Source organism: Bifidobacterium sp. SKU, assembly GCF_026016405.1.
GTDB lineage: Bacteria > Actinomycetota > Actinomycetes > Actinomycetales > Bifidobacteriaceae > Bifidobacterium > Bifidobacterium bifidum.
This window is the reverse complement of record NZ_CP092890.1, coordinates 1,381,830-1,439,500: the sequence shown is the minus strand read 5'-3', so window position 1 is coordinate 1,439,500 and position 57,671 is coordinate 1,381,830. Positions and strand designations below refer to the sequence as shown.

Below are 57,671 nucleotides of genomic sequence, written 5' to 3'. Positions count from 1 at the left end.
AGGCCGGCATCATGTCCCGCCCGTTCATGGCCGCCGTCCTTGCGTCATCGGCGTCTTGTGGGCCTGGAGGCGTCCTATGGCGGTTTCGCCGGGATTGCGGGCGGCCCATGCCCGGGCGTATTGGATCAGCAGGCCGACGGTCTTGGGATGGCCGAGGCGCTTGTTGCGCCAGTAGACGGCATGCAGCTGCCAGATCAGGTCCTCGTGCCCGTCGAGCTGCGGGTTGGCGAGGAGGAATTCGTCGAAACCCGCCTCGGAACAGTCGATGCGCGTGATCATGCCGTCGCCTCCCCTCCGGCCGTCGCGTCCTGGCCGTCCAATTCGGCCAGCGTCTTCACGGCCCAGTCGGGCAGCCATGGCGCAGCATCCGGCTCCGTGGACTCGGCCGGCGGAACCGTCTGCGCGTGTGCGTCGCCGTCTGTGCGGCCGGCTGCGAGGATCATGTCGTCGTTGAGTTCGTCCCAGTGTCTGGCGAGGGCCCGGCCGGTGCGGATGCGTTTGGGCCACCAATCGCCGTTCATGGCAAAGCCGATCGCGTCGACCATCACGAGGGTGGGCCATTGCGCTCCCTGGTCGACGAGCCTGCGGTACAGGCCGATGATGGCCTTGCGGTCGGCTTTGGTCGGTGAGGGCGTGGCCAGGCCGAGCATCGAGCGCTGCTCGCCGAGCGAGGCGAGGACCCGTCCGGCCGCTTCGGCGATCTCGGTGTCGTCCTCGTCGAGTTGTTCGTTTTTATTCTTTTCGGCGGCGGCCGCCCCGCTTGCGGGGAGATGCCCCGTAGGGGCAGAGGGGAAGGAGGGTTTACTAGGAGGGTTTACCTGGAGGGTTTTATCCTTATATATACAGCTCTGCGAGATTTGCAGTGCTGGGGGTGCGGCATTTGCAGTGCTGGGGGTGCAGCTCTCGCAGTGCTGGCCCTGCGGGATTTGCAGTGCCGGTTCCGGCCCTTTTTCCAGCCCTGCGAGATTTGCAGTGCTGGGAATCGGCTTCGTTCCAGCGTTTTCCGGAGTCACGTCCTTGGATTCGCCGTTTTCCATGATGGTGGAGGCGGCGGGGTCCACGGTATTGCCCATGGTCTTCGGGTCGTGTTCCGCCGTGTGCGTCTCCTTGATCCATTCGAGGGTCGACGGGTCGGATTCGACCGCGAGGTCCCACACGATCTGGCAGTACTGGGGCAGACGGTTCCTGCCGCCCTTGCCGAGGCGCGCGTACCGTTGGTCGCCACGGCGGATGAAGCCGCGTTCCTGGAGAGTCTTCAACGCGGTGCGCACGGTCCGTTCCGAGAGTTCGGTGACGTTGACGATGGTCGCGATCTTCGGATAGGCTGCGGTGCCATCGTCGTCCGCGCGGTCCGCGAGGTAGACGAGCACGGCCTTCGCGCTGGCGTTGCCCACGTGGCATTTGAAGGCCCATGACAGTGCGATGTTGCTCACGGACGCTCCTCCTCACGCTGCTGGGCGGCACGGCGTTCGTCGGCCAATCTGGCGAACATCTCGTCGCCGAGACGTGCCGTCCGGCACAGGGCCAGCGTCATCAGCCATGAGAACGCGACGAACACGATCAATACGATTGCGAGCCAGTTCACGCGAGTCTCCCTTCCATGGACGGGTGCGCCATCATCGACGCCAGGCGGCGGGAATCGACGGAGCCCGGACCGTTGTGGCGGGCGAATGCCACCACGACCGGGAACGTCCAAACCGACGCGTGAAAATCCCGGTTACACTCGGGAGACACAGAGCAAGACATGCGGAAGGCTTTAGTAAGGTCGTTCATGTGTGATCACTACTCCAAGACAATGCATTGGGCGGCCACGGACCGGGATCCGGCAAGATACGGGATCCGCGGCCGCTCGGAATATTGGTTGCACCGCCCGTCCCCGACGCTCCAACATCGGGAACGGGCGTTTTTTCTTTTAGTTGCAGAGAAAGAGAGAAAAACGAATGGGATCAGACCATCGCACCACCTCCCTCGCCGTCGACGGGCCACGCGCCGCCGCAACGGATGGCGAGGCAAAGGCAATCAAGAGCCTGCTCATCAGGGACATCAAAGACTTCGATCAAAGCGTTCCAGCAGTCGTCAGACACGATGATGGAACGATCAGGCCTACGTACATAGGCGTATGGGGACAGGACCGTCTGATAGGCGCGGCCCTCATCCAGCCAGCCCTTTGCGTAGCCGAGACGCTCATATACCGCACCGGGACGAGCGGGGTCCATGCCGCACAGATACGAGAGGCTTTCGCCGAGCATGCAGCCATCATCGAAGGGATCGCGGTCGTCAGGAAGCATCGGCGCGAAGGCATCGGATCGCAGATCAAGGCGTTCTGCGACTCCTGGGCGGCAGACCACGGCGCTGAGCTGATACTCAGCATCCCCACCAACGAGGGCGCGCGCCTGCTCAACGAGAAAGCCGGATACACGGTCGTACCGCCCGACGGATATCTCACCATCAAGGTATTTGACGCTCAGGGACAGCCTCTTCACATTCCCTGCGCCGACCAGCGGACCCAGGACAGAGGCACTAGCATGTGGGCGTACAAGCTCGTAGGGCAACGCACACAGCACTTCGAGATTGGCGTTCTCACCGCCTCCTGAAGTTCCGAAGACCATACCGTCGATGAACGTTCCCGACGGGTCGCGGGAGAAAACAAGTCTTCCGGCTTCGTCGCTCATGCCACCGGCACCGGAATCCATGGCCAGTACCCCTACACCATCAATCGCCATCAGACCAACACCTCCTTTATCGATTCAGAGAAAGAGAAAACCAAATGAAATCAACCCCTCGCACCACCTCCCTCAACGAACCTGATATTCGTCCGGCGCGAAACCACGCCGAGGCAGAGGAAATCGGAAGTCTCCTGCTCGAAGAAATCGCGCATCCAGGATTCATTCCTGGACCAGAGTTCGTCTGGCAGGGTCAAGGCTTTCTCAGGCCGACGCTCATAGGCGCATGGTCCCAGAACCGCTTGGTAGGTGGCGCCTCGCTCAGTCCATACATGGAACACACCAAGGCCTTTTTGGGGATTGGTCGAGCAGACGCAGCGAAGGCGGTCACACGGCTGATAGCTGAAACTGACGGCATTGCCGTCAGACCCGACCATCGGCGTGAAGGCGTCGGACGAAAGATCAAGTTGTTCTGCGACTCCTTCGCGGCACGGCACCACGCTGCGATCATGGTCTCCGTCACCACCAACGAAGCAGCGGCAGGCCTCAACCACGAAGCGGGCCACATCGTCTTTGAACGGTGCGACGGCCTCGTCATCAAATACGTAGACACGGTCGGCGAGCCACTCATATGGCTTCATGACCTGGATGGGACGATCCCCGAAGCGGCATGGTCCGTCTCCGTACTCGGCAAAACGTATGGGCCGACCATAGTCGTCGGTGAGCAACGGGCCATACGGCGTGGAAACACCGACAAGGACATCCAGTGGGTTTTCGCCGTTGACGCGGCGGGCCACACTGTCGCATGACACTTCGTTGCTCATGACGCCCTCCCCTCGGTCAACAACAGGCCCGCCACCACACGTTCGCGGGCGGAGAGCTGCGCGTCGACCTCCCGGAAGGCATGCGTATAGGCATGCGTGGGGCGGAGCCAGGTGTCGGCCAGTCCGCGGGTCTCGCCGCGACGCAGGGCACGCACGGCGCAGTCCGGGCAGAGCTCCAAAATCTCCGTGTCGCCCGGGACGCAGTAGTTGCGCCAGCCGTTACGGGCGAAATAAGCGTCGCGGGCGGCCGAATCGTAGTCGTCCCAGAACGTGCCCCAGACCACTGTGTGGCATCCATCGCACACCGTGACGCAATCCCACCGGCTGTCCGGCCACTCGGACTGCTCATAGATTCCACCAGCCATCACGCAACCTCCTCATGATCAGCATCAAGCCCCAGCAAATAGTCGGTAGACACACGGAAGTGCTCGGACAACACAACGATGTCTGAAGTTGTCCAGCCAATGCGTCCCAAGAGTTTTCCATTCGCCGAAGTTTTCGATAAACCAAGCAATGAACCGAGTTGGGCACAAGTAAGTCCCTCACCCTTTACCAGAGCACTTATCCTTTGGGTCACTCCATTCATAGTTCTTTCTTTCTGACTTGGTTCATTTTTACTGTACTTCACTATAGCGTACAGTTTGACTGAACGCAAATCGTATGAGACACTTAATTAAGAAATTCTGAACTATTTTGGGAAGTGATCATATGTCCACATCGGAAGTCTCACCAGAAACACCTTTGAATAAAGGACAGCGCGCTGAAGCGGCGATCCCGACCAACGTGAGAGTTTATCTAGGACTAAGCGGAAAAACACAAAAGGCACTTGGAGAAGCTTTGGGCATTACCAAGAGTGCTATGTCCATGAAAATGTGTGGCAAAGTTGGATGGTCAGTAAGCGATCTTGTAACGACCGCCGATTTTCTAGGTGTCACGCCGAGCGCCCTAATGGATGACGCAATTCTCAGCAAAGCCGAGGCTGGATATGCAAAATCGGCCGAGTATGGAGTTTTCGCCGAGAAGCCAGGTGCTTTGGTAGGTGCCGGCTCCCCCAGGTTCCTTGTCAGTCCCTTCAACCCCGATGCCCCGGTCGAGGGCGGGATCTCGGGTGTCGCTAAAGGTGCCCTGGCCGGTTTCGTGCCGTCCGGGGTGCCATCCGGGGTCCCGTCCGGCTCGAGTTCCCCGTCCATGCCCTCAAAGCATGACGGGATTGGGGTTCCCGCCCGGTCTCAAGCCCATGAGACACTTGGGACCATGACTACCATCATCATGCGCACCTCCGAAGGTGACATCACCATCAACCTGTTCGACGATCAGACGCCCGTGACCGTGAAGAACTTCCTCGGTCTGGCGACCGGCGAGAAGGAATGGACGGACCCGTTCACCGGCCAGCCGTCCCATGAGCCGTTCTACAACGGCCTGACCTTCCACCGCATCATCAAGGACTTCATGATCCAGGGCGGCTGCCCGCTGGGCAATGGCACCGGTGGCCCCGGCTACGACTTCGACGACGAGATCGTCCCCGAACTCATGTTCGACCGGCCGTATCTGCTGGCCATGGCGAATGCCGGCCTGCGTCGCGGCCGCGACGGCAAGGCGCATGGCACCAACGGCTCCCAGTTCTTCATCACCACCGTGCCGACCCCGTGGCTCGACGGACACCACACGATCTTCGGCGAGGTCGCCGACGACGAGTCCAAGGCCGTGGTCGACAAGCTTGAGGCCGTGCCGACCGACCGTTCCGACGCGCCGCTCGAACCTGCCGGCATCATGTCCATCGAAGTGGTGAAGTAAGCGCGGCGGCAATTCGAAGCCGACACTCCGATACACATGGAAGAGCCCTGAACCCTCGTCGGGTCAGGGCTCTTCGTATGCGTGCCGGGTCTGTTACCACCCTCCGGCGCTGCGCGCCACCTCCCGCCAGCGGGAGGGGAGGGAGCTACAGGACGTTGAAGTGCTTGAGCGCGTTCATGATGCCGTCGTGGTCGACGTCATCGGTGATGTAGTCGGCCGCGGCCTTCGCCGGTTCGGTCGCATTGCCCATCGCCACGCCGATGCCGGCGAAGGCGAGCATGTCGGCGTCGTTGCCGCCGTCTCCGAACGCGATGGTCTGCTCGCGCGTCCAGCCGTAATGCCGCATGAACCGCTTCATTCCCTCGGGTTTGCCGCCGTCGGCGGGAATCAGGTCGGTGAAGTCCGGATGCCAGCGCACGCCTCTGACATTGCGACACATGGCGGACAGCTTCGCTTCATCTTCAAAGCTGATGTACGGGCTGATCTGGAACGTCTCATACTTCAGCGCCCTCTCGTGCGGATCGTCGATGTTCACGGTCGGTGCGGTCTTGCCGAGTTGGCGCCACGTGGCCCGCATCGCGTCGGTGATCTGGTTGAAGTAGACGTAATCCTTTTCGCAGTAGTTCGCCACCACGTCGGGGTGCTCGTCAAGCCAGCGGGTGATGGTGACGATGTCCTCGGGCAGCAGCGACTCCTTCTCCAGGAGCCCGTGGTCGTCGAAGCAGTACTGCCCGTTCAGCGCGATGATGCCGTCGAAGTGCACCGGCATCATGTCGAGCACGACGGTCATGTGCGACGGCGCCCGACCGGAGCAGATGAACACCTTCACCCCGCGATCCTGCAGCTCGTGCAGCGCGTCGATGGAGGACTGCGGGATCACATGCGTCACGAAACTCGTCAGCGTGCCGTCGATGTCGAAGAACGCCGCCTTGATGTCGGCGCGCACGGTGGCCGTCGCGCCTCCGGCGCCCGCTGTCATGATGTCGTCCGATGCCATGTACGCAACCTCCGCGATACGAAATTCGGTCATCCCCAGTGTATGAACAGCACTGGATGGCATCCCGTAACGCGTTATCAGACCCGCCCCGAGACTGCCGCCGTCGCTGCCGTATGGTGGGCGTTGTCAACCAATCAGAGTGGGAACGAACATGACAGCAGCAACACAACAGGCGGGCTCTCCCGACAATGAGCCGGTGCGCGTCAACCATACCGTGCGCAACATCGTCATCGCACTCATCGTGGTCGCCGTGATGAGCGCCGGCCGGGTCGTGGAGCGCGGAGATGTGTGCAACGTGTTCGCGGCACCCCAGCAGGCGGTGACCAAGCGGTTCATCGACACGGTATCCGGTTCGGCCATCGGCTCGATCACCTACGAGTTCTCGGGCGACGATGCGCTGGTGCGCGACTTTCTCGGGGGAGCTGTCACGTTCCAGCGATGTCATCGACTTCGGCACGGCGGCGGACCCCATAGGCTACGAGGACGCCATCGCCGCAGCCGTCCGCGGCAGACAAGGAGGAGACGCGATGAGTCCCTGGTCCCATGCGTACGACATCGCCGGCCACCAGACCGACTGGACGGTTATCAGAAAGTCGACCAGACGGTGACCTGGACGGCCGTGATCATCATGATCGTGCTGGTCCAGATCGTGCAGGGCATCGCGAACGCCATCGCCAAGCGTATATTGAAGCTACAGAGGTAACATGGCATGACATCTCGCGGGGAAGGAACGTAAATCATGGTCGAACATGTCGGGGTCACGGACGAGCTGATCGGCATACGGCATTATCTGCATCAGCATCCCGAACGCAGCTTCAAGGAGGTCGAGACCAGCGCGTATCTGGCCCGTCTGCTGCGCGGGCATGGCATAGACGTGCTCGACACGACGTTGGAGACCGGCGTCGTCGCGCTCATCGAGGGAGAGGTGCCGGGACCGCGCATCGCGCTGCGTGCCGACATCGACGGCCTGCCGATCACCGAGGACACCGGCCTGCCGTTCAGCTCGCTGAACCCCGGCGTGATGCACGGCTGCGGCCATGACCTGCACATGACCGGGCTTTTGGGCGCGGCGTTCTGGCTGGCCGATCACCGCGACCGCATCGCAGGCAGCGTGAAGATCGTTTTCCAGCCGGCCGAGGAGGTGGGCCTGGGCGCCCGCACGGTCGTGGAATCCGACGCGACGGATGACGTGAAGGCCATCATCGGCACGCATAACAACCCGAACTACGCCCCCGGACAGATCGCCATCGGCCCTCAGCCGATGATGGCCGGCTGCGTGAAGTTCAAGGTCACGCTGCACGCCCAGGGCACCCATGCCGGGTACCCGCAGAAGGGCACCGGCCCCATCGAGGCGCTCGCCTCGATGATCCTCGCCCTGCAGACCATCGTGAGCCGCAACATCTCGCCGTTCCACGCCGTGGTGCTGTCCATCACCGAAGTGCATGGCGGGCACGTGTGGAACGTCGTGCCCGCCGAAGCGGGATTCCAGGGCACCGTGCGCTTCTTCGACCAGGACGACGAACGGCTGGTCCACCGGCGTTTCGTGGCGGAGGTCGAGCACACGGCCGAAGCGTACGGGATCGCGGCCGACGTGGACTGGGACTGCATCCAGGTGCCGCTGGTCGGCGACGAGGAGCTGTCCGAGGCGGTCGCGGCCGACGTGCCCTCCTACGCGGCGCTCAAGCCGATACATCCCAGCATGGCGGGGGAGGATTTCGTGGAGTTCTCGGGATGCGGGGCCCGTCTGGTGTTCGCGTTCATCGGCTCGAACGGGGAACCAGGGTGCGCCGACTGGCACAGTCCGCACTTCGTCGGCGTGGACGGCGCGATCGGGCCCGCCGTTGACTTCTACGTCAACGCCTCGCTGCGGGTGCTCGCCGAGCTTCGCTGACGGGCGGTGGGACGGATCATCCCGCGTGACGGCATGTGCCGCCCCTGTCGTCCGTCATCTCGGCTGGGTACTATAGGACACTATGACCCATCTTCGTTTTGCCCTTGCCCAGATCGACACCTGCGTCGGCGACCTCGACGGCAACGCCGACAAAATCATGCACTACGCGCATCTCGCCGCGCATGAAGGCGCCCACGTCGTCATCTTCCCGGAAATGACGCTGACCGGATACCCCATCGAGGATCTGGCGTTGCGCCGCACGTTCCGCAAGGCGGCGTGGGACAAGGCGAACTGGCTGGCGACCGAGCTGGAGGCCGACGGATTGGGCGACCTGTATGTCGCCGTCGGCACGGTCGGCACCGACCACGCGTCCGACAAACCTCGCAACCGCATGGTCGTGCTGCACGACGGCATGGTCTGGGCCGGCTACGACAAGCATTTCCTGCCGAACTACGGCGTGTTCGACGAGTTCCGCATCTTCGCGGCCGGCGACCGCACCGTCGTGCTCGACATCGACGGCGTGCGCATCGGCGTGGCGATCTGCGAGGACATCTGGCAGGACGGCGGGCCGGTCGCCCGGCTCGCCGACGAGCATATCGACGTGCTGATGACGATGAACGGCTCGCCGTACGAGGAGGGCAAGACCCATACGCGTTACGACCTCGCGGTCAGGCGTGCGGCCGAGGTCGGCGCCCCGATGATCTACGTGAACCAGGTCGGCGGTCAAGATGACCTGGTGTTCGACGGCGGCAGCTTCGTTGTCGACCGCGACGGCACGCTGCTGGAACGTTCCCCGATGTTCATGGAGCATCTGGGACTCTTCGACCTCGACACGGACGCCGAGCATCAGACGACGGGCGACATCGCGGACCTTCCCGACCCGGACGAGGAGGTGTACACCGCCTGCGTGCTGGGCCTGAAGGACTACATGGCGAAGAACCGGTTCTCCGGCGTGTGCCTGGGCCTGTCCGGCGGCATCGACTCCGCGCTGGTGGCGGCGATGGCCGCCGACGCCTGCGGCGGACACAATGTGCATGGCATCTCGATGCCGAGCATGTATTCCTCCATCGGTTCCAAGGACGACGCCGCCGACCTGGCGGCCAACATCGGCGCACATTACGACGTGCAGCCGATCGAGCCCATGTTCAATGTGTACCAGGGCCAGCTCAAGCTCGAAGGCGTGGCCGCGGAGAACCTGCAGGCCCGCATCCGCGGCGTCATCGTCATGGCGTACTCCAACAGCCTCGGTCTGCTCGCCGTCGCCACGGGCAACAAGTCCGAGCTGGCGTGCGGCTATTCGACCATCTACGGCGACGCCGTCGGCGGATACGCGCCGATCAAGGACCTGCTCAAGACCCGTGTCTGGGAACTGTCCCGCTGGCGCAACCGGGCCGCTGCCGCAGGCGTCGGCATCGGCGGGCTGCGCATCGTCGGCAATGAGAACGGCGATGCCGGAACGCCGCTGCCCGGCGGCGTGATGATTCCGGTCAGCAGCATCGAGAAGGCGCCGAGCGCCGAGCTGCGCCCGGGGCAGAAGGATTCCGATTCGCTGCCCGAATACGAACTGCTCGACAAGGTGCTCGCCGCATACATCGAGCATGCGCACGGTCGCGCCGACCTGCTGGCCGACGGCTTCGACGAGAAGACCGTCGACACGGTGATGCGACTGGTGGACCGCGCGGAGTGGAAGCGCCGCCAGTATCCGCTCGGGCCGAAGGTCACCGCGCTCGCGTTCGGCCGCGACCGGCGTCTGCCCGTCACCAACGCGTTCCGTGAGTAGGGGGAGCGCTCGCCCGGCCGCCGCATAGGCGCGGTGCCGGGCGCCGCGGCGCGCTACCATGGGTGCGGGGAGGACGCCATGACCGACAAGCAGTGGTATTTCAACACGAAGACCGAGCAGCCCGAGTTGGGCATGCTCTCACCGAGCTCCCACCGCATGGGGCCGTACAAGACCCGCGAGGATGCCCTTGAGGCGTGGAAGATCGTCAAGGAGCGCAATGCGCTGTGGGCGGAAGCCAATCGCAAGTGGCGCAAATGGGGCGAGAACACGCCCTCGGACGGCCGCGACGACGGCTTCGACGACCGCGACGACTGACGACACGGCGTGAATGTGAGATAAGTCACGCCGTCTCTCAGCCAGCTCACATCGACCGGCTAGTAGAATCATTTCTTGACAACAACGTGAAGATGCGTTGCACGACACAAGGAGTGAATATGACAGCAGTTGATGCGACCGCTCTTACTGCCGAAGAGCTTCAGGCCAAGGCCTGGGACGGCTTCGTCGAAGGCGACTGGCAGAAGGACATCGACGTTCGCGACTTCATCCAGAAGAACTACACCCCGTACACCGGTGACGAGTCCTTCCTGGCCGACGCGACCGACAAGACCAAGCACCTGTGGAAGTACCTCGACGACAACTACCTGGCGGTCGAGCGCAAGCAGCGTGTCTACGATGTCGACACCCACATCCCGGCCAGCATCGACGCCTTCCCGGCCGGTTACATCGATTCCCCCGAGGTCGACAACGTCGTTGTCGGCCTGCAGACCGACGTCCCCTGCAAGCGTGCGATGATGCCGAACGGCGGCTGGCGCATGGTCGAGCAGGCCATCAAGGAGGCCGGCAAGGAGCCGGACCCGGAGATCAAGAAGATCTTCACCAAGTACCGCAAGACCCACAACGACGGCGTCTTTGGCGTCTACACCAAGGACATCAAGATCGCCCGCCACAACAAGATCCTCACCGGTCTGCCGGACGCCTACGGCCGCGGCCGCATCATCGGCGACTACCGCCGCGTGGCCCTGTACGGTGTCGCCGCGCTGATCAAGTTCAAGCAGCGCGACAAGGATTCCGTGCCGTACCGCAACGACTTCACCGAGCCGGAGATCGAGCACTGGATCCGCTTCCGCGAGGAGCACGACGAGCAGATCAAGGCCCTCAAGCAGCTCATCAACCTCGGCAACGAGTACGGCCTGGACCTGACCCGCCCGGCGCAGACCGCGCAGGAGGCCGTGCAGTGGACCTACATGGGCTACCTCGCCTCCGTCAAGAGCCAGGACGGCGCCGCCATGTCCTTCGGCCGCAACTCTGCGTTCTTCGACTGCTACTTCGAGCGTGACCTGCAGTCCGGCAAGATCACCGAGACCGACGCCCAGGAGATCATCGACAACATCGTCATGAAGCTGCGCATCGTGCGCTTCCTGCGCACCAAGGACTACGACGCGATCTTCTCCGGCGACCCGTACTGGGCGACCTGGTCCGACGCCGGCTTCGGCGACGACGGCCGTCCGATGGTAACCAAGACCTCCTTCCGTCTGCTCAACACGCTGACGCTGGAGCACCTCGGACCCGGCCCCGAGCCGAACATCACAATCTTTTGGGATCCGAAGCTGCCGGAAGGCTACAAGCGCTTCTGCGCCAAGATCTCGATCGACACCTCGGCCATCCAGTACGAGTCCGACAAGGAGATCCGCAACCACTGGGGCGACGACGCGGCCATCGCCTGCTGCGTGTCCCCGATGCGCGTCGGCAAGCAGATGCAGTTCTTCGCGGCCCGCGTGAACTCCGCCAAGGCCCTGCTGTACGCGATCAACGGCGGTCGTGACGAGATGACCGGCATGCAGGTCATCGACAAGGGCGTCATCGAGCCCATCGCTCCCGAGGCCGACGGCACGCTCGACTACGAGAAGGTCAAGAACAACTACGAGAAGGCCCTGAACTGGCTGTCTGAAGTGTATGTCAAGGCTCTGAACATCATCCACTACATGCACGATAAGTACGCCTACGAGTCCATCGAGATGGCGCTGCACGACAAGGAGGTGTACCGCACCCTCGGTTGCGGCATGTCCGGCCTGTCCATCGCCGCCGACTCCCTGTCCGCCGTCAAGTATGCCAAGGTCTACCCGATCTACAACAAGGACGCGAAGAACCTTGAAGGCCACGAGTACGAGTACGTCGAGGGCGCCGATGACGACCTGATCGTCGGTTACCGCACCGAAGGCGACTTCCCGATCTACGGCAACGACGACGACCGCGCCGACGACATCGCCAAGTGGGTCGTCTCCACCGTCATGGGTCAGGTCAAGCGCCTGCCCGTGTACCGCGGCGCCGTCCCGACGCAGTCCATCCTGACCATCACCTCCAACGTGGAGTACGGCAAGAACACCGGTTCCTTCCCGTCCCGCCACAAGAAGGGCACGCCGTACGCGCCGGGCGCCAACCCGGAGAACGGCATGGACTCGCACGGCATGCTGCCGTCGATGTTCTCGGTCGGCAAGATCGACTACAACGACGCGCTGGACGGCATCTCGCTGACCAACACGATCACCCCCGACGGCCTGGGCCGCGACGAGGATGAGCGCATCGGCAACCTGGTCGGCATCCTGGACGCCGGCAACGGCCACGGCCTGTACCACGCGAACATCAACGTCCTGCGCAAGGAGCAGCTTGAGGACGCCGTCGAGCACCCGGAGAAGTACCCGCACCTGACCGTGCGCGTCTCCGGCTACGCGGTGAACTTTGTCAAGCTCACCAAGGAGCAGCAGCTCGACGTGATCTCCCGTACCTTCCACCAGGGTTCGGTCACCGACTGACAGACGGTGACGACCGGACGATGAAGGGGGCGAGGCCGACCGGCTTCGTCCCCTTCTCATATGGTCGGGCAGGACGGCGCGCTTTGGAATCCGCGTGACGATCCTCACACGACATGAAGTCCATAGCGGGCGGACGCCGCGCAAAACGTTTGTAGTATGGAATACAGGAAGTACTTTCAAGGAGGACGATGATGTCTGATATCGCGCAATTCCGCACCACACGGCCGCATATGCTCAAAGCGTCGAAGGAATACGCCTCGCAGACCCTGATGGGAGGGCTTTCCGGCTTCGAATCGCCCATCGGCCTCGATAGGCGCGACCGCATCCACGCGCTCAAAAGCGGCGACATCGGCTTCGTCCACTCGTGGGACATCAACACGTCGGTCGATGGCCCGGGCACGCGCATGACCGTCTTCATGTCCGGATGCCCCCTGCGCTGCCAGTACTGCCAGAACCCCGACACGTGGAAGATGCGCGACGGGCAGCCCGTATACCTCGACGCCATGATCAAGAAGGTTGACCGGTACAAGGACCTGTTCAAGGCCACGCATGGCGGCATCACGTTCTCCGGCGGCGAGTCGATGATGCAGCCGGCGTTCGTCTCGCGCGTGTTCCACGCGGCCAAGGAGATGGGCGTGCACACCTGCCTCGACACGTCCGGCTTCCTCAACACCAACTACACCGACGAGATGATCGACGACATCGACCTGTGCCTGCTCGACGTCAAGTCGGGCGACGAGGAGACCTACCACAAGGTCACCGGGGGGCTGCTGCAGCCCACCATCGACTTCGGACGGCGGCTGGCGAAGGCCGGCAAGAAGATCTGGGTGCGGTTCGTGCTCGTGCCGGGGTTGACCGACTCGGAGGAGAACATCGAGAACGTGGCCAGGATCTGCGAGAGCTTCGACGGGGCCGTCGAACACATCGACGTGCTGGGATTCCACCAGCTCGGGCGCCCGAAGTGGCATGAGCTGCGCATCCCGTATCCTCTTGAGCATCAGAAGGGCCCGTCCGCCGCGTTGAAGAAGCGCGTGACGGAGCAATTCCAGTCGCACGGATTCGTCGTGTACTGATAGGGAACCGTTCTCTGCGGTGTCGGACTCGAAAACCTACACAATCTTGTGTGTGGAAATACCGTAAAATCTTCGACGACACCGTAGCCTGTATATATGGCTGAAATCTTCGCGTTTCCGAGGGGCTCCGCAACGATGCGGCACCCGGACGCCGACATGCCTGAACGCCCGGTCGGCGTGCCGGACGCGGTCTGGTCGGCGGTGGAATCGGTGCGTTCCATGCCGCGGGTGACGGGCATGCGCTACCGTGAGCTTCCCGTGCCCTCGACGCTGGCCGACTACGGCATCGGCGTGGAAATGGAATGCGTCGCGGATGACGACTCCCGTTCGTTCGGCGACGCCCACATGGCCTCGGGCTGGATCATGCTGCTGTACGTCGAGCGCGAACGCGAGGACTGGCACTCCCATTGGCGTTGCGTCGCCTACGCGCAGCTGCCGTTGCCGTCCGACGAGAACGATGGCCTCGCCCCGAGCATGTACTGGGACGGGATGTGCTCGTTCGTGGATGACGCCTCCTTAGGTGACGTGTCGGGTACGGTCACCGTCACGCAGAACACGTCGTTCGGACTCGCTCAGGAAGGAACCGCCGGCTGCGAGATGCGTGTCTCATGGACACCCCTTGCTAGCATGGATGGCGGTTTGGACGCGGGCGGCCAGGTGCAGTGCTGGGCGCGATTCGTGCAGTCCGCCAGCGAATGCGAGGAGGAGCCGTCAGTTGACCGATGAGCCGAGGCTGCAGACGCAGCCGCGAGGTGGTGTTCCGGATGTGACCGACACACTTGAAGGATTTCGGGAGGTATGCGACCGTCTGGCCGGGGCGGCCGGGCCGTTGGCCGCCGACGCGGAACGCGCCTCCGGATTCCGGTACGGCCACGAGGACTGGCTGGTGCAGTTCAAGCGCGAAGGCGCCGGCATAGTGCTGCTCGACCCCGTCGCCCTGACCCGCGCCGGTGCCGACTGGGGCATGTTCAACGACGCGGTCGGCGATGCCGTGTGGATATTACACGACTCGTTGCAGGACCTGCCCGGATTCGCCGACATCGGCCTGACGCCGCAGGCCCTGTTCGACACCGAGATCGCCGCGAGAATGCTGGGGCTGCACCGGTTCGGTCTCGCCGCGGTCACCGAGCATTATCTGGGCGTCACGCTCGCCAAGGAGCATTCCGCCGCTGACTGGTCATATCGGCCGCTGCCGAGGGACTGGCGCAATTACGCCGCATTGGACGTCGAACTGCTGATTGAGCTGCGCCGGAAGATGCAGCGCGAGCTGAAGGTGCAGGGCAAGGACGGATGGGCCGACGAGGAGTTCCGGTATGCGCTGCAGACCGGCATGGGACCCAGACGGGAGCATCCGGTGCCCTGGCTGCGCATATCGCACATCAACACCGTCAGCCAGGACCATCAGGGCCTCGCCGTGGCCAAGGCGCTGTGGGAGAAGCGAGACGAGCTCGCCCGCGCCTATGACATCGCGCCCGGACTGCTGCTCTCCGACGATTCGATAGTCGAGGCCGCGTCGCGAAAGCCCCGCAACGCCCGCGAATTCAGGATGATCAGGTCGCTCAACGAGCGCGTGCGCATGCGCACCGGCGGCGAGCAGGACAAGATGTTCGAACGGTACGCGCCGATTCAGCGCAAGGTCAAGCCCTCGGTATGGCGAGAGACGATTCGGCGCGCGCTGGAGCTGCCGCCGTCGCAATGGCCGGTGATGCCGGCGCCCGTGGCCGACGAGGAGCATGCGAACGCACCTCGCTCGATGAAGCTCTGGGCCACCAGGCACCCTCAGCGTATGCGGCTGCTGCAAGACGTGCGCAAAGTCGTCTCCCGGATCGCCGACGACACCCGCACCCCCGCCGAAATCATCGTCAAGCCGCAGATCCTGCGCAACCTGTGCTGGACCGACGAACCGCGCAAGCGCGATGTCGCGGAATTCCTCAAATCGCAGGGCGCCCGTGACTGGCAGGTGAATCTCATCGCAGCGTCCGTAAGTCGCGTTATCATGTAGAGGTTGCCTACCGGCAGATGAAGTAGAATAAACGACTTTCAGGAGCGCAAGCGTGAAAATCAGCGTTAGGAATCTCGAACCCACCAAGGTCAAGCTCACCATCACCGTCGACCCGGAGGAGTTCAACCCGTATCTGGATGCCGCCCGCAAGGAGATCGCCAAGCAGGTGAACATCCCCGGCTTCCGCAAGGGCCACGTCCCCGGCAAGATCATCGACCAGCGCATCGGCTTCGCGGCCGTCGCTGGCGAGGCCGTCAACAACGGCGTGCCGGAGCTCTATTCCAAGGCGCTTGAGGAGAAGAAGATCCATCCGATGTCCCAGCCGGAGATCGACGTGCAGGAAGTGCCCGAATCCGCCAAGGACGAGACCAAGCTGAAGTTCACCGCGACCGTCGAGCGTCGTCCCGACATCGAGCTGCCGGAACTCGACGGCCTGGAGATCGACGTGCCCAAGGCCCAGGTCACCGATGAGGACGTGAACAACCGCCTCGAATCCCTGCGCCAGCGCTTCGGCACCTTGGTCGGCGTCGACCGTCCGGCTGCCAAGGGCGACTTCGCGAACATCGACCTCGACGCCCAGATCGACGGCGAGTCCGTCGATTCCCAGGAAGGCGTGAGCTACGAGCTCGGCTCCGGCACCATGCTGGACGGTCTGGACGAGGCCCTCGAAGGCCTGTCCGCCGGCGAGGAGACCTCCTTCAACAGCAAGCTGCAGGGCGGCGAGCACGAAGGCGAAGAGGCGCTCGTCAAGGTCAAGGTCAACTCCGTGAAGACCGAGGAGTTGCCGGAGCTCGACGACGACTTCGCCCAGGACGCCTCTGAGTTCGATACGCTGGATGAGCTCAAGGCCGACGTGCGCAAGGCCGCCGAGCGCGACGCCGAAGGCCGTCAGGCCACCGAGGCCCGCGACGCCTTCATCGCCAAGCTTGAGGAAGGCGCCGAGATCCCGGTGCCGAAGGGCGTCAAGGCCGACATGCTTGAGCAGCAGCTCAAGAACGTGACCGCCGATCCGTCCAAGGCCACCGATGAGCAGAAGGCCGACGCCGAGAAGCAGGTCGTCAAGGAGCTCACCGACCAGATGGTGCTCGACGCCCTGGCCGAGAAGCTGGACGTCAAGGTCTCCCAGGCCGATGTCACCAACTTCCTCGCCTCCATCGCCCAGCAGTACGGCATGGATCCGTCCGCGTTCATCCAGGCCATCGTCAAGAACGGCCAGCTCGGCTCCGCCGTGCAGGAAGTTGGCCGCTCCAAGGGCCTGCTCGCCGGCATGCGCGCCGTCACCTTCAAGTCCGAAGGCGAGACCCTCGACCTGAGCTCCTTCCTCGGCGAGGCCGCTGAGGACGAAGAGTCCGAGAGCGTCGAAGCCGCCTCCGCCGCGGCCGCCGTCGCCGACGAGCTCGCCAAGAAGGACGACGAGAACACCGCCGACGCCGAGTGAGCGTAAATCGCGCGGCATCGTTGCTATCGCGGCGTGCCCGTGATGCAGAATGACTGACTTGACCCGGAACCGCAAAGGTTCCGGGTCAAGTCGTATATACGGTGGGATATGCGCGGTGAGGAGCGGGTGTAGGATGCCGCGGGTAGGCTGACATGGGCGGGTCTCCCGTTCCTGGACGTTCCACTCGCCATCGAAGAGGTGCATCATGGAGAAGACCGATTGGAAGCGCATCGGCTGGCTGACCGCGGCCACGCTGGTGCTCGGCGCGATCATCGGCGCATGCGCCGGCCTGCTGACGCTGCTGCTGTACGGCGTCGAATACATGATGCTCGGATTCATCGAAAGCGAGTTCATTCCCGGCGCGTTCACCGTGCCGGCGGTCCGCCGCATCGCCTCCGTCACGTTGGGACTGGGCGTCGCCGGCGTCATATGGTACCTGCTGCGCACGAAGACCGAGAAGGTGCCGTCCGTCAAGAAGGCGGTGAACGGGGGCCGCATGCCGTTCTGGCAGACCATCGTGCATGTGGTGCTGCAGATATTCATCGTCGGCTCCGGCGCCTCCATCGGGCGCGAGGTCGCGCCGCGCGAGCTGGGCGCCATGCTGGCGCAGCGGTTCTGCGACATCTTCCATATCGGTGACGGCGAAGGCGACGCGCATGGCGTGCTCGATCGCCGCATGGTCGTCGCCGTCGCCGCCGGTGCCGGTCTGGGAGGCGTGTACAACGCGCCGCTGGCCGGCATGTTCTTCGCGGTGGAGATACTGCTCGTCGACGTGACGTTGGAGAAGGTCGCATTCGGATTGGGGATGTCTGCGACTGCGGCGTTCGTCGCGACCGCCATCAAAGGCGAGCACATGTTCTACGACATCGGCGCGATGCAGATGAACAGCACGCCGAGCCTGATGCTGTTCGCGCTGCTGTGCGGAACGGCGTGCGGCATCGTCGGCGCACTGTTCCGCAAGGGCTCGCAGTGGGCCGAATCGCACAAGCCCACCGGACGGTCGCTGATGTGGCAGATGCCGATCGCCGGATTGGTGACCGGTCTGGTCTCTATCGTCGTGCCGCAGGTCATGGGCAACGGGCGTGCCGCGGCGCAGCTCGGCTTCAGCACATTCATCCCCGAAACGGCCGCCACCTCCGGTGCGGCACAATCGGCCGCGTCCGCAGCGGCCTCGCCATGGACGTTCCTCGCCGGCTCGGACGGCGCTCCGGGCTCGGTCGTCAACGCCGGGACTCCGCTTGAACTGAACCGGCTATGGATGTTGCTGGGCGTGCTGGCGCTCACCTTCGTGGCCAAGGCGTTCGTCACTCTGATGACCATCCGCTCCGGCGCATCGGGCGGCGTGCTTCAGCCCGGCATCGCCTTGGGATCCACGCTGGGTACGATGCTCGGACTGCTCTGGCTGTTCGTCTTCCCCGTAGATTCGGTCACCGCGTGCGCCCTGATCGGGGCCGCCGCGCTGCTCTCCGCATCCCAGCAGGCTCCGCTCATGGCCATGTGCCTGGTCATGGAACTCACCGAGGCTCCGATCGAGTTCTTCGTGCCGGTCGGCCTGGCCGTGGCGGCATCCGCCTTCGTGTCGTCCTGGCTGCTGCGGCGGCTGAGCTGATTACTATCGCAGATAATATGATTGTGTCTCTAACTTAAAAATGTCCTGAAATAGAAATATAGTTTGCTATTTCAGGACATTGGCTGCACAGGGTCTCATTCATACATTGCTGGGAGAGCCGCGATCTCATTTCATGATGTGACCTTGACGGGGTATGTCGCAATGATGAAGTGACTGTTGAGCGTTGCCTCATCCCAGGGCAAGTTTCATTCGATTAGAAGGAGTATCCGTTCTCTATCTCTTGGGGGTATGCGAAGATAACCTCGCTCCTATTGTCGATAGTGATTGAATCGATATCGTGTTGGGTGAAAGATACCGTGGACGTGGTGCTTTCGGCACCTGAAATATCTGTGAGCTCGTCAACGCCGATGATGAAATGTCCTTGAAGATCTTCGGGTCCTCCGAAAGACATCGTGTTGTTTTTTGTTCTTTGGAAGGTCAAGAACGTGTAGGGGAAACTACCCTTTGCATCGAAGGCAAGCAGCGAGTAGTCATGAGGAACTTGCTGAATGCTGGTAACTTCCCAAGTCATTTGATCGGCTCGGAAGGTGGAATCACTATCATTCTTCGTTTCGTTCCAATCCTCCAAGTTTTCGATCATGATTTTTCTCAATCGTTCTATGAGATTGGACTTATTGGAAATCTTCATTTTCCCATATTCGATTGTCACTGTATTTCCGGGCTCATGAGTTCCATTGGCATGGACGGTCATTTCAAGGGTGCCCCATGATGGTTCCAGACTCAGATCGTATGTTCCTGGCAGAATCCGGGCGGTTTCTTCGACGTTCAATGCTTTAGATGAAAAACCAATAGGTGGCATGAAGTCGTCGATACTCGTGATAGGACGGTCATCGGAATCATTGTCGGGATCATTACGGAGTCGGTATCCTCCATCCGGAGATGACTTTACGGCAGCTTTACCTTTAACAGTGCGGCCATCGGCCTTATACGAATAGCTAACCATCGCGCCGTGCGCCTTGGAATTTTCGGCCTCTCCGACATTGATTTCACTGATTCGATTAGATGCTTTTTTGATGAGCTGGTCAGGAATGAAATCATCCTCCGGCCGGGCCGAAGGCGTGACGTACTTGAGGGCCGTAGCTTGATCGCCATTGCCTAGTGCACGGAGAAAACCTTCCACGGTCTTCTGTGGAGTACTGGTATCGAAGACGTTTGCCGACTCCGCGTTCTGTTGTCCTGGCACTACTCCGCAGGATGACAGAACTACCGAGCAGATGATTGCCGCTAACGCGGAAATTGTTGTTCTGAACTGTTTGCTCATTCGACTCTCCTTTGCGCGATGCTAGAGGGATACGATACCCCCCCTAGACGCCTGGCACGAGATGTGACAGACGGGCTTTGACGTTTAGCTTCGCAACGATGAGCTGGACATGAAAGGACGGCGAATTGATTTTCAATAGAGCAAGTATTCCGCCCTCCCGCTATGCGGGTAGCCGAAAAAGGGCGGTGCAGGGCGCTGCCGTCGGTTCGGACAGGTAGAGTGAATTGCTGTAACGTATTGTGAGACACAACGTACTGTGAGTCAAGGAGATAAGGTGGCAGATTTGCTGACATCATCCCCGGTGATGGCGGACGGCGACATGCCGTCGATGCCGGATCCGATTTTCAATCGTCTGTTGAAGGACCGCATCATCTGGATGGGTGAAGAGGTCAAGGATGACATGGCCAACCGCATTTGCGCACAGATGCTCATGCTGGCCGCGGAGGACCCGAAGAAGGACATCTGGCTGTATATCAACTCGCCCGGCGGCTCGATTACCGCAGGCATGGCCATCTACGACACCATGCAGCTCATCCAGCCCGACGTGGCGACCGTAGGCCTGGGCATGTGCGCGTCGATGGGCCAGTTCCTGCTGAGCTCCGGCACCAAGGGCAAGCGGTTCCTGACCTCGCATGCCCGCGTGCTGATGCACCAGCCGTCCGGCGGCATCGGCGGCACCACCACCGACGTGCGCATCAACGCCGAGCTCATCATGGATATGAAGAAGACCATGAGCGAGCTGACCGCCGAACAGACCGGCCACACGGTGGAGGAGATCTACCGCGACAACGAGTACGACCACTGGTTCACCGCCACCGAGGCGCTGGAGTACGGGTTCGTGGACAAGATCATCACCACGCACGATTCGATGACGAAGGGAGAATGATCGAAATGGCATCCGAAGAAGCTCAGTTCGCAGCCCGCGCCGACCGTCTCGCCGGCCCGCGCGGCGTCGTCGGGTTCATGCCCGCAGCAGCCCGCGAGAGCGCGCTGCGCGGCGGCGCGGCCGTCTCGCCGCAGAACCGTTACGTGCTCCCGCAGTTCTCCGAGAAGACGCCGTACGGCATGAAGACGCAGGACCCGTACACCAAGCTGTTCGAGGACCGCATCATCTTCATGGGCGTGCAGGTCGACGACACGTCCGCCGACGACATCATGGCCCAGTTGCTTGTGCTCGAATCGCAGGATCCGAGCCGTGACGTGATGATGTACATCAACTCGCCCGGCGGCTCGATGACGGCCATGACCGCCATCTACGACACGATGCAGTACATCAAGCCCGACGTGCAGACCGTCTGCCTCGGTCAGGCTGCCTCCGCCGCGGCGATCCTGCTGGCCGCCGGCGCCAAGGGCAAGCGCCTGATGCTGCCGAACGCACGCGTGCTCATCCACCAGCCGGCCATCGACCAGGGCTTCGGCAAGGCCACGGAGATCGAGATCCAGGCCAAGGAGATGCTGCGCATGCGCGAATGGCTGGAGAACACGCTCGCCAAGCACACCGGACAGGATGTCGAGAAGATCCGCAAGGACATCGAGGTCGATACGTTCCTGACCGCCCAGGAAGCCAAGGATTACGGCATCGTGGACGAAGTGCTCGAACACCGTTCGTGAGGTTCATGAATCTTCACAAGTGGATACCCCCGTCGCCGTCAGGCCGGGGGTATCCTCGTAACAGTGCGCATAACGGGACGCATAGTCGAAGGAGAGCTGCATGGGGCGCGTGGTGAGTTACAACGAGGACGTGCCTCGGTGCACGTTCTGCGGCAAGACCGAGCATCAGGTACGCAAGCTGGTTGCAGGCCCAAGCGCGGCCATCTGCGACGAATGCATCGAGCTGTGCGTCGACATCGTCTCGGAGGAACGCCAGCACAGCGCCGATGTCAACGCCCTGACACTGCCCAAGCCCGCCGAGATCAGCGCCTATCTCGACCGGTACGTCATCGGGCAGAGCGCGGCGAAACGCACGCTGTCGGTCGCCGTCTACAACCATTACAAGCGCGTCAACATGGAACTGCGCGAATCGGCCGGGCAGCTCGACGGCAAGAAGCAGGCGCTCGGGCGTCGCCGCCGCACGGATCCGCTCGCCGACGTCGAGGTCGCCAAATCCAATATACTGCTGCTCGGCCCTACCGGCGTCGGCAAGACGTATCTCGCGCAGTCCCTCGCCAAGGTTATGAACGTGCCGTTCGTCATCACCGACGCCACGACGCTCACCGAGGCCGGGTATGTGGGAGATGACGTGGAGACCGTGCTGCAGCGGCTCATCTCGGCCGCCGACGGGGACGTCGAGAGGGCTCAGCACGGCATCATCTACATCGACGAGATCGACAAGATCGCCAGAAAATCCGGCGAGAACACGTCTATCACCCGTGACGTCTCCGGCGAGGGCGTGCAGCAGGCGCTGCTGAAGATACTCGAAGGCACGATCGCCTCGGTGCCGGTCGAGGGCACACGCAAGCACCGCGACCAGGACACGGTGACCATCGACACGCGCGGCATCCTGTTCATCTGCGGCGGTGCGTTCGTGGGGCTGAGCGATATCGTCGCCGGTAGGCTCGGACGCCACGAGAGCGGCTTCGGGGCCTCCTGGCATGACCATGAGGTCAAGCCCGAGGAACTGCTCGAACAGGTCAGCGCCGACGACCTCGCCGAATTCGGTCTGCTGCCCGAGTTCATCGGGCGTCTGCCCGTGGTCAGCGTGCTCGACGAGCTGACCGAGGCCGATCTGGCGCGCATCCTCACCGAGCCCAAGAACGCCCTGGTCAAGCAGTATCGCAAGATGTTCGCCGTCGACGGGGTGGATCTGGTCTTCACGGAGCAGGCGGTGAACGCCATCGCGACGACCGCCATAACGCGCGGGACGGGTGCGCGAGGGCTGCGGTCGATCATCGAGAAGACCCTTGAGGAGACGATGTTCGAGCTCCCAGGCATGGATGACGTGCAGCAGGTGATCGTCGACGCGGCCTCGGTCAGGGGTGAGGGTCTGCCCAAACTGGTCCGTGGGGAACGGCGCCTCGTGGCATGACGGGGACGCGCGCGGCACGTTCGCGACACGCGCGACACGCCAAGTTGCTAAAGTCATTACATTGATGTAATTTATTTGAGTTGCCGAAAACAAGACAACATGCGCCAGTAGCCCAGCGGATTAGAGCAGCTGACTACGGATCAGCAGGTCGCAGGTTCGAATCCTGTCTGGCGCACGAGCCGTGAAGTAATTCACGGTTGTGCATAATTCAATATGCGCGGTATGCGCCGGTAGCCCAGCGGATTAGAGCAGCTGACTACGGATCAGCAGGTCGCAGGTTCGAATCCTGTTCGGCGCACAAAAAGCCCTTGAAAGCGAATGCTTCCGAGGGCTTTTCCAATGGATGGGCGCACAGCAGACAGGCGCAACGAGGAGCATCCGCCCACGACCGTGTTCCGGCGCCATCGAATACATACGAGGAGCAGACGTGTACGATTTCCAGTCCGTGGTCGAACGACGCGGCACCACATCCATCAAATGGCACATGATCGAGGATGACATGGGTGTGGGAAGCGAGGACGTGATCGCCATGTCCGTTGCCGACATGGAATTCAAGCCGGCTCCGGAAATCGTAGAAGCGCTGGTCGAAGCCGCCCAACATGACATCTTCGGATACGATTACGCGACCGACGGGTATTTCCGCGCGCTGACGGCATGGATGAGTCGTCGGCACAACTGGGACATCGACCCGGCCTGGGTGAGCCTGTCGGACGGGGTCATGCCCGCGGTCAACACCGCACTGCGTGCGGTCACCCATCCCGGCGACAAGGTGATCCTGCAAGGACCCGTCTACTATCCTTTCACCGCCGCCGCGGAGCACAACGGCCTGACCATACTCGACAACCGCCTCATCCTGGGTGACGACGGACATTACGTCATGGATTTCGACGATCTGGAGGCCAAGGCGTCCGACCCGCGGTGCACGGCGCTGATGCTGTGCAACCCGCACAACCCGGTCGGCCGCGTGTGGAGCGCCGACGAGCTGCGTCGTCTGGGCGACATCTGCATCGCCCACGGCGTGACCATTCTGGCCGATGAGATCCATGCGGACTTCGCCTACCCCGGACACGACGTGACGATGTTCGGCACGCTGGGGGAGCGCTACGCCGGCCACTGCTATGAGTTCACCGCCCCGACCAAGACCTTCAACATCGCCGGCCTGCTGTGCTCCAACGTCATCACCGTCAACCCCGAACTCAAGCGGGCGTTCGACGTGGCGGCGGAGAACATCGCCGGCCTGACCGTCAGCCATTTCGGACTCGTCGCGTGCCAGGCGGCATATGAGCGGGCCGAACCGTGGCTGGATGCGCTCATGGGCGTGCTCGCCGACAACCTTTCGCTGCTGCGCGAGTTCGCGGAACGCACGCCTGGACTTCGGCTCATCGAACCGGAAGGCACGTATCTGGCATGGCTGGACTGCCGCGGTCTTGGCTTCGGTTCGGCGGACGAGCTGCGCGATTTCATGCGCGACCGCGCTCGAGTGTATTTCGACGAGGGCGTGCTGTTCGGCGAGAACGGAGCCGGATTCGAGCGCGTCAACCTCGCCTGCCCGAAGGCGCTGCTTAAGCAGGTGCTGGACAACATCGCCGCAGCCCTGTCACATCGCGCCTGATTTTCGGCAACCGGGATTGCCTCTCGGCCCGCTGGCGGGGCGAGCCGTGAGGCAAACAGCGGGGGTGCCCGACATTATCGCCCCCGCTGGCGGAGGGCTGGCATGCGCGGCATGACTGGGGGTGGTTCTCAGCTCAATGGAACAGCCCGCACTCAGTCCCTACCCATCCGTCCGGCTGATTCGCTCCCATCCCGTGTGCCACACCAGGCGAAAAACACCCCGAAATCGCATGGTGTGGCACAGCAGAGAGCCACACCATGCGATGTGAGCCTTCACATCACGTGGTGTGGCAAAGCACGGGTCGCGGAAACCGCCATTTTCCAATGACCGGTGAATGGGCCCGGAATCACCCTTGGCCACACCAGCCCCAAAACCGTCAAAAATCGCATGGTGTGGTACAGGCGATAGCCGGATGACGATCGGCGGGGAATCATCCCCACGCCTTTCCCGCGAAAGTCCCATCCGGCGACGAATAGATGGGACTTTCGCCGGATATGGATTGTCCGTCGCCTTCCTCCCCCCCCACTCCTCGCCTACAAGCAGCTCTGCTGTTTCTTCACGGCTCGCCTTTGGCCCCTGTGATTGTGGTCTCGCTTCGCTAGGCTCAGCCCGGGGCGTAGAGTGGGATGGGGGTCTGTAAAATGAGGAGTCGGTCTGATGGCACCGAATCCTGACATGTCAGGCATACGTCCGCGTCAGGCTGTTCACTTGGTATGGAATTGAGGGTTCATGAATAGCACGGGTAGGGTTTGGGCCAGGATCCGGCGAATCGCCGCGTCCGATCGTATTTCCGGCCTGATTATGCTCGCGTTCGCGTTTGCTGGTCTGGTCCTGGCTAATCTGCCATGGACGTCGCACATGTTCGAGGCGGTGGCGGAGACGCAGCTGGGCATTCCCGGCACCAACATCATCCTGCCGATCGGGCATTGGGCGCAGGATGGCCTGCTGACGATATTCTTCCTCACGGTCGGATTGGATCTCAAACAGGAGCTGACCACCGGTTCGCTCGCCAATCCGAAAGCCGCCGCCGTGCCCATGCTGTGCGCCGTGGGCGGTATGCTGATGCCGCCGGTGCTGTTCATCACGGTCATCTCCCTGTTCTCCCGGTTCGCGCCGCCTGCGCCGGGAATCGTCACCATCCCGACCGGCGCGGATGTCCCGTTCGCCGAAGCGGCGCAGGGGTGGGCGATTCCCACAGCGACGGACATCGCCTTCTCGCTGGCGGTGCTTGCGTTGTTCGCCAAGGCGCTGCCCGGTTCGATCCGAGCGTTCCTGATGACGCTCGCCACGGTCGATGACCTGCTGGCGATCATCCTGATCGCGGTGTTCTTCTCGTCGCTCAACGCATGGTACTGGTTCATCGGCATCGCCATATGCGCGGCCATCTGGGCGTTCCTGGTGAGATTGCGCCGCGTCCCATGGCTGCTGGTCGCCGTGATAGGCGTACTGGCATGGGTGATGATGTTCGAGGCCGGCGTGCACCCCACGCTGGCGGGCGTGCTGGTCGGCCTGCTGACGCCATCGCGTGAAATGCACGGTGAGAAGTCACCGCGCGCGCAACGCTATGCGAGCAAGCTGCAGCCGTTCTCTTCGCTGCTCGCACTGCCGATATTCGCGCTGTTCGCCACCGGCGTGCACTTCGCCGAGCTATCCCCGGCGCTGATGCTGTCGCCCGTGGTCATCGGCATCATCGTGGCGCTGGTGATCGGCAAGCCGCTCGGCATCATGATCACGGCATGGCTGTCCACGCACGTGGCTGGGCTGACGATGGCGAAGGGACTGCGCGTGCGCGACATGTTCCCCGCAGCCTGCGCGTGCGGCATCGGCTTCACGGTATCGTTCCTGATCGCCTCTCTGGCCTACACGAACACGGAGCTGTCTGCGGAAGGACGGTTCGGCGTGCTGATGGCATCCCTGATCGCGGCGCTCATCAGCGGCATCCTCCTGAGCCGTCAGTCCAAGCGGTTCGAGAAGGAGGAGCTGGAGTCGGTGTCGTAACGGAGCTTCTGCTGGTATGTTGGAGACATCCAAGACAAGGAGTGCGTGATCATGTCGAAAACGGATGCGTCGAAGAAAAGCGGCAAGAAAAAGAAGCTGCGTAAACTGGCCGCGCAGAAGCTCGCCCACGCGGCGGCGAACAACGCGCTGAACGACATCATCGCCGCGGCAGGTGCCGAACGAGGGAAATCATCGGACGCCGGGCGGCAGACGGGTGACGCGGCGGTACGCGCCGCCGTCTCCGGTGTTCAGCAGGATGCATCGCCGTTGGGCGACACCTATCACCGGGGCCCGGTGATTCTGCGCGGCCCGATGATTCCGAACGACAACACTACGGCCAACCTGCTCAAACCCAATCAGGAGACCGATTGGCTCCACATGGATCCGTGGCGTGTGCTGCGCATCCAATCCGAGTTCGTCGACGGGTTCGGGGCGCTCGCCGAGCTCGGGCCGGCGGTCAGCGTGTTCGGCTCCGCCCGCACGCCGCGCACCGACCCGGACTATAAGGCGGCGCGGCGCATGGGGCGTGGAATCGCAAAGCATGGCGTGGCCGTCATCACCGGGGGAGGGCCGGGCATCATGGAGGCCGCGAACCGTGGTGCGGCGCTTGCCGGCGGCAAATCGGTCGGACTGGGCATCGAACTGCCGCACGAGCAGGGGCTCAACCAATGGGTGAACCTGGGCATGAGCTTCCGCTATTTCTTCGTGCGCAAGACCATGTTCGTCAAATACTCGTCCGGCGTGATCGTATGCCCCGGAGGATTCGGCACATTCGATGAGATGTTCGAGCTGCTGACCCTGGTGCAGACGCACAAGGTCATGTCGATGCCGATCGTCCTGTACGGCACCGAATACTGGCGCGGCCTGTTCGAATGGCTGACATCGACCGTGCAGGATCACGGTATGATCTCGCCGCTCGACCCGAGTCTGGTACTGATCACGGACGACCCCGACGAGGCCGTGGAAGTGGCGGTCAGCCGGATCGCCTCCTAGCGCTTGACGGCGATGAGCAGTCCGGTGCCGGTCGGAGTCAGAGAGGATTCGAAACGGTCGTCGTCCTGAACCATGTCCAGCAATTGCCGCATGACCACCGCCTTGTCGCTGCGGTCAGCGGGATTGGGTACACCGCCGTTCGCCTCGTCGCCCTCGAACGCGAGCATGTCGGTGAACACGATGACGCCGTGCTCCCGGAGCAGCCGCGGCGCCTGGGCAAACGTGTCCAAATAGTTCGCCGCATCGCCGGAGACGACGATCAGGTCGTAATCCGTGCCGTTGAGACGCGGCAGAAACACGTTCACCGGCGCGTTCACCGCGCGCAGCGTCGTTTGTGTCGTGTCGGACAGGGCGAAGAACATCTTGCGGATGAGCGCGATTCCCTGCGTCGAGGAATCCACCGCCGTCAACTGGCCGGTACCGTGCAGCGCATCGACAAGCTGGACGATCTCCACGAGTGAGCCGGAGCCGATGGTGATCACCGAGATGCTGCGCATCATGCATGCCAGCGTATGCAGCAGCTGCGCCTGAGCTGCGGAACCCTGCGCAAGACCGCACTGGGCGGCCTGTTCGCGCGCGTCCAGCAGCGCTTGCGTCTGCCGGGAATAGGCATGATTCTCGACGTACTCCCATGCCCTGGCGAGATTCGCATATGAGGTCTTATCCATAAACAATCCCCTGAACCGTTGTCGAATGATGTCTGTTTCGGTCTGTCAGCGCTCTCGGACGCGGGCGACGATCTGCCACATCTCCTCGCCGACGTCGATGCCGCGGGGACAGTGGCGCGAGCAGGCGCGCACGGATTGGCAAGCGGCCACGCCGTCGGCGGTGTCGATGGCGTCCAGTCGCTCGTCGGTTGCGGTGTCCCTCGAATCGTTCACGAAGCGGGAGGTCGAGATCAGGGCCGCCGGCCCAATGAAGGCGTCGCCGCCGGCGTAGACCGGGCAGGCTCCCTCGCACACGCCACAGGCGATGCAGTTGCTGAGCAGCTCGTATTTCGCCAGCTGCTCTGGCCGCTGAAGGTACTCGAACACGTCCACCTTGCCTTCGCTGGTGGTCGCGAGCACGCCATCGGCCTGCAGATACGGCTTGAGCTTCCTGATCTGGTCGAGCATCGGGTCGATGTCCGCGATCAGATCGCGCTGGACGGGGAATCCCGGCAGCGGTGCCAGTTCGATGATGCCGAGTTCGTGGGATTGCGCGCCTGCGTTGTCTTCGCAAGAGTTTCCTTCGGGAGCGGTCGTGTCCGCGCTCCGCTTATCACCCGCGTCGCCGGTGCGGCGGAATCCCTCGCCATCGGCGAGGGGAATCGGCGTCGCCGGTTTCGCCCAGTCGCCGACGGTCGCGGTGCACAGGAGCGTCGGCGTGCCGTTGATCGCCACCGCGTCGGAACCGCACATGCCATGCCCGCACGAATAACGGAACGCCAGGGTCGGATCCACGGTGCGCTTGATCTTCAGCAGACAGTCCAGCACCGTATCCTCCCGGCGAACCGGCAGAGTGTACTCCTGAACCCACTGCTTGCCGCGGGGACGCCGACGCGCCGAAGCGGAGGCGCCGCCGAATGGCGAGCTTTTCTTGGCGAAGGGGCTGCCGGAGCGGGCCGGGCGATCACGCTCGGGACGCGGCGTGAACCTGTTCACCCGCAAGGTCACCGTGGCCAGCGCGTCACTTGAGCCGCTCATATATATGCCTCCTGAAGTCAAAGAATCGTCAACCAGTTTGCCATAAGGCATGGCCTTGGCGGGCGCGCCCATGCCTCGGTTCCGCGCACGGAATCGTCGTCGTGCCGACGATGTGGATAAGTGGATATTCGTCCACATTCCATCCACAACACGCCGAAGGGCAAGCCTTCGACCACATTGGCCGAAAACCATGTGGTCGAAGGCGGTTTTATGGTGCACTGATGGTCATGGACACCTGTTTGACAAGCCGAGCGGAACACGCAGGCGCTACGACCGATCATGATCCTCCCGTGGCGGGGCTGAGCGATATGCTGTGCCGGCTGTGCGACGGCTCGCTCAAACCCAAGCAGCTGGGGGTGCTGGGGGAGCAATATGCGGCGGATTGGCTGGAACGGCACGGATACACGATTCTGGGGCGCAACTGGCATTCGCGGTACGGGGAGCTCGACATCGTCATGATGACGCCCGACCGCGTCATCGCGTTCGTCGAGGTCAAGACCAGACGGACCGACCATTTCGGCACGCCGCAGGAGGCCGTCACCCTGCACAAGCAGACGAATCTCAGACGCGCCGGCGTGCAGTGGCTGCTCGAGCCGGACCACCGCATCAGGCATACGGGGGTGCGGTTCGACGTGCTCACTATCGTCGCGCGTGCGGGCATGGTGTCGGTGCACCACATACCGGGGGCGTTCTGATGGCTATCGGCGGTTCCCTTTCGGTCGGCCTGATTGGTCTCAAGGCCTTCATCATCCAGATTCAGGCGTTCATCTCGCCCGGTCTGCCGTATTTCAGCGTCATCGGCCTGCCGGATGCCTCGCTCAGCGAATCGCGGGAACGGGTCAAATCCGCCTGCCAGGCGAGCGGGTTCAAATGGCCGGACACCCGCGTCACCGTCAACATGTCTCCCGCGTCGATGCCCAAGCGGGGCGCCTCGCACGATCTCGCCATCGCGGCTGGCGTGCTGAGCGCGGCGGGGGCGATTCCGCACGACAGCCTGGAGGAGACGATCGTTCTGGGGGAGGTGAACCTCGACGGCACCGTGCTGCCGATCCATGGTCTGCTGCCGATCATGCTGCATGCCAAGGAGCGGGGGATACGGCGACTGATCGTGCCTTACGGCAACGAGGACGAGTCCCGCCTGGTGCCGCAGATGGACGTGACCTGCGTCCGTCATGTGGGCGAGCTCATCGAGCTGGCGGGAGGCCGAGCGTCGTATACGCTTGGCGTCGACCGTGCGACGGTCTCGTGCACGGTCGAGGACACGCCGGCCTTCAGCGGATTGGGTGACATGAGCGAGGTGGTCGGCCAGGATCATGTCAAGTGGGCATTGCAGGTGGCGGCGGCCGGGAAACACCATCTGCTGATGACCGGCCCGCCGGGCTCGGGCAAGACGATGTTGGCCTCCAGGATGCCGAGCATCATGTGCCCGCTTACGCCGGAGGAACAGCTCGAAGTGGCGTCGATACGCTCCCTGTGCGGCACGCTGCAACATTATGGCATCTCCGATATGCCGCCCTTCGAGGCGCCTCACCATACGGCGTCGACCGCGTCGCTGGTGGGTGGCGGATCAGGGCTTGCGATGCCGGGGGCGATTACGCGCGCCCACCGCGGGATCCTGTTCATGGACGAGGCCCCTGAATTCTCCGCGAGGACGCTGCAGACGCTGCGCGAGCCGATGGAATCCGGGTACGTGGCCCTGTCTCGCACGAAGGGGACGACCTACTATCCGGCGATGTTCCAGATGGTCATGGCAGCCAACCCATGCCCGTGCGGTTACGCCTACGGCAACGGGGAGCGCTGCGTGTGCAAGGAGAAGGACCGTATCCGGTATTTCGCCAGACTGTCCGGTCCGATTCTCGACCGGATCGATATTCAGGTGGAGGTGCCGCCGGTCCCGTGCATAGCCTCGGCGCCGACCCGTGATTCGATTGGCAGCCACGTCATGCAGCAGCAGGTGATCGCGGCGCGGGCGGCGGCCGGCGAACGGTATTCCAAATACGGGTGGGGCTGCAACGCCGAAGTGCCGGGGTCGTGGATGCGCGCCAACACGTCGGTGAAGGCGCTGGAACTCGCCAACAGGGCGCTGGCGTCGCATCGGCTGAGCCTGCGTGGAGTGGATCGGGCCATGCGACTGGCATGGACGCTGGCCGATCTGGCGGGCAAAACGTCGCCGGGGCCGGACGAGATGTCGCAAGGCATCATGTTGAGAGCGAGGATGTCATGACTGTATGCGAGTCGGATAGCGGCCTTTGCTGGGACCTTGACGAGGAGACGCTCGCTCGGGCCATCCTGACATTCTGCCTCAATACCGCAGACGCGCTGATGACCGCGCTCCTCAAGGGCACGGCCGATGCGTGGGAAGCGCTCACCCTCATCCGGGACAGCGACCCGGAACTGCGCACGTCGGCCGGCGCGGGGAAGGTCATCGAGCAGGCGTTCTGCATCGGCATGACCCGATGGGGGAGCAAGCCCACGCCGCAGGCGGTGCGTTCGTTTCGCTCCGCGTTGGCGACATGGCAGCAGCGATTGCGAACTCTCCCCACGTGGGACAGGGATTATCTCTGCGGCTGGTTCACCATGGAGGGGAGGCAATGGATCATCGCGCCGCATGACGTATGGTGGCCCACCCGTCTCAACGACCTGGCGTTGCTGGGTCGTTGCGCGCCCCCGCTGTGCCTGTGGGGCAGTGGCGATCGCGCGGCATTGACCAGTTGCCCGCAGCCCGTCGGCATCGTGGGCTCGCGCGGCGTCAACGAGTATGGGCGCCGACTGACGACGGACATAGCCGTGCATGCCGCGCAAGCTGGGCATCTGGTGGTTTCAGGGGGAGCCATGGGGGCGGACGCCGCCGCCCATAGGGGAGCATTGGACGCGATGCGGGCGTACGGCATCGGACGGGCCGGGCGCACGGTGGCCGTGTTCGCCGGAGGTCTCAACCATGCCGGGCCGCAGTGCAACAGCGAGTTGTTCGACGGGATTGCGGAAAACGGGGGAGCACTGGTCAGCGAACTGTGCCCGGGAACCATTCCGGAGGCGAGGCGGTTCCTGTCGCGCAACCGCATCATAGCCGCGCTTTCGTCAACGCTGGTGGTCACTCAGGCGAGACTGCGTTCAGGGGCGCTGAACACCGTGAACTGGGGAAACGAACTGCAGCGGGACATCCATGCGGTGCCCGGCAACATTGACATGCCGGGCAACAGTGGCTGCAACCGGCTCATTCAGGAGCAACGGGCCACCATCGTGTGCTCCGTCGCCGACATGGATGACGTCTGGCATGCCCCGCATCCGCCGGAGTCGTTTCACGACGTGGCCACTCAACGGAAAGACGGCTCGGACTGCGATGTCGGGACGCCTCGTGATGCCGGCATATTGCGCGACAGCAGCCCATCGGGCGGCAACAGGTCATCGGCGATGACCGAGAGCCAGCGGGCGATCATCGATGCCATCCGATGGTGCCGTCGCCGGCGGATAGCCCCGACCGCGCAATCCGTCGCCGAACAGCTGCGCACCCGGTCAGGTGAAAAAGGCCTGGAGACGGGCGCGACGGAAGGGAGGCCAACGGAAGGGAAACCAACAGAAGGAAAGGGAGCGGATGCGGTGCCGGAACGCGGCATGCATGAGTTGGTCGCCCATGTGCTCTCGCAATTGGGGACGATGGAGCTCATCGGACTGATAACCGTCGAGAACGGTCGCATCTCCATCGTTCCGGAAACCGGAGGGAGACGGAGATCATGATGACGATACTCACTCGTGGCGGATGGTACAGGCGAAAGCATGGTGCCTTGGCGTGCGTTACGCCTGCCATTGGCATCGTGCCAGGTCGACACGCCATCCACCGTCACCGGCATTGTCGTGGCCCGCCCGCGGCGGGATGAACGGCACACCCTCCTCTTCGAGCATCGCGCGCTGCCGCTCCGGGCCGCCGAACGCGAAGCCGGGCGCCAGCGAACCGTCACGGAACACGACGCGATGGCAGGGAATCACGCCGGGTTCGGGATTGGCGTGCAGCGCGAAGCCGACGAACCTCGCATTGCGTGGGCGGCCGGCCAGCGTCGCGACCTGGCCGTAGGTCGCGACCGCTCCGCGCGGGATCCGCCGGACGATGTCATACACCGCACTGTTGAACGATGTCGCACTATTGAACGACGCTGTGCTGCCGGATGACGCTGTGCCGTTGGATGTTGCCGCATTGCCGGGCGTCGTCGTGTTGCCGGGCGTTGTCGTGCTGTCGGATATTTCTTCCATGAACGGTATTATCCGCCGTGCTCCCGTCACGTGCGCGGCGAACGTCAGCCCTTGTGCGACAATCTTGGATATGAGTCCGAAACATGTGGAAGAAATGTATGACGCGGTGATCGTCGGCGCCGGGGCGGCCGGCCTGTCGGCGGCGCTGGGGCTGATGCACTCCCCTGACGTCGAACAGTTGAAGGAGTCCGGCATCGAGCCGAAGGTCCTGGTGATATCCAAACTGCAGCCGTTGCGCTCGCACACCGGTTCAGCGGAGGGCGGCATCGCGGCGAGTCTGGGCAATGTGGAACAGGACGATTGGCATTGGCATTACTACGACACCGTCAAGGGCGGCGACTGGCTGGTCGATCAGGATGCGGCCAAGCTGCTCGCCGAGTACGCCCCGCAGACCGTGATCAACCTGGAGCGTATGGGCGTGGCGTTCTCCCGCACCGATGACGGCCACATCGCGCAGCGACGGTTCGGTGGTCACACCGCGGATTTCGGCAAGATGCCCGTGCGCAGGGCGGCATATGCGGCGGACCGCATCGGCCATCAGATCCTGCACTCGCTGTGGCAGCAGTGCGTCGCGGCCGGCATCGAATTCGCCGAGGAATGGTACGTGACCGATGTGGTGCTTGACAAGTCGGGGAACGCCGTTGCGGGCGTGGTCGCCTATGACACGCACGCCGGCGTCACCCACGCAATTCATGCGCACAACGTGATGTTCGCCACCGGCGGTGCAGGACGACTGTTCCACACCACGTCGAATTCATGGGATCTGACCGGCGACGGCATGGCCTTGGCGTTGTCCGCCGGACTCCAGCTGGAAGACATCGAATTCGTCCAATTCCATCCGACGGGTCTCGCGCACACGGGCATACTCCTGTCGGAGGCCGCCCGTGCGGAGGGCGGCGTGCTGCGTAACGCCGACGGCGAGGCGTTCATGGAACGTTATGCGCCGGAGCATCGCGACCTCGCCGCGCGTGACGTGGTGAGCCGTTCGATCATGGCCGAGATTGACGGCGGACGCGGCGTCGCGGACCCGAAAGACCCGGACGGTCCGAAGGACTGCGTGTGGCTCGATATGACCGGCATCGATCCGGATCATATGAATGCGGTGCTGCCGCAGGTGGTGGAGACCATCAAGGCGTACGCGAACCTCGATCCGGCCAAGGACATGGTGCCGGTCAAACCGACCGCGCATTACACGATGGGTGGCATCCCGATCACCACGGATGGAGAGGTGTATCGCTGGGCGGAGTCAGGGAGCCAGAACGTCGACGCCGTTTCCGGTACCCGCACGGTCGTGGAGGGCTTGTTCGCCGCGGGCGAATGCTCGTGCGTGTCGGTGCATGGGGCGAACCGTCTGGGCGGCAACTCGCTGCTCGACGCATGCCTGTTCGGCACGCGCGCAGGTGAGTCGCTGGCGGCCCGCATCGCACAGTCGCCGGTCGACGACCCGATGCGCGGCGCCGATGCGGATGACGGTCCCGCCGAGGCGGCAGCCGCGCTGGTGGACGACGTCGCCCGTTCGCGCAAGCAGGATGTCGCCACGATGCTTGCGGGCAGACCGGACGTGGACGATGACGCGGCAGACGATACGTCTGACGGTATGCCGCAGACAGCGGAGCTCGGCGGCTCAGATGCTTCCGCGCAGCCCGGTTCCGAGGAGGATAACCCGTATCGGCTCGCCGCCGATCTGGGAACGCTGATGGAACATGCGCTGGCGGTGCGTTGCGACGCCCGTTCCATCAGCGAGGCCCTGAACCTGCTCGATACTGTGATCCGTCCCCGCGCCAACCGTCTCACGGCGCATTCGGAGACACCCGCGTTCAATCAGGAGATAACCGCGATCTGGGAGGTACGGCACCTGACACTGCTCGCCGAAGCCATGCTGCGCGCATCCGAGGCGCGCCACGAATCGCGCGGTTCCCTGCAAAGGCTCGATTATCCGACGCGTGACGACGAACGTTTCCTCGCGCATTCGATGATCGGGATGGCCGATGCCGCCGATGCCGAGGCTTCATCGGCACCTCACGCCTCCATCCTGTGGCAGTCCGTGCACATCAATGACTTCCCGCCCAAGACGCGCGAATACTGAGAGCTGCGATACGGGAGTGGCCTGACGCCTTCCCCTCAGGCCGGATTCCTTGGTCCCGAGTCAGAGTGGTTCTGATACAAAACTGCGCCGAAGGCCCAGCCAGGGCTTCGGCGCAGTTCCGTTTTGCCGGCTTTGCGGCACGGTCTCACTTCACCAGCGAAGTGAGCTCACCGAGATCGAGCTCGAAACTGACCCCGCGCTCCTCGAAATGCGGCTGATTGCGGGTGCTTTCCATTGCATGACGTACGAATTCGCCCGCGATCTGAGCCGATTCGGCCAGGCCACGGCCGGCCATCACCTCACCGCACAGTGCGGACGCGAAAGCGTCACCCGTACCGTGGATCATGTACGGCAGCTTGTCGTGCACAAGCTCGACCTTCTCGGCAGCGCCCTTTTCGGCGCTCGCCACGTAGTTGATGATCTTGCCGTCACCGTGGTCGATGCCCTTGAGCACCACGTTCTTGGTACCGAGTCCCAGCAGCGCGTCCAGCAGTTCGGTCACGGCGGCGTCATCGAGATCCTGCCCGGGGTAGTCGCGCTTGGTCAGGATGCTCGCTTCGGTCAGGTTCGGCATCAGCACGTCCGCGCCGTCCGCCAGAGCCCCCATCGCCTCGCACAGTTCCGGCGTGTACGTCGGGTACATCTGCCCGGCGTCGCCCATAACCGGGTCGACCAGCCGCAGCGCGGACGGATATTCGCGGTACAGGCGCTGGATGATGGACACCTGGTCGGGGGAGCCGAGGAAGCCGCTGTACACGCCGTCCAGCTCGACGTTCTCCTTGCGCCAGGCATCCAGATATCCGGAGAGAATGTCCGTCGTGTCATGGAACGTGAACACGGCGTACTTGGTGTGTGCGGAGAACAGGGCCGTCGGCACCGGGCACACGTCGCAGCCGGCCGCCGACAGGATCGGGATCGCCGCGGTCAGCGAGCACTTGCCATACCCGCACATGTCGTGCACGGCGGCTACGCGCGGAATGTAATGTGGGTCGCGGTCATACAGCGTCACATCATCGGTCATTCGGAAACACCCCTTACTGGTAGGCAATGACGATACACAACAGAGACTAGCATCGTCGGGCGCACACCGCGTAACGCGGTCCCGCCCAGCGCGCCACCGGTGGCGGGCGGCCGGGAAGTGCCACCTGCATCGTATCGACGGCATGGGAGCGGAAGCCGGAACGTGACGCCTCGCGCTAGAGTTGTCTGATACACGTGACGACGGGACGAAGCCCGATGCGGCGGTTCCGTCCGCATGATCGCAAGGAGGATGCCATGACGCCCATGGATGTTCTGATTGTCGTGGAACGCTTCTTCCTGTATTGGCTGGCGTACTCGTTCGCGGGATGGGTGTGGGAGACCGGCCTGAGCGTCGTGCTGCGCAAGCGGTTCGAGGATCGGGGCATGCTCAACGGGCCGATATGCCCGATCTACGGGTTCGGCGGTCTGCTGGTCGTCGTGCTGCTGCATGACGTGAACAATCCGCTGTCGCTGTTCCTGTCCAGCGGCGTGCTCGCATGCACGCTGGAATATGCGTCGAGCTGGGCGATCGAGAAACTGTACCACATGCGTTTCTGGGATTATTCCGGCAAGCCGTTCAACATCAACGGGCGCGTGTATCTTAACGGGTTTCTGGCGTTCGGCGCGGGGGCGACGTGCATCAAACTGGTGGTCCAGCCGTGGATGTCCGACATCGTCCGGTCCTGGCCGATATGGCTGCTTCACGCCGTCGCGGGACTGTCGTTCGTCGTGGTGGTAATCGATGCGGCCATCACCCAGGCCGGTCTGCGCAGTCTCGACTCGCGTCTGGCGAAGGTCAGCGAGGGCATCAAGGCGCTCAAATCGCAGCAGATCAGACAGATCGACACACGCATCAGCGAGGCCGACGAGCAGTGGCGCGAAACGTCCGCCAAACTGCGCGGGCAGGCGGAGCAGGCGTATGACCGGTTCGCGGCCGGAGCCCAGCAGGGCATTCGTGCGGCATCCAGACCGGTTGCGGATGCCGGCGAGCTGGTCCGTCGCTCGCTCAACCGCCAGCAGCGCCGTCTGATCCGCACGTTCCCGAAGATGGTATCCCTGCGCGACCTGACCATCACCGACATGATCCGTGACCTGTGGAACCGGCTCTGACGGCAGCGGCGTGTCGCATCGTGGATAGTCGGTTTTAGGGCTCCTGTTACGACCTGCGACACCAATGATGCCAACGGCTTTTAAAGGGTTATAGGCAACCGCGATAACGCCGGACTTGCGATGCCGCATCCATGTGCCCTATGGTCTAAACCAACACCTCGCCAGACGCTGGAAACCGCCGACGGGTGGCGACAAGAAAGACACGGAAACCACAGCATCCCGACATGGGAAAAGGAGCAACCACCATGACCGAAGCCAACAAGAAGTACCGTTTTGAAACCCTGCAGCTGCACGTCGGCCAGGAGCAGGCCGACCCGGCCACCGACTCCCGCGCAGTGCCGATTTACGCGACCACCAGCTACGTCTTCCACAACTTCGACCACGCCGAGGCCCGCTTCGGACTCGCCGACCTGGGTAACATCTACGGCCGTCTGACCAACTCCACCCAGGGCGTGTTCGAGGATCGCATCGCCGCCCTTGAAGGCGGCACCGCCGGCATCGCGGTCGCCTCGGGCGCCGCGGCCGTCGAGTACGCCGTGCGCAACATCACCCAGTCCGGTGACCACATCGTCTCCTCCAAGAACATCTACGGCGGCACCTTCAACCTGCTCAAGCACACGCTGCCGCGCGACGGCATCACCACCACTTTTGTCGATCCGGAGGTTCCGCAGAACTTCGAGGACGCCATCCAGGAGAACACCAAGCTCGTCTACTTCGAGACCTTCGGCAATCCGAACGCCGACCTGCCCGACTTCGAGGCCATCTCCGCAATCGCCCACAAGCATCATCTGCCGGTGATCGTCGACAACACCTTCGCCACCCCGTACCTGTTCCGCCCGCTGGAGCACGGCGCCGACGTCGTGGTCGAGTCCGCGACCAAGTTCATCGGCGGCCACGGCACCACGCTGGGTGGTGTCGTCGTGGAAGGCGGCAACTTCAACTGGGCTGAGGTGCCGGGCAAGTTCCCGACCCTGACCGAGCCGGATCCCTCCTACCACGGTCTGAACTTCTACGAGGCCCTTGGTGGAGCCGCCTTCGTGACCCGCATCCGCGCCATCCTGCTGCGCGACACCGGTGCCACCCTGTCCCCGTTCGCCGCGTTCCTGCTGCTGCAGGGCACCGAGACCCTGTCGCTGCGCGTCGAGCGCCACGTGCAGAACGCGCTGAAGGTTGTCGAGTACCTGCAGACCGTGCCTGAGGTCGAGTCCGTCTCGCACCCGTCCATCGAGGGGCGCCGCGACCACGAGCTGTACAAGAAGTACTTCCCGAACGGCGCCGGCTCCATCTTCACCTTCGACATCAAGGGCGGCAAGGACGCGGCGCGTGTCTTCATCGACAACCTGCACCTGTTCTCTCTGCTGGCGAACGTGGCCGACGTGAAGTCGCTGGTCATCCACCCGGCCTCCACCACGCACTCCCAGGAGACGCTGGAGGAGCTGGAGGATCAGGGCATCCACCAGGGCACCATCCGCCTGTCCATCGGCACCGAGAACATCGAGGACATCCTCGACGACCTCAAGGGCGGCTTCGAGGCGCTGCGCGCCTCCGGACTGGCCAAGTGATGGTCTTGGCTAGATAGCCGCAAGGATTTTCCGCGTCGCCGGTCGGGGAACCGTGACGCGGAACGAGAAGGGGAACCCGTACAAACCCGCGCTGACGTCATGCAGCGCGGGTTTGTTGCATATAGCCCTTGCTGGCTGGGCTGTAGTGAAGCGGGTGGGATGTCGCCGCACAACCACCCTCCGGCGCTTCGCGCCACCTCCCGCCAGCGGGAGGGCGTATGGTCCGATCCTGCTGTTCAGCTCCGTTCCGACCACATTTTGGCTTTTTTGTCTTGAACAGTGATGCAAGCAGGGGGTTTCGTGCCACGAAACGGTAAAAATCGCTGTTTTCGGCATTTCGTGGCATTCCCTGTGCCACGAAATCGTTTTTAACCGGTTACATGCCGTTTCGGGGCGTGAGGGCAAATCTAAGAATCATTGGAAAATGGACGTTTCGCCATTCTCGTTCTCAACACTGTTCTCGCTCATCGTACAATTCTTCTTGCCAGGCACCCCCCTATCATCCCATTCCCCGTCATCGCCACGGGCCCGTGCGTTCCCGGCCGAGAGAGGCCGCCGAGCGCAGTGAAACCGCGCACAATGTTCGAGCGCGTAATACTCAAGGATGATGGGCACGATGGCGATTCACCCCGCCGCACGATGCCGGTCCGAGCCCGCCACCCGTATGGTGAAAGTAACGTTCAGGGAAAATCCCTGTATTGATATGGAAGAGGACGTTATGGAACAGCAGATCATGCAGCCGCAGACCAATGCCGGTGCGGCGCAGGAACAGCGGCACCCCATCGCCATCGAGGCGATCGACCTGGTCAAGGACTACGGGCATGGCGAAAACGCGGTGCATGCGCTGCGCGGCGTCAATGTGCGGTTCGAGCAAGGGAGGTTCACCGCGATCATGGGCCCGTCCGGCTCCGGCAAGTCCACGCTCATGCACACGCTCGCCGGACTCGACTCGGCCACGAGCGGTCATATCGTGTTCGACGGCGCCGACATCACCACCATGAACGACAATCAGCTGACCATGCTGCGCCGCCACAAGATCGGCTTCATCTTCCAGAGCTTCAACCTGCTGCCGATGTTCACCGCCGAGCAGAACATCCTCATGCCGTTGACTCTGGCGGGTCAGAAGCCCGACCGTCAGTGGTTCGACATGCTGACGACGACGCTGGGACTCAAGGAACGTCTCACGCACCGGCCGAATGAACTGTCTGGCGGCCAGCAGCAGCGCGTCGCCATCGCGCGTGCGCTCATCACCAAACCGTCGCTGGTGTTCGCCGACGAGCCCACCGGCAACCTCGATTCCGTCTCCAGCGCCGAAGTGCTGAGCTTCCTGAAGCGATCCGTCAAGGAACTTGGGCAGACCGTCATCATGGTCACCCATGACGCCGTCGCCGCATCCTATGCCGATCGTGCGATCGTGTTCGCCGACGGCCAGATCGTCGCCGACGAGCAGCGCCCGACCGCCGAGAGCATGAACCAACTGTTGATGAACGAGCGCGAGCGGGCCACCCAACTGGTCGGCGGGCCGTCCGCGGGCACCACCGTTCCAAGACCGCCGGTGGCGGCCCTCAAGGGGCACACCGAAAAGGCGTCTTTCGTTCCGGGCGCTCCGCAGCACGCCGCCGTCGCCCAGCACCGCCGCTGACCCGCTCACAGCATTAAGGACTTCTCATGTTCTCCATCACCATCAAACTCATGAAAAAAAGCGCGAGGATGCTCATCCCCGCAGGCATAGCCATCCTTATCGGCACGGCGTTCATCGCCGCCACGTTCCTGTTCTCCAACTCCATGGACGACTCGCTGCGCAGGCAGAGGACCGCCCAGCTCGGCGAAGCGAACTACATCGTCACGATGAAAACAAACAGCAACGGCGCGGTCTCCGAAAACGGCTCGGCCGACAGAACCACCGTCGCCGATTTCAACCTCGACCGGATACGCGCCACGAAAGGCGTGAAGGGCGCCCGCGTCGACACGTCCGTCAGCGTTTCGATCTCCGCAGCGGGCAAGCGCTCGAGCGGATACGCCGTCGGCACGTCAACCGACCGTAAGCTGCTGCCGGTCCGCATCGTCTCCGGCGACCAGCCGGTCGACAACAACGAGGTGGCGTTGCCAAAATCCGTCGCCAAACAACTTGGAGTGGGTGTCGGCGACAAGGTGGACGTCGCTCCGATATCCAACGGCAGCGCTCTGAGCGGCACCGCGGTGCGTGACGTGCGCGTCGTTGGCCTGACCAGCGACCCGTTTGGTGTGTACTCGTTTTACGGTGGCGCTTCGGTGCTGTCGGAGAACGTCGTCGCCGCGGTATACGGCGTGGATGATTTCGACCATATGCAGGCGTACATGCTCCTGCTTGACATCGACGAAGCCGACGCCGCTGCTGCGCAGCGGACCGTCGACGAGGTCTCCGGGCTCCTGCCGAAATCTTATGGCGTGGAATCGCGCCGATCGGTCGAGGCGGAGGCCGTCAGGGACCTCAGCGCGAACAACACAAGTTTCCCCACCATATTCCTGCTGAGCTTCGGTGTGCTCGCACTGTTCGTTGCCGCCCTGGTCATCGCCAACACGTTCCAGGTGCTGGTGGCGCAACGCAGGCGCACGCTGGCGTTGCTGCGCACAATCGGCGCGAAGAAGGGCCAGCTGTACACATCCGTACTGATGGAGGCCGGATTGCTTGGCCTGATTGCGTCGGTGCTGGGCGTCGGCTTCGGCGTCGGTCTGATCGCGCTGGTCACGAACACGGGCGTAATGGAAATGATGGGAATGCAGGCCAGGCTGATTCTCTCGTGGCAAGCGTTCGTGGTTCCGATCGCATTCGGCCTGATCATGACTGTACTCGCCTCACTCGGCTCCGCACGGTCCGCCACCAGCGTGACGCCGCTTGAGGCCCTGCGCCCGATCGAGCTGACCGATACATCACGCGCCGGAAAGGTCCGCGCCACGATTGGCGTTCTGACGATCATCGCCGGATTGGCACTGGCTGGCGTCGCCGTATGGCAGCTGTCCGGCATGCTGAACGGTCTGGACACCATGGCCATCGACAATTACAGCAGTGTGCTGCTGATGTCCATCGGCGGGGCCGCGCTGGTGTTCCTCGGGCTCGTACTCACCGCCACGTTCTGGCTGCCGGTGCTGATGCGCGGCGTCGGCGCGCTCGTCTCGATGTGCGGTCCGAGCGCCAAAGTTGCCCACGCCAACATCCAGAAGAACCCGCGTCGCGTCGCCGCCACCGGTACCGCGCTGCTGATCGGCGTGACCCTGGTCGCCACCATCGCCACCGGTGCAGCCAGCGCCAAGCAGACCATGGGGGAGGCGCTCGCGTCCCGGTACAGTGTCGACATGATCGCCACCGGCGACGGCCTGAAGACCAGCGCAGTCAAGGAAGCGGCCCAGGTCAAGGGCGTCGCGGCCACCATGTACGCGCCCACGGCGACGGTGACCGCGGAAGGCGTGAACGGGGGAACGATGTCCCTGCTGCTCGTCGGCGTCAAGAACACCTCCGAACTCGCCGGCGTCATGCACGCCGACCTGAGCGGCGTCACCGTCGGCGACGACACCGTGCTGCTGCCGAAATACCGCGCCACCTCAGGCAAGGAGATCACATTCGGCTCCGATGCGAAGCTGCGGTTCACTGCCGCGGAGTCGAATGGCATTGCGGCAAGCACCGAACAAGACGGGTCCGCCAGCGCAAGCTCGACGAACGGAGGCGTTTCCTCATCAATGCGTCTCAAGCCGGTGCAATCCGATTACCGCCGCGTCTCGTCCAACTATGATGCCGTCGCCTTCATCAACACCAGCCATTTCAACAACGGCGACATCACCGCGACCAGCCACATGCTGCTCATGCGTGTGGATACCCAGTCGGCCGGCGTCTCCCTGAGTGACGTGTTCAACAAGATTCAGGACGTATTTTCGTATGACTCCACCGTGTCCATCACCGGTCCCGTGGCGCAACGCGCACAATGGGAGACCATCATCAACTCGATGCTGATGCTTCTGGTCGCGCTGATCGCCGTCGCGGTGCTCATCGCGCTGATCGGCGTGGCGAACACGCTGAGTCTGTCGGTGATTGAACGCACCCGCGAATCCGCGACATTGCGGGCCATCGGCATGACCCGCGGGCAGCTGCGGCGCTCGCTGGCCGTCGAGGCGCTGCTGCTGTCGCTCGTCGCAGGTGTGGTCGGCGTGGTGCTCGGCACGCTGTTCGGATGGCTGGGGTCGTACATGGTGTTCAGCCTGTACGGCAAGACGGTGTTCCCCTTCGAATGGGGCATGAACGGCATCGTGCTTGTGGTGGCCGCCATCGCAGCCCTGCTCGCCAGCGTGTTCCCGGCCCGTCGCGCAGTCAAGACGCCGCCTGTCGAGGCTCTGGCTGAAGCCTGAGCCTCTTAGGCGGCCTTCGCGGCAAGCCGCTCACTTCACCTACAGACAGTCCACTGGACTGTCTGTTTGACGGTTCAGCCTGTCGAGGCTCTGGCTGAAGCCTAGTTCGTAGAGCCGGTGGGTGGTCAACACAGCCGCCAGTACAATGAGGTCCCTTCTTTCACTCAAAAGAAGGGACCTCATCGCCTATACGGCGTTATACCGCACGACCCGTGACACGCGGCTCCCGACGCGCGATGTTATAACCTGAACACGCGAAAAATCGGTACGTTGCAAAATGAACTGTTCATTAATCGAAGGTGATTTTCATTATCTTTCAGCGGTCGGAACCTGACAGTTGGTCTACAACAGAATCGGTTCCATATCAACCAACACACAATGGAAGCTGAAAGAATGCACAAGACAATGCGTAAGTCCGCGGTCCTCAAGGGCGCCGTGGCAGGTATCGCATCCATCGCGATGCTGATGTCCGTGAGCGTCACCGCGAACGCCGCGGACACTCCCTCGTACGGCAGCGCGGTCAAGCCGAACATCACCTTGCTGCTCGGCGAGTATTACAACTGGTGGACCCCGAAGAAGGTCGTGAACAACACGCCGCAGGGCGATGCCTTCCGCGGCAAGGTCACCGATGCCGGCAAGAGCGTGCTCGGACAGAACGACAAGACCGTCGTGGCCATCAACAACAAGGCCGCCGCCGACACCACCAAGGTCGACGGCACCTACACGCAGGCCGAGCGCGCCGCTCTCGACGCGAGCGACGGCGACGCACTGCGCATCTACAAGGACGCGTTCGGGCCGATCATCGGCCAGTACGTGGCCGAGGGCGTCGCGCAGGGCGAGCTGCCCAAGACCTCCGACCTGGTGTTCAGCAAAAGCAGTAAGGACTCGTTCGCGGGCTTCGTCGGCACCGGCAGCGCCAAGAAGGACTTCAACTACCCGCGTCCGTACTTCAACAAGGAGAACGAAGGCGTCGACCGCACGATCGGCGGTGACACCGACCTCAACGGTCTGAGCTCGACGCTCGACATCAAGCGCATCCCGATGATCAATATCGACGGCCAGGAATACGGCGAGGATTACACCGACTATCAGGAGCCGTCGCAGTCCTTCCCGTCCGGCCACACCACCAAGACCTACAACCGCGGTCTGGGATTGGCCACGCTGCTGCCCGAGCTCGGACCGGAACTCGTGGCCCGCGCCGCCGAAGGCGGCAACAACCGCGTCGTGCTCGGCGTGCACTACCCGATGGACGTGATCGGCGGACGCATCTCCGCCAGCGCATCCGTCACCGCTCTGTGGTCTGATGCCACGTTCCGCCAGAACGTGCTGCTGCCAGCCCATGACGAACTTGAGAACTACATCGCCGCACGCTGCAAGGCCGACGGCAACGGCGACACCGTCGCCGCGTGTGCGAGCAAGACCGGCGCCAACGACAAGAACGGATACAAGAACACCTTCACCGACGCGGTGTCCACCGAACCGGTGACCGACCGCGCGTCCGCCATCGACGCCTACACCGCACGCATGACCTACGGATTCTCGCAGACCTCGGCCGCCGGTCAGGCGCCCGTCGTGCCGCAAGGCGCGGAGAACCTGCTGCTCACCGCATTCCCCGACCTGACCGACGCCCAGCGTCGTCAGGTGCTCGAAGCCTCCGAAATTGACTCCGGCTACCCGCTGGACGCCAGCTCCAACGGATTCGAGCGCATCAACCTCGCCAAGGCTTTCAGCGCCAAGGTGACGCTGAGCGAAGACGGCAGCACCATCACCGCCATCTCCTTCGGCGCCAAGGCGCCGACCGTGGTGAAGACCGCATCCTCCAAGGACACGATCACCGGACTGCTGACCGACTTCAACGAGTACTACGTCGCAGGCAAGGGCGTGACCGATGAGGGCAAGTCGGTGCTCGTGCACGACGACCAGCTCACCGAAGACATCAACAACAAGGCGTACGGCACCGACGGCAACACTGCGCAGGACCAGCGCGCCCTGTCCGACGCCCAGATGAACTCCACCAACACGCTGTACGACGCGCTCGGTCCGGTGCTCGGCAAGTACTACAAGGATGCCGCCGACGCTGGTAAGTTGCCGAAGACCGCCCAGTTCCTGTCTGACATGAACAAGTCCGCTTCCACCGGCGTCGCCAAGGCCACATACCAGCACCCGCGCCCCTACGTGGACCGCGTGAACTTCAACGGCACGACGCTGAACATGAACGGTCTGAAGCAGACGCTGAACATCAAGAAGGTCCCCGGTTACGAGAACTTCGACTGGGGAGACGGCGAAGCGCCCGACAACGAGTATGACGGACTGTACAACTCCGGCTCGTTCCCGTCCGGCCACACCACCTTCGCGTTCACGCAGGGCGCCGGCCTGGCGTACCTGCTGCCCGAGCTCGGCCCGGAGATCATGACCCGCGTGTCCGAGGCCGGCAACAACCGCATCGTGCTCGGCGTGCACTACCCGCTCGACATCATGGGCGGCCACATCGCCGGCCAGTACGGCGTCGCCACCGCGGTGAGCGGCGAGAAGACCGCACAGGAAGGCGCGGCCGCCCGCGCCGAGCTCGTCGATTACCTGACCGCGCAGTGCAAGGCCGACAACCACGGCGATACGCTCGACGCCTGCATCACGAACACCGGCGCGAACGCCGCCAACGGCTACCGCAACGATTTCACCGACGAGGTTTCGACCAAGCCGGTGACCGACCGCGCCTCCGCACTGGCCGCGTACAAGGCCCGCATGACCTATGGCTTCCAAGCCACGGGCACGACCGGACAGGCGCCGGTGGTGCCTGACTCGGCCGTCCGCATGCTCGACAACGTCGCCGCGTTCAAGTCGCTGGATTCCGCGCAGAAGAAGGCCGTGCTCGCCGCGACCGAAGGTGACTCCGGCTATCCGCTGGACGCCTCGTCGCAGGGCTGGGCGCGAGTCAACCTCGCCGCGGCCTACAGCGCCAAGGTCACGCTGAGCGCCGACGGCAAGAACGTCGTCAAGGTCGAGCCCGGCCAGGCGCAGGCCTCGGTCGTGCGCGAGACGAGTGGCAACAACGGCAACAACGGCGGCAACGGTAACGGCGGTAGCAATGCCGGCAACATCGGTGTCAACAATGCCGCTGGCCGCAACCCCTCCGGCACGCAGCCGCTGTCGAAGACCGGCGCGGACGTGTCCGGCATCGCCTCGGCGTTCATCCTGATCGCCGCCGCCGGCGTCACGATCATGATGATCCGCCGCAAGCACGCGATCTGACAACTAGCGCCCCCGCTGACGGACTGAGCATCGCGCCCCGCCAGCGGGGGCGTTTTTTTATATTCGCCTTATACCAGACCGTTGTCGTAGGCGAAGACGACGGCCTGGACGCGGTCGCGCGCATTGATTTTGGCAAGGATATGCGCCACGTGCGTTTTCGCGGTTGGCAGGCTGATGAACAGCTTGTCGGCGATTTCCTGATTCGACAATCCATGGGCGATCTCCACCAGCACCTCACGCTCCCGCTCGGTCAGCAGGTTCAGTTCCGGGTCAGTGTATGCCACCGGCCGGGCGCCGGGCATCGTGGACGAACCGTCCGCATAGCCGTCAGTCGCCGTCAACCCATGCTTGGTGTACCCGTCCTCCATCATCTTTTCGATGAGTCGTTTCGTCGCCGAAGGCGCGATAATCGCGTTGCCCTGATATACCGTGCGAATAGAACTCAGCAGCGTCTCCGGCTCGGTGTCCTTGAGCAGGAATCCGGATGCGCCGGCGTTGATGGCCGCCATCACGTACTCGTCCAGGTCGAACGTCGTCAGGATGATCACGCGGGTCTTGCGCGGTGCGTCTCCGGCGGCCGCTTCCAGCGCGCTGATGCGGCTGGTCGCTTCCAGTCCGTCCATGCCGGGCATGCGCACGTCCATCAGCACCACATCGGGGTGCAGCGATTCGGCCAACGACACCGCCTGGGCGCCATCGCCCGCCTGCCCGACCACCTGTATGTCCGGCTGGGATCCGATCACCATTGCGAATCCCGCTCGCACCAGTTCCTGATCGTCGGCGATGACCACCCGAATTCTTTGCAACTCACTCATGCCTTCCACTGTATCCAACATCGGCGAACAAGTCCCGTATCACGCCCCCTGATTTAACCCTGAATTCATGTCGGATGATCCCCGGCGGGCCGTGGAGCGCCGTCTCATTACGACGCGATGCCGTGCAGCTGGCTATCGTGCAGCTGCTTGTCGAGCGATGCCGCGGGCCTGAGCTGCATGCCGGGCTGCTCTTGCCGGTGAGCCTCATCGCTGAATCCGGTCTCGCGCAGCACGCCCAGCAGCTTGCGCATGTGGGCCAGCGCCGCACGGCCCTGTGATCCGATGGCCGCGAACGCCTCGGAGATGGACCCGGACGACGGCTGTTCACCGTGACGCTCGCAATCGTCAAGCATGCGCAGGCCGGCGACCGCCTGGTCGATCACGCTGGTCAGCGTCATCGTCACCTCGGACTGGATGCTCTCGCTGATGCGGTCACGTTCCATGTTCGCCGCCAGGATGCGCTGCTTGGCCTGCTCCGCGCGCAACGCCTCCTCGCGGGCTTGCAGCACCAGCGCGTTCGATCCGCTGGATCGGTCCCATCGTGCCATGGCCGTCGCGCTTATGCACAACGCCAGCGATATCACCATGAACATGATTGCCGATGCGAACGCGGCGGGCGTCGTCGCGAGGGAATATGCCGGGCGGGGATGAGACAGCATGCTGAAGATGCTTCGATACCCGGTTTGAGCGGCGAAGATCTTGCAGCCGAACAGCACGGAATCCGATATTGCGGCGATCCCCGTCCATCGCCATGCCTTGTCACGGCCGTACAACACCGCGGAATACAGGGCCACAAGGGAAGCGAGGATATCGGCCAGGCTGACCGGCTCGAAGAACAGCAGCTGAAGCGCGGCGAGGATGGCCACCGCCAGCGCGCTGGATTCCGGGAACCTGCGGCGGAAGATCAACGGAATCAGGATGATGATCGTCAATGCGCGGTCGAAACGGTTGTCGAGCTGCAGTCCCTCGGCGTATATGACGGATGGATTGATGGAAAGTAGCATCCAGGCCACCAGTATGGTGAGCAGCAGGTCGGTCAGCAGATAATGCCGCTCGGTCCACTGCGACATGCGCTCGATCCAGTTGAGCCGCTGCTCCCCGGTAGCGGATGCCTGCTGGATCGGCTTCGAACGCAGGGCGGACAGAATCGTGCGCAGGCGTATGGTGATGGGTGCCGGCGGCGCTTGTGTCGGGACCGATGACATCTGCGACACCGGACGGGGCATCTTTGCGCCGGCCGGTTGCGTGACACCGGCCGGTTGGACGACACCGACTTGACTGGCGACGGCGGATTGCGAGGCGTTCGCGACATTACTGACGACCCCGGTATTCCCGGTATCCGTCGCCATTGAAACCGTTCCGGTCGTCGGGGCCGCCATCGGCATGATTGCCGCGCCCGAAAACACCGCAGCGGAAGACGCTACGTTTGGGCTTTCGGACGCCGGCGCAGCAGCCTCGGACTGCGTTGAGACAGTGCTGTACGGCACGAAGCCGGACACCACGAAGCCGCCGCCAAGCTGCGGTCCACTGGTCACGCTGCCGCCGACCGCGCCGATTCGCTCGCGCATGCCGATCAGTCCGTAACCGGGCTTGTGGCCGTCCAACGACGATGACGCGCCGCGGCCATTGTCGGCAACGGTGACGTGCAGTCCGTCAGCCCCCCAGATCTCGCTGATCTGCACGATGACGTTCGGGCCGCCGTATTTGCGCACGTTCGTCAGCGCCTCCTGCACCATGCGGTACATTGCGGTGCTCGCCTGTGCGCCGAGCGCGGCGGCCCGCGGCTGGCCGGACACGGTCTTGCGAATCGTGCACCCCATGCCGGACGCCGCCCTCGCCTGGTCGATCAGCGCGTCCACATCCGCGTAATCGGCATGGTCCGACCCTCCGAACACGCCCAGCAGACGTTTCATGTCGTGCAGCGCGCGCTCCGATTCATGACGGATCGTCTCCATGGTCTGCCGGGCCAGCGCCGGATTGTTGGCGCCCGCGTACCGGCCCCCATCGGATTGGATGATGATGATCGACAGCGTGTGCGCCACCACGTCATGCATGTCACGCGCGATGCGGGCGCGTTCGGCGAGCGCCGCGATATGGCGTTCCTCATCCTCTTTTGCCTGCAAGGCGTCGTTGCGCTCATGCATCATGCTGACGGTGATGCGCCGGGCCCGCTGCCAGTACGCGACGATGATCGCCGCGAACAGATACACGGCGATGAAGATGAATATGGCCACTGAGCTTGTCGCTATGGTGGTGGCGCAATCACCGCTCAGACCATAGATGTATGTCCCCGAACATGTCTCCAGGGGGCTGAGTCCATCGAAGGACACGCCCTGATTGAGGATGGGACCCGCATCGGCGGACCAGATGATGACGGGCGACGCCAAGGCCCCGATGGCGACGGCGAGTACGATGAACGCCTTCGAATTGCGCGGATCCGCATATACGATGGCTGAATACAGCATCCATGGCGCCATCAGGTCGGCATATACCATCGACGGCCCGAACGCCAGTTGGACGACCACCAGACCGGCGAACAGCAATGTAGCCATCTGCGGCTTCCACCGGCGCATCGCGACGGGAACCATCAGAACGAAGCTCCAGAAGGCCATTACCGTATGGTCGAAATAGGCGATGATGCCGGGATTGCTGTCATTGGTACCGGCCATGAGCGTGAAAAAGATGGAGATGATCACCGCATACAGGGCATCTGCGAGCAGCACATGCTTCCTGTTCCACGTGGTGATTCGTTCCATGATTCCCATACGGTTCAGCGTATCGCGTGCGGTGACCCGACCCACATCGGTCGGCCGGATGATTCATTGCGATGCGGCGTGTCGGGCGGGGTGCGTTTCGTTGGTGGGAATCCCCTCGGGTTTCCGCCGCCGGTCGGCTACAGTGGTACCGAGAATGGTACGGCATCGTGGGATGCCGGGGTGCATCAATGAAAGGGAATGTATGACGCTGCTTGCCGAATATTACGTGCCGGGGCTGCATATCGAGGATCGGTCGGCCAAGGTGCCGCTTGATTGGGCCGGTCATGAGCCGGGGCGCGGCTTTGACGGGGAATCGATCAGCCTGTTCTACCGCGTGGTGACCGCCCCCGAGCACGTGCATGACGATCTGCCTCTGCTGGTGTTCCTGCAGGGTGGTCCGGGAGGGGCCGGACCCAGGCTGCTGAACCCGTCGAGCGACGGATGGATTGCGGAGGCGGTCAAGCATTTCCGTGTGGTGCTGCCGGATCAGCGCGGCACGGGCCGCTCGTCGCGCGTCGACTCGCATGCCATGGCGAGGCTCGCCGCCGGGGGAGCGCGTGCGCAAGCGGATTACCTCAAGCGGTTCCTCGCGGATTCGATCGTGCGGGACTTCGAACATCTGCGCCGCACCGAGTTCGGCGGCTCTCCGTGGGTGACGCTTGGCCAGAGCTATGGCGGATTCCTGACGCTGACCTACCTGTCGCTGTTCCCCGAAGGAGTGGTCGCGAGCTTCACCTGCGGCGGCATCCCGCATGTCCCGGCGAACGCGACCGAGGTCTATGAGCACACGTTCCCGCGCATGGCCCGCAAGACCGCGCAGTTTTACGAGCGCTACGGCGTCGATGCCGATCGTGTCGCCGCCGTCGCGGATCAGCTGCCGACCGTGGCTGAGATCGCGGAAGCCGGCGGCATCGGTGGCGATTCCGGCTCGCTGCCCGAGGGAACCCCGCTGCTGCCGAACGGCGACCCGCTGACCGTGGAGCGCCTGCAATGCCTCGGCTCCGACTTCGGCATGAAGCCAAGCTTCGAGCGCGTGCACTGGATTTTCGACGATGCGTTCGTCGACGGCGACGGTTCGGTCTCAGCCGGGGCGGCGTTGTCCGACGAGTTCTTGGCGAAGGTCATGAACGCGACCTCCTCGCGTCCCCTGTACTGGCCGCTGCAGGAGTTCATCTACGCGAACGGTGAACTGGACGAGCCGATTCGCTGGGCGGCACAGCGCGTGCGCGACACCATGCCCCGGTTCTCGACCGGCGAACGCCCGCTGGCCTTCACCGGCGAGGCGATGTTCCCGTGGATGTTCGAGCAGGAGTCCGCGCTGCGGCCGTTCAAGCCGGCGATGGACCTGCTGATGGAGGATACGAGATTCGGTGTGATCTATGACGCCGACCAGCTGGCCCGCAACGAGGTTCCGCTGCAATCGGCCGTGTATTTCGACGACATGTACGTGGATTCCGGCATGCAGCTCGACACGCTGAGCCGTGTCGGCAACTCGCATTACTGGGTCACCAACGAGTTCGAGCATGACGGGCTGCACGGCGATCTCGTGTTCCACCATCTCTACGACGAGGCCCTCAACCGCGGCGACCTGGAATCGCTGTTCTAGCGTGCGGGCGTACGCTTCGCAGCCGTGCGCGGCGGGGCATGACGAACTGCATCTTTCGTATGAACAACACAACAAGGAGCATCATGGCGCAGAACATCACCATAGGATTCATCGGCTATGGCAACATGGCGCAGGCCATCGCGCAGGGTCTCGTCGACGCGGGCGTCGTCAACGGCGGCGACATCGTCGCCTGCGCGGCGCATTACGACAAGCTGGAAGCCAGCACTGCGAAGCTCGGGGCGCGTCCACTGCACAGCGCGCGTGAGGTCGCCGCCGCGGCCGACGTGGTGATCATCGCCATCAAGCCGTATCAGATCGAATCCGTCATCAAGCCCATCGCAGACGAGTTCGCCAAGAACGGACGGTTCGTGGTGTCGATCGCCGCCGGTTGGGATCTGGCGAAGTACCAGAAGCTGTTCGGCGATCTGGCTCAGAGCATCCATATCCAGTGCACGATTCCGAACACGCCGATGGCCGTCGGCAAGGGCGTGCTCGTCACCGAGACCGACAACACGCTCACCGACATGCAGACGGAGGTCTTCGAATCGCTGTTCGGCCCGATTTCGCTGATCGAGCGCGTCGACACCGCACACATGACCATCGCCATGGTGGTGGCCGGCTGCGCACCCGCCTTCACCGACATGTACATTGAGGCGCTGGGTGACGCCGGCGTGCAGTACGGACTGCAGCGGGCCACCGCATACCGGCTCGCCGCGAAGATGGTCGAGGGCGTGGGAGCGCTGTACATGGCCACCGGGACCCATCCCGGAGCGATGAAGGATGCCGTCTGCTCGCCCGGCGGCACCACGATCCGCGGCGTCGCCAAGCTGGAGAAGGACGGCTTCCGCGGAGCCGTCATCGACGCCGTCGACGCCATCGTAGGCTGACCCCGCAAAAGGGTCCATCGGACGGTCGTCATCCGCGGTGTAGCTCCGGATATCGTCCGGTGCCCTATCCCGCGAAAGTTCCATATCGCACGCCGCAAATGGGACTTTCGCGGGATGGACGGAAGCTGTCGTCGGATGGCGCAGGCCGTCTGTTGTTATTCGGCGCCGTGAACGACGCGGACGCCGTCGGCGGTGACGTATCCGTAGTTCATCGTCTCGCTGTTGTAGGCGATGACGCCGTCGCCGCTGGCCGGCATGACGATGACGCCGCCGTCGCCGCGCCGGGCCGCCACGTCATCCAGTGCGGCCTGAGCGGCCTCCTGCACTGACTGGCCGGCGAACCGCACACGATCCGCGATTTGATGCGCCGCGACAGACCTCACGAACGCCTCGCCGATACCCGTGCATGACACGGCGACGCTGTCATCGGCCGCGTACGTGCCGCATCCGGGCAGCGGCGAATCCCCGACGCGCCCCGGCATCTGGTTCGTGATGCCGCCCGTGGACGTCCCCGCCGCCACATGTCCGGCGGCATCCCTCGCCACCGCGCCGATCGTGCCGTGCTTCTCCCAGGCGTCGCCCTCGGATTGGGCGCGTGCCAGCGAACGCCGGCGTTCCTCGGTCACGAAATACGACGGATCGCGCAATTCGATGCCCCACGAGCGCAGCAGGTCCTCGCCCGGCAGCGCGAACATCGTGTGCTTGGCGCGCTCCTTGACCGCCCGGGCCACATCGATCGGATGCCGGGCCGTGGTCAGCCCGGCGGCGGAGCCGACCTCGCCGTCGCCGGTCATCAGGCAGGCGTCCATCGACACCTTTCCCTCGCTGGTCAGCGCCGCGCCCCGACCGGCGTTGAACTCCGGCGCATCCTCCATCACATGAATCGCGGCGCATACCGCATCCTCGGCGGGCGCGCCCTGTTCGAGCAGCGCGTAGCCGGCGTCCAGCGCCCGACGCAGATCGCGCTCGGCCTGCGCAGTCTTCTGCGCTCTGCCATCCTTGCTCCGGTCGCCGGCTCCCGCGTGGATCGCCAGCAGAATGCCGTTGACAGGACTGCCGGACGCCGTTGATGCGCCGGATGCGGTGGTGATGATCATGTTCCCTCCCTTGCACGGTTTCGCCGTGACTGATGTTTTCCGCGTGTATTATGCCACCGTCTCCGGGACCGGTCCATTCGAGGCGATTCGGTTACGGCGCGATTTTTGCCGGCGAATCCGACGAGATGACGGCTTTATGTCTCAATATGTGAGACTGGTGGTGGCCTCCGCGCCGCCCGGGCGCGCATTCGCCGGCCGTGCGGCATACGCGCATGATAGCGGCATATAGATTTCGGCGATAGCCCTGTTCGACGCAATCGCAAGAACCGCGTGAAAACGCGCATTACGCTGAACATTGTTCGCGAAAACGGCCGGCATCCCGCCGGAACGCAGCGGGCGCACAAGATCAATGTGCACGATCAGCAATCTTAGCATCCAAACACACGGCACAAACCAAACACGATACCAGGGGGAACGAGGAGACATGAAGATCAGGAGAATCGCTGCGGCGGTATTGGCGGTCACATCGCTTGCCGGCGGTCTGACGGCGTGCGGGAACAGCAGCTCGGCAGACTCCGGCACCACCGTCAAGGTCGGCGTGGTCGGCGACAGCAACGAGGTCTGGGATCAGGTCGTCATCCCGAACCTGAAGAAGGAGGGCATCAACGTCGAACTGGTGAAGTTCTCCGACTACATCCAGCCGAACGAGGCGCTCGCCAAGGGAGACATCGACCTCAACGCCTACCAGGGCTACATCCTCATGGACGACTTCAACAAGACGCACGACAACGCGCTCGCCGCAGTCGGCGAGACGGTGCTCAACCCGATCAGCCTGTACTCCGACAAGGCCAAGAAGGTCGAAGACATTCCGGAAGGCTCCGAAGTCACCATCGCCAACGACTCCGTCAACGCGGCCCGCGGCCTGCTGCTGCTCCAGTCCGCCGGCCTGATCAAGCTCGACTACAAGGAAGGTGCGAACCCCACGCCGGACGACATCGTGTCCAACCCGAAGAACCTGAAGATCACCGAGCTGGAAGCCTCGCAGACCGCCCGTTCGCTGCCCGACGTCGGAGCCAGCGTCATCAACGTGTTCATGGCCCTCGACGCGGGACTCAACCCCAAGTCGGACGCCATCTACATCGAGCCGGTCAACGAGCAGTCCAAGCCGTACTACAACATCATCGTCTCCCGCGCCAAGGATAAGGACAACGCCACCTACAAGAAGATCGTGGACGCCTACCGCAGCGACGACGTCAAGAAACTGATCGACAAGCTGTACAAGGGGGCCGTCATTCCGCTGTGGTGACATGCGGCGAATGCCGCCGCAACCGCAGCACGCAACATAACAACACACACGACAAGCGACGCGAACGGGGAACGTCGACGCATCTCGGCTGAAGGGGAGTGCTCGCCGAGAAGACATGATGCCAGCCGGACGGGATGGCGCGGACCAAGGGGACGGTCCGCGCCACGGCGGCCCTCCGGCCGGCATCATGGCAGGTCGGCCATATGGCCCGGCATGGCATCCGTGAAGGACGGCCGCACAGGTCGTCAGACGGACCATGCAGGAGACGGCCATGCCGCGACGATTCCCGCGCAAGGCCCGGCACAAGTCGGGACGGGCCCACGCGCCGCCCACATCCAACAGGAAACAAACCAAGGAACATACGAAAGCCCGCACATCATGAGCACACCATTGACCACGCAGCAGGCCGTTGACCTCTACACCACCATGCGCAAGATCCGCCGGTTCGAGGAAACCGTCAAGGCGCACATCGGCAAGGAGATCGTCGGACCCGCCCACCTGTACATCGGCGAGGAGGCCGTCGCCACCGGCGTATGCAGCAACCTCACCCACCACGATTACGTGACCAGCACCCACCGCGGCCACGGCCACACCCTCGCCAAAGGCGCCCGCGTCGACCGTTCGCTCGCCGAGCTCTACGGCCGCGCCACCGGATACTGCAAGGGCAAGGGCGGCTCCATGCATCTCGCAGACTTCAGCGTCGGCATGCTGGGCGCGAACGGCGTGGTCGGCGGCGGCTTCAACATCGCCACCGGCGCGGCGCTCGCCATCAAGCAGCGGCACGGCAGCGACGTGGCCGTGTGCTTCTTCGGCGACGGCGCATCTAGCCGAGGCACCTTCCACGAGGCCGTGAACCTCGCCGCCAGCTGGAAACTGCCGGTCATCTACGTGTGCGAGAACAACGCGTGGGCATCCACCACCCGCTTCGACGACATCAAGAACGTGGACTACCTGTCGGAACGCGCTCAGGGATACGGCATCCCCGGTGTCACCGTCGACGGCAACGACGTCGAATCCGTGCGAGACGCCTCCGCCAAGCTCATCGACCGCGCCCGCCGCGGCGACGGCCCCTCCATCCTGGAATGCAAGACCTACCGGCGCGACGGCCACTTCATCACCGACCCGCAGAAGTACCGTTCCCAGGAGGAGGTCGAGGAATGGAAACTCTACAACGACCCGATTGACCGGTTCCGGCGCAAGATCCTGCTCGAAGGCGTCGTCACGCAGGACGACCTCGACGCCGCGGAGGAGCGGCTCGACCAGGAGTTCGCACAGGCTCTGGAATTTGCGGTAAACAGTCCATTCCCCAAGGCCGAGGACGCCTTGGACGACGTATTCAGCGATGAGGTGAACCTGTATGAGTGAGCGAATCATCACATTCGGCGAGGCGACTCGCGAGGCCATGCTCGAAGAGATGCGAGCCGACGAACGTGTGTTCGTCTACGGCGAGGACATCGCCAAGCAGGGCGGCATCTTCGGCCAGTTCGCCGGCATGAAGGACGAATTCCCCGAGCGCGTGCTTGACACGCCGATCTCCGAGACGGCGCTCGTCGGCGCGGGCGTCGGCGCGGCCATCGCCGGCGCCAAGCCGGTCATCGACCTGCATTTCGCGGATTTCATCGGCATCGCCATGGACGAGGTGCTCAACCAGATGGCCAAGGCGCACTACATGTTCGGCGGACAGGCCACCATGTCGCTGGTGCTGCGCGCGCCCGACGGCCTGATGAAGCACGGCGCCGCCCAGCATTCCCAGTCGCTGGAGACGTGGTTCACCAACATCCCCGGCATCCGCGTGGTCGTGCCCTCGACGCCGGCCAACGGCAAGCAGCTGCTCAAGGCGGCCATCAAGGATCCTAACCCGGTCATCTACTTCGAGAACAAGGGACTGTTCCCGGTCAAGGGCGACGTGCCCGAGGACCTGCCGCCCATCGACCTGAGCCGTGCGCAGGTCGTGCGCGAAGGCGCCGACGTGACGCTGGTCTCCTACGGTCTGATGCTCACCAAGGCGCTCACTGCCGCGGATGTTGCACGGCGCGAATACGGCGTGAGCGTGGAGGTCATCGACCTGCGGTCCATCACGCCGCTCGACATGCCGACCATCTATGCGTCGGTGAAGAAGACCGGTCATCTGGTCATCGC

47 protein-coding genes, 2 tRNA genes and 1 pseudogene (2 of these 50 cut by a window edge) are annotated in these 57,671 nt (G+C 63.4%); 35 read left to right on the top strand and 15 right to left on the bottom strand.

Going from position 1 to position 57,671, the window contains the following annotated elements; all coding sequences use genetic code 11:
* The 4 genes in view from MMB49_RS06200 to MMB49_RS06185 are tightly spaced (each overlapping or abutting the next) and all read right to left on the bottom strand, a layout consistent with a single transcriptional unit that may run on beyond the window.
* Nucleotides 1-28: the 5' end (the start) of a WhiB family transcriptional regulator gene (locus MMB49_RS06200; protein ID WP_047272435.1), read on the bottom strand. Its footprint begins 470 nt before the window's first position; only the first 28 of its 498 coding nucleotides appear in the window; the start codon lies at nucleotides 26-28; its stop codon lies off the left edge, out of view.
* Complete coding sequence (locus MMB49_RS06195) at nucleotides 25-279, bottom strand: hypothetical protein (RefSeq protein ID WP_047272434.1); 255 nt, start codon at nucleotides 277-279, stop codon at nucleotides 25-27. Before MMB49_RS06195 ends, MMB49_RS06200 begins: the two co-directional genes overlap by 4 nt.
* The gene (locus MMB49_RS06190) at nucleotides 276-1,433 is read right to left on the bottom strand and encodes a helix-turn-helix domain-containing protein (protein ID WP_047272432.1); all 1,158 of its coding nucleotides are present in this window, start codon (nucleotides 1,431-1,433) and stop codon (nucleotides 276-278) included. Before MMB49_RS06190 ends, MMB49_RS06195 begins: the two co-directional genes overlap by 4 nt.
* A complete protein-coding gene (locus MMB49_RS06185; protein WP_047272430.1) occupies nucleotides 1,430-1,585 on the bottom strand; it encodes a hypothetical protein in 156 nt (51 codons plus the stop codon). Before MMB49_RS06185 ends, MMB49_RS06190 begins: the two co-directional genes overlap by 4 nt.
* A gap of 355 nt (nucleotides 1,586-1,940) precedes the next feature.
* Here MMB49_RS06185 and MMB49_RS06180 point away from each other — a divergent pair, with 355 nt between their 5' ends.
* Nucleotides 1,941-2,594: a GNAT family N-acetyltransferase gene (locus MMB49_RS06180; protein WP_047272428.1), complete on the top strand. Its 654-nt coding sequence runs from the start codon at nucleotides 1,941-1,943 to the stop codon at nucleotides 2,592-2,594.
* A 173-nt stretch (nucleotides 2,595-2,767) separates the two neighbouring features.
* Nucleotides 2,768-3,472 (top strand): GNAT family N-acetyltransferase, encoded by a 705-nt coding sequence (locus MMB49_RS06175; RefSeq protein ID WP_320109766.1) that lies wholly within the window; start codon nucleotides 2,768-2,770, stop codon nucleotides 3,470-3,472.
* 11 nt (nucleotides 3,473-3,483) lie between these two features.
* On the opposite strand, the gene MMB49_RS06170 is transcribed toward MMB49_RS06175, so the two are convergent.
* Together MMB49_RS06170 and MMB49_RS06165 are read right to left on the bottom strand one after the other, a co-directional pair.
* Entirely contained in the window at nucleotides 3,484-3,852 is a 369-nt protein-coding gene (locus MMB49_RS06170) for a hypothetical protein (protein WP_047272423.1), read from the bottom strand.
* Nucleotides 3,852-4,073 (bottom strand): helix-turn-helix domain-containing protein, encoded by a 222-nt coding sequence (locus MMB49_RS06165; RefSeq protein ID WP_039198768.1) that lies wholly within the window; start codon nucleotides 4,071-4,073, stop codon nucleotides 3,852-3,854. The genes MMB49_RS06170 and MMB49_RS06165 overlap by 1 nt, the downstream gene beginning before the upstream one ends.
* 668 nt (nucleotides 4,074-4,741) lie before the next feature.
* On the opposite strand from MMB49_RS06165, the gene MMB49_RS06160 reads away from it, so the two are divergent.
* Nucleotides 4,742-5,281, top strand: a complete 540-nt coding sequence (locus MMB49_RS06160) for a peptidylprolyl isomerase (protein ID WP_047272421.1) — start codon at nucleotides 4,742-4,744, stop codon at nucleotides 5,279-5,281.
* A 145-nt stretch (nucleotides 5,282-5,426) separates the two neighbouring features.
* Here MMB49_RS06160 and MMB49_RS06155 read toward each other — a convergent pair whose 3' ends face one another.
* Nucleotides 5,427-6,278: a Cof-type HAD-IIB family hydrolase gene (locus MMB49_RS06155; RefSeq protein WP_047272472.1), complete on the bottom strand. Its 852-nt coding sequence runs from the start codon at nucleotides 6,276-6,278 to the stop codon at nucleotides 5,427-5,429.
* 151 nt (nucleotides 6,279-6,429) lie between these two features.
* Here MMB49_RS06155 and MMB49_RS09665 point away from each other — a divergent pair, with 151 nt between their 5' ends.
* From MMB49_RS09665 to MMB49_RS06105, 10 genes are all read left to right on the top strand, one after another.
* On the top strand, nucleotides 6,430-6,981 hold the full coding sequence (locus MMB49_RS09665) for a hypothetical protein (RefSeq protein ID WP_003813680.1): 552 nt from the start codon (nucleotides 6,430-6,432) through the stop codon (nucleotides 6,979-6,981).
* A gap of 36 nt (nucleotides 6,982-7,017) precedes the next feature.
* The gene (locus MMB49_RS06145; RefSeq protein ID WP_047272419.1) at nucleotides 7,018-8,169 is read left to right on the top strand and encodes a M20 metallopeptidase family protein; all 1,152 of its coding nucleotides are present in this window, start codon (nucleotides 7,018-7,020) and stop codon (nucleotides 8,167-8,169) included.
* 82 nt (nucleotides 8,170-8,251) lie between these two features.
* Nucleotides 8,252-9,949 (top strand): NAD+ synthase, encoded by a 1,698-nt coding sequence (locus tag MMB49_RS06140; protein WP_003813676.1) that lies wholly within the window; start codon nucleotides 8,252-8,254, stop codon nucleotides 9,947-9,949.
* A 78-nt stretch (nucleotides 9,950-10,027) separates the two neighbouring features.
* A complete protein-coding gene (locus MMB49_RS06135) occupies nucleotides 10,028-10,264 on the top strand; it encodes a hypothetical protein (RefSeq protein WP_033509912.1) in 237 nt (78 codons plus the stop codon).
* 119 nt (nucleotides 10,265-10,383) lie between these two features.
* Entirely contained in the window at nucleotides 10,384-12,759 is a 2,376-nt protein-coding gene (pflB, locus tag MMB49_RS06130; RefSeq protein ID WP_003819332.1) for a formate C-acetyltransferase, read from the top strand.
* A 191-nt stretch (nucleotides 12,760-12,950) separates the two neighbouring features.
* Entirely contained in the window at nucleotides 12,951-13,832 is an 882-nt protein-coding gene (gene pflA, locus MMB49_RS06125) for a pyruvate formate-lyase-activating protein (protein ID WP_003813671.1), read from the top strand.
* Nucleotides 13,833-13,928: 96 nt separating this feature from the next.
* A complete protein-coding gene (locus tag MMB49_RS06120; protein WP_021648583.1) occupies nucleotides 13,929-14,558 on the top strand; it encodes a DUF3000 family protein in 630 nt (209 codons plus the stop codon).
* The gene (locus tag MMB49_RS06115) at nucleotides 14,548-15,834 is read left to right on the top strand and encodes an HRDC domain-containing protein (RefSeq protein ID WP_047272417.1); all 1,287 of its coding nucleotides are present in this window, start codon (nucleotides 14,548-14,550) and stop codon (nucleotides 15,832-15,834) included. The genes MMB49_RS06120 and MMB49_RS06115 overlap by 11 nt, the downstream gene beginning before the upstream one ends.
* 52 nt (nucleotides 15,835-15,886) lie before the next feature.
* Nucleotides 15,887-17,272: a trigger factor gene (gene tig, locus MMB49_RS06110; protein ID WP_003813666.1), complete on the top strand. Its 1,386-nt coding sequence runs from the start codon at nucleotides 15,887-15,889 to the stop codon at nucleotides 17,270-17,272.
* Between the two features lie 205 nt (nucleotides 17,273-17,477).
* On the top strand, nucleotides 17,478-18,881 hold the full coding sequence (locus tag MMB49_RS06105) for a chloride channel protein (RefSeq protein ID WP_047272415.1): 1,404 nt from the start codon (nucleotides 17,478-17,480) through the stop codon (nucleotides 18,879-18,881).
* A 214-nt stretch (nucleotides 18,882-19,095) separates the two neighbouring features.
* Here the strand turns inward: MMB49_RS06105 and MMB49_RS06100 are convergent, their stop codons facing one another.
* Nucleotides 19,096-20,163 carry a hypothetical protein gene (locus MMB49_RS06100; RefSeq protein WP_047297688.1) on the bottom strand — a complete coding sequence of 356 codons (1,068 nt, stop codon included), beginning with the start codon at nucleotides 20,161-20,163 and terminating at the stop codon, nucleotides 19,096-19,098.
* A 304-nt stretch (nucleotides 20,164-20,467) separates the two neighbouring features.
* Between MMB49_RS06100 and MMB49_RS06095 the strand changes: the two genes are divergently transcribed.
* The 8 genes and pseudogenes from MMB49_RS06095 (at nucleotide 20,468) to MMB49_RS06060 (ending at nucleotide 27,791) form a co-directional block, all read left to right on the top strand.
* Complete coding sequence (locus MMB49_RS06095; protein ID WP_021648579.1) at nucleotides 20,468-21,049, top strand: ATP-dependent Clp protease proteolytic subunit; 582 nt, start codon at nucleotides 20,468-20,470, stop codon at nucleotides 21,047-21,049.
* Nucleotides 21,050-21,054: 5 nt separating this feature from the next.
* Complete coding sequence (locus tag MMB49_RS06090) at nucleotides 21,055-21,774, top strand: ATP-dependent Clp protease proteolytic subunit (RefSeq protein ID WP_003816849.1); 720 nt, start codon at nucleotides 21,055-21,057, stop codon at nucleotides 21,772-21,774.
* A gap of 100 nt (nucleotides 21,775-21,874) precedes the next feature.
* Nucleotides 21,875-23,188: an ATP-dependent Clp protease ATP-binding subunit ClpX gene (clpX, locus tag MMB49_RS06085; protein ID WP_047272411.1), complete on the top strand. Its 1,314-nt coding sequence runs from the start codon at nucleotides 21,875-21,877 to the stop codon at nucleotides 23,186-23,188.
* A 101-nt stretch (nucleotides 23,189-23,289) separates the two neighbouring features.
* Nucleotides 23,290-23,363: transfer RNA gene (locus MMB49_RS06080), tRNA-Arg, on the top strand.
* 49 nt (nucleotides 23,364-23,412) lie between these two features.
* Nucleotides 23,413-23,486 (top strand) — tRNA-Arg (locus MMB49_RS06075).
* Between the two features lie 129 nt (nucleotides 23,487-23,615).
* Nucleotides 23,616-24,800 carry a MalY/PatB family protein gene (locus MMB49_RS06070; RefSeq protein ID WP_047272409.1) on the top strand — a complete coding sequence of 395 codons (1,185 nt, stop codon included), beginning with the start codon at nucleotides 23,616-23,618 and terminating at the stop codon, nucleotides 24,798-24,800.
* Nucleotides 24,801-25,529: 729 nt separating this feature from the next.
* Nucleotides 25,530-26,780: pseudogene (locus MMB49_RS06065) on the top strand (Na+/H+ antiporter NhaA); the annotation flags it as partial.
* Between the two features lie 69 nt (nucleotides 26,781-26,849).
* Nucleotides 26,850-27,791 (top strand): TIGR00730 family Rossman fold protein, encoded by a 942-nt coding sequence (locus MMB49_RS06060; protein ID WP_047272470.1) that lies wholly within the window; start codon nucleotides 26,850-26,852, stop codon nucleotides 27,789-27,791.
* On the opposite strand, the gene MMB49_RS06055 is transcribed toward MMB49_RS06060, so the two are convergent.
* Nucleotides 27,788-28,459 (bottom strand): O-methyltransferase, encoded by a 672-nt coding sequence (locus MMB49_RS06055; RefSeq protein ID WP_047272405.1) that lies wholly within the window; start codon nucleotides 28,457-28,459, stop codon nucleotides 27,788-27,790. The genes MMB49_RS06060 and MMB49_RS06055 overlap by 4 nt on opposite strands.
* A gap of 45 nt (nucleotides 28,460-28,504) precedes the next feature.
* Nucleotides 28,505-29,476 (bottom strand): succinate dehydrogenase/fumarate reductase iron-sulfur subunit, encoded by a 972-nt coding sequence (locus MMB49_RS06050; protein WP_047272403.1) that lies wholly within the window; start codon nucleotides 29,474-29,476, stop codon nucleotides 28,505-28,507.
* A gap of 308 nt (nucleotides 29,477-29,784) precedes the next feature.
* Here MMB49_RS06050 and MMB49_RS06045 point away from each other — a divergent pair, with 308 nt between their 5' ends.
* The 3 genes from MMB49_RS06045 to MMB49_RS06035 are packed head-to-tail and all read left to right on the top strand — an operon-like array spanning nucleotide 29,785 to nucleotide 33,211.
* Nucleotides 29,785-30,171, top strand: a complete 387-nt coding sequence (locus MMB49_RS06045) for a YraN family protein (RefSeq protein WP_013363639.1) — start codon at nucleotides 29,785-29,787, stop codon at nucleotides 30,169-30,171.
* Nucleotides 30,171-31,700: a YifB family Mg chelatase-like AAA ATPase gene (locus tag MMB49_RS06040; RefSeq protein ID WP_003813643.1), complete on the top strand. Its 1,530-nt coding sequence runs from the start codon at nucleotides 30,171-30,173 to the stop codon at nucleotides 31,698-31,700. Before MMB49_RS06045 ends, MMB49_RS06040 begins: the two co-directional genes overlap by 1 nt.
* The gene (locus tag MMB49_RS06035; protein WP_013390056.1) at nucleotides 31,697-33,211 is read left to right on the top strand and encodes a DNA-processing protein DprA; all 1,515 of its coding nucleotides are present in this window, start codon (nucleotides 31,697-31,699) and stop codon (nucleotides 33,209-33,211) included. The genes MMB49_RS06040 and MMB49_RS06035 overlap by 4 nt, the downstream gene beginning before the upstream one ends.
* A 57-nt stretch (nucleotides 33,212-33,268) precedes the next feature.
* Here the strand turns inward: MMB49_RS06035 and MMB49_RS06030 are convergent, their stop codons facing one another.
* On the bottom strand, nucleotides 33,269-33,589 hold the full coding sequence (locus MMB49_RS06030) for an MGMT family protein (RefSeq protein WP_003813638.1): 321 nt from the start codon (nucleotides 33,587-33,589) through the stop codon (nucleotides 33,269-33,271).
* Between the two features lie 202 nt (nucleotides 33,590-33,791).
* On the opposite strand from MMB49_RS06030, the gene MMB49_RS06025 reads away from it, so the two are divergent.
* Nucleotides 33,792-35,807, top strand: a complete 2,016-nt coding sequence (locus MMB49_RS06025; RefSeq protein WP_047272402.1) for an FAD-binding protein — start codon at nucleotides 33,792-33,794, stop codon at nucleotides 35,805-35,807.
* A gap of 145 nt (nucleotides 35,808-35,952) precedes the next feature.
* Here MMB49_RS06025 and MMB49_RS06020 read toward each other — a convergent pair whose 3' ends face one another.
* Nucleotides 35,953-36,828 carry a pyridoxamine kinase gene (locus MMB49_RS06020; RefSeq protein ID WP_047272400.1) on the bottom strand — a complete coding sequence of 292 codons (876 nt, stop codon included), beginning with the start codon at nucleotides 36,826-36,828 and terminating at the stop codon, nucleotides 35,953-35,955.
* A gap of 254 nt (nucleotides 36,829-37,082) precedes the next feature.
* Between MMB49_RS06020 and MMB49_RS06015 the strand changes: the two genes are divergently transcribed.
* The 5 genes from MMB49_RS06015 to MMB49_RS05995 all read left to right on the top strand — a co-directional run bounded on the left by MMB49_RS06015 (nucleotide 37,083) and on the right by MMB49_RS05995 (nucleotide 47,125).
* Nucleotides 37,083-37,937, top strand: coding sequence for a putative ABC transporter permease (locus MMB49_RS06015; RefSeq protein ID WP_013390054.1), 855 nt, complete (start codon nucleotides 37,083-37,085; stop codon nucleotides 37,935-37,937).
* A gap of 245 nt (nucleotides 37,938-38,182) precedes the next feature.
* A complete protein-coding gene (locus MMB49_RS06010; RefSeq protein ID WP_047272398.1) occupies nucleotides 38,183-39,499 on the top strand; it encodes an O-acetylhomoserine aminocarboxypropyltransferase/cysteine synthase family protein in 1,317 nt (438 codons plus the stop codon).
* A 733-nt stretch (nucleotides 39,500-40,232) separates the two neighbouring features.
* Nucleotides 40,233-41,141, top strand: a complete 909-nt coding sequence (locus tag MMB49_RS06005) for an ABC transporter ATP-binding protein (protein WP_229941015.1) — start codon at nucleotides 40,233-40,235, stop codon at nucleotides 41,139-41,141.
* 26 nt (nucleotides 41,142-41,167) lie between these two features.
* A complete protein-coding gene (locus MMB49_RS06000; RefSeq protein ID WP_116453811.1) occupies nucleotides 41,168-43,876 on the top strand; it encodes an ABC transporter permease in 2,709 nt (902 codons plus the stop codon).
* Nucleotides 43,877-44,269: 393 nt separating this feature from the next.
* Nucleotides 44,270-47,125, top strand: a complete 2,856-nt coding sequence (locus MMB49_RS05995) for a phosphatase PAP2 family protein (RefSeq protein WP_047272394.1) — start codon at nucleotides 44,270-44,272, stop codon at nucleotides 47,123-47,125.
* A gap of 68 nt (nucleotides 47,126-47,193) precedes the next feature.
* On the opposite strand, the gene MMB49_RS05990 is transcribed toward MMB49_RS05995, so the two are convergent.
* On the bottom strand, nucleotides 47,194-47,940 hold the full coding sequence (locus MMB49_RS05990; RefSeq protein WP_003813619.1) for a response regulator: 747 nt from the start codon (nucleotides 47,938-47,940) through the stop codon (nucleotides 47,194-47,196).
* A 107-nt stretch (nucleotides 47,941-48,047) separates the two neighbouring features.
* Nucleotides 48,048-50,705: a histidine kinase gene (locus MMB49_RS05985; protein WP_047272466.1), complete on the bottom strand. Its 2,658-nt coding sequence runs from the start codon at nucleotides 50,703-50,705 to the stop codon at nucleotides 48,048-48,050.
* 193 nt (nucleotides 50,706-50,898) lie between these two features.
* Between MMB49_RS05985 and MMB49_RS05980 the strand changes: the two genes are divergently transcribed.
* The gene (locus tag MMB49_RS05980) at nucleotides 50,899-52,302 is read left to right on the top strand and encodes an alpha/beta fold hydrolase (RefSeq protein ID WP_047272391.1); all 1,404 of its coding nucleotides are present in this window, start codon (nucleotides 50,899-50,901) and stop codon (nucleotides 52,300-52,302) included.
* Between the two features lie 83 nt (nucleotides 52,303-52,385).
* Nucleotides 52,386-53,189 (top strand): pyrroline-5-carboxylate reductase, encoded by an 804-nt coding sequence (gene proC, locus MMB49_RS05975; protein WP_047272389.1) that lies wholly within the window; start codon nucleotides 52,386-52,388, stop codon nucleotides 53,187-53,189.
* A 155-nt stretch (nucleotides 53,190-53,344) separates the two neighbouring features.
* Here proC and MMB49_RS05970 read toward each other — a convergent pair whose 3' ends face one another.
* Nucleotides 53,345-54,286 (bottom strand): isoaspartyl peptidase/L-asparaginase family protein, encoded by a 942-nt coding sequence (locus tag MMB49_RS05970; RefSeq protein ID WP_047272387.1) that lies wholly within the window; start codon nucleotides 54,284-54,286, stop codon nucleotides 53,345-53,347.
* A gap of 424 nt (nucleotides 54,287-54,710) precedes the next feature.
* On the opposite strand from MMB49_RS05970, the gene MMB49_RS05965 reads away from it, so the two are divergent.
* The 3 genes from MMB49_RS05965 to MMB49_RS05955 form a co-directional block, all read left to right on the top strand.
* On the top strand, nucleotides 54,711-55,532 hold the full coding sequence (locus tag MMB49_RS05965) for a MetQ/NlpA family ABC transporter substrate-binding protein (RefSeq protein WP_047272385.1): 822 nt from the start codon (nucleotides 54,711-54,713) through the stop codon (nucleotides 55,530-55,532).
* Nucleotides 55,533-55,910: 378 nt separating this feature from the next.
* Entirely contained in the window at nucleotides 55,911-56,897 is a 987-nt protein-coding gene (locus MMB49_RS05960; RefSeq protein WP_047272382.1) for a thiamine pyrophosphate-dependent dehydrogenase E1 component subunit alpha, read from the top strand.
* On the top strand, nucleotides 56,890-57,671 hold the 5' portion of the coding sequence (locus MMB49_RS05955; protein WP_047272380.1) for an alpha-ketoacid dehydrogenase subunit beta. It continues 253 nt past the right edge of the window; the window shows 782 of its 1,035 coding nt (coding positions 1-782); it begins with the start codon at nucleotides 56,890-56,892; the stop codon falls past the right edge of the window. The genes MMB49_RS05960 and MMB49_RS05955 overlap by 8 nt, the downstream gene beginning before the upstream one ends.

Bases quoted from the DNA above. Each gene is read 5' to 3' on its own strand.
- MMB49_RS06025 (WP_047272402.1), top strand. From the start codon at position 33,792: ATGAGTCCGAAACATGTGGAAGAAATGTATGACGCGGTGATCGTCGGC.
- MMB49_RS06050 (WP_047272403.1), bottom strand. From the start codon at position 29,476: ATGAGCGGCTCAAGTGACGCGCTGGCCACGGTGACCTTGCGGGTGAAC.
- MMB49_RS06145 (WP_047272419.1), top strand. From the start codon at position 7,018: ATGGTCGAACATGTCGGGGTCACGGACGAGCTGATCGGCATACGGCAT.
- MMB49_RS06160 (WP_047272421.1), top strand. From the start codon at position 4,742: ATGACTACCATCATCATGCGCACCTCCGAAGGTGACATCACCATCAAC.
- proC (WP_047272389.1), top strand. From the start codon at position 52,386: ATGGCGCAGAACATCACCATAGGATTCATCGGCTATGGCAACATGGCG.
- MMB49_RS06165 (WP_039198768.1), bottom strand. From the start codon at position 4,073: ATGAATGGAGTGACCCAAAGGATAAGTGCTCTGGTAAAGGGTGAGGGA.
- MMB49_RS05970 (WP_047272387.1), bottom strand. From the start codon at position 54,286: ATGATCATCACCACCGCATCCGGCGCATCAACGGCGTCCGGCAGTCCT.
- MMB49_RS06175 (WP_320109766.1), top strand. From the start codon at position 2,768: ATGAAATCAACCCCTCGCACCACCTCCCTCAACGAACCTGATATTCGT.
- MMB49_RS05965 (WP_047272385.1), top strand. From the start codon at position 54,711: ATGAAGATCAGGAGAATCGCTGCGGCGGTATTGGCGGTCACATCGCTT.
- MMB49_RS06135 (WP_033509912.1), top strand. From the start codon at position 10,028: ATGACCGACAAGCAGTGGTATTTCAACACGAAGACCGAGCAGCCCGAG.
- MMB49_RS06170 (WP_047272423.1), bottom strand. From the start codon at position 3,852: ATGGCTGGTGGAATCTATGAGCAGTCCGAGTGGCCGGACAGCCGGTGG.
- MMB49_RS06055 (WP_047272405.1), bottom strand. From the start codon at position 28,459: ATGGATAAGACCTCATATGCGAATCTCGCCAGGGCATGGGAGTACGTC.
- pflB (WP_003819332.1), top strand. From the start codon at position 10,384: ATGACAGCAGTTGATGCGACCGCTCTTACTGCCGAAGAGCTTCAGGCC.
- MMB49_RS06180 (WP_047272428.1), top strand. From the start codon at position 1,941: ATGGGATCAGACCATCGCACCACCTCCCTCGCCGTCGACGGGCCACGC.
- MMB49_RS05960 (WP_047272382.1), top strand. From the start codon at position 55,911: ATGAGCACACCATTGACCACGCAGCAGGCCGTTGACCTCTACACCACC.
- MMB49_RS06060 (WP_047272470.1), top strand. From the start codon at position 26,850: ATGTCGAAAACGGATGCGTCGAAGAAAAGCGGCAAGAAAAAGAAGCTG.
- MMB49_RS05990 (WP_003813619.1), bottom strand. From the start codon at position 47,940: ATGAGTGAGTTGCAAAGAATTCGGGTGGTCATCGCCGACGATCAGGAA.
- MMB49_RS06015 (WP_013390054.1), top strand. From the start codon at position 37,083: ATGACGCCCATGGATGTTCTGATTGTCGTGGAACGCTTCTTCCTGTAT.
- MMB49_RS06195 (WP_047272434.1), bottom strand. From the start codon at position 279: ATGATCACGCGCATCGACTGTTCCGAGGCGGGTTTCGACGAATTCCTC.
- MMB49_RS09665 (WP_003813680.1), top strand. From the start codon at position 6,430: ATGACAGCAGCAACACAACAGGCGGGCTCTCCCGACAATGAGCCGGTG.
- MMB49_RS06090 (WP_003816849.1), top strand. From the start codon at position 21,055: ATGGCATCCGAAGAAGCTCAGTTCGCAGCCCGCGCCGACCGTCTCGCC.
- MMB49_RS05995 (WP_047272394.1), top strand. From the start codon at position 44,270: ATGCACAAGACAATGCGTAAGTCCGCGGTCCTCAAGGGCGCCGTGGCA.
- MMB49_RS06035 (WP_013390056.1), top strand. From the start codon at position 31,697: ATGACTGTATGCGAGTCGGATAGCGGCCTTTGCTGGGACCTTGACGAG.
- MMB49_RS05980 (WP_047272391.1), top strand. From the start codon at position 50,899: ATGACGCTGCTTGCCGAATATTACGTGCCGGGGCTGCATATCGAGGAT.
- pflA (WP_003813671.1), top strand. From the start codon at position 12,951: ATGTCTGATATCGCGCAATTCCGCACCACACGGCCGCATATGCTCAAA.
- MMB49_RS06010 (WP_047272398.1), top strand. From the start codon at position 38,183: ATGACCGAAGCCAACAAGAAGTACCGTTTTGAAACCCTGCAGCTGCAC.
- MMB49_RS06000 (WP_116453811.1), top strand. From the start codon at position 41,168: ATGTTCTCCATCACCATCAAACTCATGAAAAAAAGCGCGAGGATGCTC.
- MMB49_RS06005 (WP_229941015.1), top strand. From the start codon at position 40,233: ATGCAGCCGCAGACCAATGCCGGTGCGGCGCAGGAACAGCGGCACCCC.
- MMB49_RS06120 (WP_021648583.1), top strand. From the start codon at position 13,929: ATGGCTGAAATCTTCGCGTTTCCGAGGGGCTCCGCAACGATGCGGCAC.
- MMB49_RS06100 (WP_047297688.1), bottom strand. From the start codon at position 20,163: ATGAGCAAACAGTTCAGAACAACAATTTCCGCGTTAGCGGCAATCATC.
- MMB49_RS06095 (WP_021648579.1), top strand. From the start codon at position 20,468: ATGGCGGACGGCGACATGCCGTCGATGCCGGATCCGATTTTCAATCGT.
- MMB49_RS06140 (WP_003813676.1), top strand. From the start codon at position 8,252: ATGACCCATCTTCGTTTTGCCCTTGCCCAGATCGACACCTGCGTCGGC.
- MMB49_RS06045 (WP_013363639.1), top strand. From the start codon at position 29,785: ATGCTGTGCCGGCTGTGCGACGGCTCGCTCAAACCCAAGCAGCTGGGG.
- MMB49_RS06020 (WP_047272400.1), bottom strand. From the start codon at position 36,828: ATGACCGATGATGTGACGCTGTATGACCGCGACCCACATTACATTCCG.
- MMB49_RS06155 (WP_047272472.1), bottom strand. From the start codon at position 6,278: ATGGCATCGGACGACATCATGACAGCGGGCGCCGGAGGCGCGACGGCC.
- MMB49_RS05985 (WP_047272466.1), bottom strand. From the start codon at position 50,705: ATGGGAATCATGGAACGAATCACCACGTGGAACAGGAAGCATGTGCTG.
- clpX (WP_047272411.1), top strand. From the start codon at position 21,875: ATGGGGCGCGTGGTGAGTTACAACGAGGACGTGCCTCGGTGCACGTTC.
- MMB49_RS06105 (WP_047272415.1), top strand. From the start codon at position 17,478: ATGGAGAAGACCGATTGGAAGCGCATCGGCTGGCTGACCGCGGCCACG.
- MMB49_RS06040 (WP_003813643.1), top strand. From the start codon at position 30,171: ATGGCTATCGGCGGTTCCCTTTCGGTCGGCCTGATTGGTCTCAAGGCC.